Source organism: Streptomyces sp. TSRI0107, assembly GCF_001905845.1.
Classification (GTDB): domain Bacteria; phylum Actinomycetota; class Actinomycetes; order Streptomycetales; family Streptomycetaceae; genus Streptomyces.
This window is the reverse complement of the sequence record NZ_LIVZ01000018.1, coordinates 56,989-114,659: the sequence shown is the minus strand read 5'-3', so window position 1 is coordinate 114,659 and position 57,671 is coordinate 56,989. Positions and strand designations below refer to the sequence as shown.

Here is a 57,671-nt window from a genome sequence, read left to right as displayed (position 1 = left end):
CGCTCACACGAGCGCTCGGAAGAGACCCGTGAACAGCAGCCTGGGCCGGTTGGCGCGGGAGCTGGTGTTCGCGGTGGCGCAAACCGTGTGGCCCGGTGGTGGGGCAGGTCCTGCACGGCGGAGAACGAGAAGATGTGACCGTACTGCCTGCACCTGCCTGCACCTGCCTGCACCTGCCGACAGAGGCCAGCGTGTCACGCGCCGTCGGCGTTGCCTCGGGGGCATTCTGTGGGCACTCGCGATCGCGGGGGCAGCCGACGAGAGGGAGTCATGCGGGTGTCGCCTCTGGGCGTTACGGTGGTTGCTCTTCTGGCGGATCCGGATGCACCGACGGAGATCGCGCGGCGCATGGCCCGGATGCTTCCTGATCGGCTCGCCGACAGGTCAGGCCGGGGACGACGGTTCGACGTCGAAGTGATCAGTGAGCCCTTCACCGCAGAGGTCGAGGACCCGCCCACCTTGATGCAGCGGATCATGGACCGCGCAAGTGAGGGGAACTGGGACATCGTCGTGGCCCTCACCGACCTTCCGCTGCACTCACACGGGCGCAAACTCGTGGTGGATCTGAATCACGAACACGGCTTGGCGCTGCTGTCCCTTCCGTCGTTGGGGGGCTTCCGGCTGCAGACCAGGGCCCGGCAGGCCGTTGAAGAAGCCGTGCTCAGCTTGGCGGGCCCGCAGGCCACCGGACCTGAGGGGCCTCCGGGAAGCCAGCCGCTGCGGGGGCCCTTCATCGGTCGTCTCGCGCCCATCCATCCGGGCCAGGTCGGTGAGGAGGAGATCGCCGATCTGCGGTACGTCGTCAGTGGGCCGCGCGGTTACCTGCGGGTGCTCCTCGGTATGGTCCGAGCCAACCGGCCGTGGCGGTTGGTGCCGGGCTTGTCGAAAGCCCTGGCGGCCGCACTCGCCACTGGAGCGGTAGCCACCGTGAACTCCACTGTCTGGAGCTTGGCCACCTCCCTGAGCACGCCGCGCCTGGTGATCGCCACAGTCGGGTCTGTCGCGCTCATGATCGGCTGGCTGATCGTGGACGCGAACCTGTGGCATCGAACGGATGAGATTTCGCCGGAGGCGAGGAAGCGGGCGGCTCTCTACAACGCCTCGACGGTCGTGACCGTCGGTATCGGGGTGCTCGTCTGCTACGCGGGTTTGGTGGTCATCAACCTGGTGTGGGCGCTGTTCATCCTCAACGACCAGGTGTTCGCTTCCACGACACGAACCCCGTTGCACGCCGCGGAGTACTGGACGCTGGCCTGGTTCGTCGCTTCGGTCGCCACGGTGGGCGGTGCGCTGGGATCTGGCTTGGAGAGCGACGAGGCGATCCGGGCAGCCGCCTATTCCATGCGCGAACAGGAACGCCGCCGCATGCTGGAGGACGACCACGGTGCGTAGCTGGTGACCTCAGTCGGAGATGTGCCATCGGTTGGTGGTCCTCCGGATCCGAGATGCCGCTGATCGGTCGGTGCGTGGTTGTTTCGCCTGGGGGGCCGACGGGGACCCGGACGCAACGCCGCCGGAGCGCGGAAGCTCCGCCTGGCGGGCCGGTGGCAAAACGACCGTTCCACCTGATCCGGGTGAACGGCCCGTAGAGGCGCGCCGGAGACACGGACCCCGTCGTAGCAATTTCCGAGAGTCAGGCTTTTGCGCCCTCTCCATCACCGCCACGCCGCGACATCAAGGGAAGTCATCATGAAGGCAGCGGTATATGAAGGACCGCGGACGGTCACGGTGAAGGACGTGCCGGACGCGAAGATCGAGCACCCCTGCGACATCATCGTCAAGATCACCACCACCAACATCTGCGGTTCGGACCTGCACATGTACGAGGGCCGCACCTCGTTCGAGTCCGGCCGCACGCTGGGACACGAGAACATGGGCCAGGTCGTGGAGGTCGGCTCGGCCGTCCGCAAGGTCCAGGTCGGCGAGTACGTGGTCCTGCCCTTCAACATCGCCTGCGGCTTCTGCAAGCAGTGCGAGCGGGGTCTGACCAACTACTGCCTGACCATGCAGCCGGAACCGGCCCTCGCGGGAGCCGCCTACGGGTTCGCCGACATGGGCCCCTACCAGGGTGGCCAGGCGGAGCTGCTGCGTGTGCCCTACGGCGACTTCAACGCGCTGCGTCTGGGTGAGGACGCCGCCGAGCGGCAGACCGACTACGTGATGCTCGCCGACATCTTCCCCACCGGTTATCACGCCACCGAGATGGCCCACGTCAAGCCGGGTGACCAGACGATCGTCTTCGGGGCCGGTCCCGTCGGGCTGATGGCGACCTACTCCGCTCTGCTCAAGGGTGCCGGCCGCGTCTGGACGGCCGACCATCAGCCGGACCGGCTGCGCAAGGCGGAGGAGATCGGGGCGATCCCGATCAACACCGCCGAGCAGAATCCGGCGGAGGTCGTCAAGGAGGCCACCCTCGGTCTGGGTGCCGACAACGGCTGCGAGTGCGTCGGTTACCAGGCGCACGATCCGGAGGGGCACGAGGACGCCAGCCTGACGCTCAACGGCCTGATCGACTCGGTGAGGTTCACGGGCGACATCGGTGTGGTGGGGGTGTTCCTGCCCCAGGATCCCGGCGGCGCGGAGGCCCAGGGGGAGCTGGAAGCTCAGGGCAAGGTTCCGATCGACTTCGGCATGATGTGGTTCAAGGGCCAGCACATGGGGACCGGGCAGGCGCCGGTGAAGAAGTACAACCGGGCGCTGCGGGATCTGATCGCCGGCGGGAAGGCGAAGCCGGGCTTCGTCGTCTCCCACGAGCTCAGCCTGGACGAGGCTCCCACCGCCTACGAGCACTTCGACGCCCGTGACGAGGGCTGGACCAAGGTCGTCCTGCATCCCAACGGCCACAGCAACGGCCACAAGCGATAAGGAACCCGGGGACGCTGTCCCTCTCCGCCCGGACGGGTCCGGGTGACGAGTGGCAGTCACCCTGGTTCCGGCTGGCCGGGGCCGAACCAGCGGAGTCCTAGCCACGGATCTACTGGTGACACCACCCGTCAGACCCCTGTTCGCCAAACTGGCGGCAAGGACCCCGCCGGACATGCGGTGCGAGGCGGACCCCCGGGACTGGTGAGGCCGGATGTCGATGTGTCGCGTATTCACCGACGCTGAGTTTCTCGGCCGTGCGGGCGGCTTCCCTGCCCGGCGGCCCCGCCTCGGCCAGCCCGACGCGACCCGGCAGGGCGTTCCGACCGGGCTCACACCATGACGTGGCTGCGGACCTTCGGCGAGGTCGTGCGATCCGGACTCACGATCGAGGAGACGCGGCTGGAGCCCCTGCTCGCGCTGCGCACGGCGGCTGGGCTGGCGATCGTCATCGGGCCGGCGCTGTGGCTGGTCTCCCCTGCGTACGCCGCGTCCGCCGCCCTCGGTGCCTACTCCGCGGGTGCTGCCACGTTCCAGCGCACCTGGCGTCCACGTAAGGTGATCGCGCTCGGCGCGGGCGCGGGTTTGGCGTTCAGCACCTTCGTGGGCTACCTGGCGGCGGGGCGACTCGTGACGTTCCTCCCACTGCTGGCCGTATGGGCCTTTGCCGCGGGGATGGCGTGGGCCCTCGGATCGACCGCCGGGATCGTCGCGGCGACGACGGTCGGCAGCATGCTGGTGACCATCACCCTGCCCACGAGCGTCGGGCGAGCCATGGAGCACGCCGGGGTCATCGCGCTCGGAGGCGTGGCGCAGGCCGTGCTGATCTTGCTGTTTCCGATCCGCCGTTGGGGGGCGCATCGTGACGCGCTGGCCGACGCCCTGGCCGCCGTGGCCGACTACGCCCGCCGGCTGCGGCACGACCCGACCGCCCCGTTCGACCCGGAGCCGTTGATGACGGCCCGGGACGCGGCCGCGGTGACGCCATCACAGGCCCGCACTCGTCCCCCCGTTCTCCACGGCCCCCGGGGCCTCGCCGAGCGCATTCTGCCGGTCGTCGCCGCGCTCGCCGACCCGGACGTCGGCGCCCCGGCGGAGGGACCTGGGCGGGACCGAGCACGGGAGTTGCTCAACGCGGCCGCCGACGTCCTGGACGCGGCCGCCCGTTCGATCCGCCGCGGCACTCCCGCCGAGGTGCCGCCCCGGAGCGTGGAAGTCCTGCGCGTCGACGAGGAACACGAGGTGCTGGAGGGGCCCGCCCGGCAGGCCGCCGAACGGCTCGTGGAACTGCTCGCCGAGGCCTTGGAGATCGCCGGGAGCGGCGGCGCGCGCGACAAGGCGCCTACGCCCACCGGCCCCGCCGGCGCCCAGTTCCTGGTGCGCCCGACAATGTTCCGGCTGCTCCCGGTCGTCGTCCGGGCAGTCCGCCGTGAGCTCCGCCGGGACTCGCCCGTGTTCCGGCACGCCGTCCGCCTGGCGGCGGTGGCCACGCTCGGCTATCTGATCGCTTCCCGGCTACCCCTGGACCACGGCTACTGGGCGCCCATCGCCTCGGTGATGGTGATGCGGCCGGACTTCCACCGGACGTACTCGCGCGCGGTGGCCCGTCTCGCCGGGACCCTGGCGGGGGTCGCGCTCGCCACGGGCATGGTGCGGGCCCTGGGTCCGGACGCCTATGTGTTCGGCGCGCTGGCGGTAATCTCGGCGGGCCTGTCGTACACGCTGAACCGTACCGGCTACGCCTACTCCCAGTGTTTCACTGCCGCGTACGTCGTCTTCCTGCTCGGCATGGGCGGCCAGGCATGGGAGCAGACGGTCCCGGAGCGGGTGGTGCTCACCCTGCTCGGCGGGGCCCTGGCCATGCTGGCGTACGTGGTGTTCCCCGCATGGGAGACACCCCGGCTGCCGGGCCGGCTTGCGGACTGGCTCGCCGCCGACGGCCGCTACGCGGCCGCAGTGCTCCGCAGCTATGCCGAACCGACCCGGCAACATCGCGCCGACATGCGCAGGGCGCTGCTGGCGAGCAGGGAGGCACGTGCCGCCTGGCAGGAGGCCCACGACCAGGCAAGGCAGGAACCGGTCCGCCCCAGGGGGCTGACGTCGCGCGAGGCGGACGAGGCGGAGGAGGCGCTCAAGGGGTTCGAGAGGGCGGCGATGCTCATGGAGAGCCACGTCCCGCGGGCCGACAGCCGTTTCGTCCCCCAGGCGGCGCGGCTCGCCGAGGCCCTGGAGGCGGACACCGCACAGGCCGCAGTCGACGTACGCGAACACAGGAATCCGGACTGGGGGCGCGTGGAGCAGGCGCTCCACACGTGGGAGGGCGCCGCCGGGGACCGGAGCCCGGTGCTACGGCGCGGGGCGGAACTGCAGAAGCGGGCCCTGGAGGACCTCGCGACAGCAGTAAGCCGCACCCCCCTGGAACGGGACGTCGGCTCCGCTCGCGAGCAGCAGCGGGTGCGGGCCGCCGTGGCTGCGGAAGGTGACGGATCAGGACCCGCGCACCGAGGTGGGTGACGGCTCCGGCGACGGGGAGCGCCGCGCCTCCTGGAGCGGGAAGTATTCTCCCGGCCGCGTGGAGCGCCGCCACACGTACACCGTTGTCGCCATCACGAGGATCAGCCCCGCCAGGACCAGCAGTTCGATCCCCTCGACGTTCCACCGGAGGGATTTCTCCGCCTCGGCCGTCACGATGAGCACCTTGCGGACGCCGGCAATCAGGCCGACGACGAGGAAAGGCTCCGCGTGGAGGGTCCCGGTTCCTGATGGTGAGGTGGACGGTGTGAAGCAGCTCGGCCACGATGAACAGCACCAGGCTGTTGTCCAGGGCGGAGAGAACGACCGTCTCCTCGCGGTACGGCCCCTGGATCGACCTGATGACGTCCTGGACGAACAACCAGCAACGCCACAAGTTGAGCCACGGCCGCAACGGCGGCAGACCACCAGCATTCGACCGGGAGACCTTCCGCCGACGCAACGTGATCGAACGCTGCTTCAACCGCCTCAAGAGCTTCCGAGGCATCGCCACCCGGTACGAAAAGACCGCCGCCTCATACGAAGCGGCGGTCACACTCGCGTCATTCCTGCTCTGGGCAAGATCGCTTGAAGGCGGACCCTAGGGGGTGTCTCGCCGATCATGCCGGGCTCGCGGCGCCTGGCACCGCGCCTCGCCGCGTTGTCGTCGGTCCCCGATGCGCCGCATCGGCTCCCTCCTCCGCCTTGCGATGCACGGCACCAGACGCCGCTCCCTGATCCGGCCTGATCGACGAGACACCGAGCTGGGCAGCACAGGCGTCCGCTACTCGAGTCCTTCGAGACGGCGGGCATCTTTGACCTCGCTGATCCTGGCAGCCGTCATCGGGGTCCACTCCCTCCTCTCTCCAGCGGCACGGAGGGCTTCTTCGACCTCGCTGAGCTTCACGGAGGACAACACGCCCGCCCGCTCGATCAGGTCGTCCCGGGCCATGGCGGTCAGCCATGTGCAGGGAGTAAAGCCTGGACGCGGGAACGCGAACCGCAGCACGCCTTCGAAGGGCAGCCCTTCCGGGGCTCCTACGGCCACTTCAACGGCCAGGCCGCTGATGTCGACGCCCGCCGGCGCAACGACCTGCATCGCCTGAAACCCGGATGACTCCTCGTCCGAGAGCAGCACGACCGGGCGTCGCTCGTCGAAGTCGACCCACCAGACTTCACCGCGTTGCATGTGTCCTCCTGGCACGAGACGGCGGGCGAACGCTGCGTGCCCCGTGCGGGACACGGAAGGGATGCGGCCCCGTCTTCGCACGTCGTGACCGAGGGGCGGTGAGGACGGGTGCGGCCACCGTTGATCATCGGTGTACGAAGACTGAAGATCATGCGGTGGTCGCGAGTCACAGCGTAGACCCTGCCCGCTGGCAGGAGGCGTTCGAGGTCCTGATGTCCCGGATAGCGGGCCGGTTCGCAAGTGGGCCGGATAGGCCAGTCCGCGTGGACTGCAGCACCTGCTCGGCCGGGCTAAGTGGGATGCCGACACCGTGCGCGATGACGTGCGCGAGTACATGCTGGAACATGTGTACGACGGCGATGCGGTGCTGGTCGTCGATGAGACGGGGGCGTGAAGAAGGGCACGCACACCGTGGGTGTCCAGCGCCAGTTCACCGGCACGGCCGGGAGGATCGAAAACGCTCAGGTCGCTGTCTACCTCGTCTTTGCAGGCCGCCGCGGACACGCGGCGATCGACCGCGACTTGTACGTCCCGCGCTCGTGGACGTGCGACCCGGACCGCTGCCGGGCGGCGGGACTGGGCGGGGACACCGTCTTCGCGACCAAGCCGGAGCTGGCCGCCCGCATGATCGGCCGATTCCTTGACGCCGGGCACCGTGTGGGCTGGGTTGCGGGCGATGAGGTCTACGGCGGCAACCCCCAAGCTGCGCGCCGCGCTGGAAGAGCGCCAGGTCGGCTACGTGCTCGGCGTTGCTTGCTCGGCCGAAGTCACCACGGGCGCCGGGAAGTTCCGCGCGGATGCCCTGGCCGTGAAGGTGCCGAAGTGGGCCTGGCTGAAGCTGTCGGCAGCGGCCGGCGGCAAGGGGCACCGCTTCTACGACTGGGCCGTCATCGACCTGGCCGAACCGCGCCTCGGCAGCCACCAACTGCTGATCCGCCGCGACCGCACCACCGGTGAACTGGCTTACTGCCATTGCTGGGTCGCCGGCTGCGGTGCCTTTGGCCACGCTGACGCTCGCCATTCCGCCCCGGACGGGCTGATCCCGCTCACCTGCAACGAAATCCAGCGACTATTCACCACGCTCGTCGTTCGGCCCGTGCACGGTGCAGCCCACCGGCTCGGCTGGTCCGACTGGCGACGCCGCCATCAGGCCCGAGCCCAGGCCAGCCACCTGAAGATCACGATCTACGGCTGGAGTACTAGGTCAGGAGGATCTCAACAGTGATCGCCGCTGCCAGCGCAACATAAACGGCGCACGCGGCATAATTCAGCACAGCCGTCGCTTTTGTTGAGCCGGTGAGCCGTGCATGGAAAAATCCCGACAACACTCCAATGCACCCGTAAAGAACTATCTCCATCAGGACGTTGATTGCGCCGAGGACGGCCATCTGCAGTTCGGGATTCTCTGCACTCCCTATGAACTGCGGGAGCACCGCGAGGTAGAAGAGGATTATTTTCGGATTCGTCAGGCTGACTAACACTCCTCGCAGATACCACCCGCCTGTCGCGATATCGCCGTGTCCGTTGATCGCTCGACGCGCACTTCGCATTGTCACGTACGCCAACCACAGCAGATACGCTGCACCCAGTATTCGTACCGCATCAAGCACCGATGGGTGCGATCGGGCGATCTCCCCCATCCCGGCGACGACGGCGGCGGCATAGGCACTCATACCTGTTCCTATGCCGAGGATGGCTTTCAGCGCGGACAGGCGCCCACCTTCAAGGCCCACTGCGAGCATGTAGGTCATATCAGGCCCGGGCGGAGCGAGAAAGAGCAGGATCACCGCAATGTAGCTCGGCAGTACCGCTAAATCCACCATCGTCAACTACCTCCGGCTTTGGTGTGGCGTGCCAGGTGCCCCCTCGACGCCGACATAATCGATCCGCGCCGAGTCGCCCCAGTCGGTGGCCGGACACCTGCTGCTGACCTTGGAGGACTCCATGAGGTCCCCTGAGCCGACGCAGAACCGCCTATTGGCGTGCCCTATTGATGTGCAGCTGGACGTCGGGCTGGCAGTGGCTGCACGCGCGTATGCCGCTGCTCAGCAGCTGGCGGGCTTCGTCCCGGTCCATGGCACGCCAGCGGTCTCCGGTCACGTGGCAGCCGCCGGCGTGGACCTCTGCGGGCTCCCGGCCGGCTCCGACACCGAAGGCGGCGACCCACTCGGGCGGTGCGGGCCGCCGCAGATGGCTCCGTTTCTTCTCGGCCCGCCGCTGTCGGACTGCGGCGATCTTGTAGTCGATGCGCTTCAACCACATCGCGTGCCACACCCGTAGTGTCAGCTCGAGCCAGGCCGCGGGGATCTCCTGGGGGATGTTCTCGGCCCGGTAGTCCCGCCGACTGAGGGGCAGCCGCGACCTGCTGTTCAACAGGTCGGGCCAGGACGTTTACGGAAGGCGCCGGTTGAGAGCGCGCGTGGCCTCGGTCCTGACATCATCGAGCAGGTCGTCAGCTGGTTCCTCCAGGTCTCGCCCCAGCGCAGGTGTCTGCGGTCCGGGACGTGCGCCGGCAAGTCGGCCGGGCGGGCCGGAAGGCGTTGGGCTCCAGTTGGAGGGCAGTGGTCGGCGAGGTGGAGGAGGGCTGCGGTGGCCGACGGCGGGGTGGCGCGGCGCAGAAGGAGAAGGCCGCCCGGTTGCTATAGCCTCCGGCCCGCTTCTCGGGGGCATGACCAGTTGCTCCGACGCCGTCGCGTCAGCAGCGGTGACCACCGAGAGGGAGAAGCACAGTGACCCTGCCCCGCCAGCGAGGTTTGGCCGAGTAGGCCGCCACCACGGCCATCGACACTGCCTGCCGCCTGCTGCGAGTGCCGTCGATCCGCAACGAGTTCGCCGAGATCGCCGACCGGGCGGCCAAGGATCAGATGACTTACCGCGGCTTCCTCGCCGAACTGCTGATGGCCGAGTGCGACGACCGAGCCAGACACCGCTCGGAAAGGCGGATCAAGGCAGCCGGATTCCCGCGGGAGAAGTCGTTGCGGCCCTTCGGCTTCGACGCCGACCCCAACATCGACCCGGCCACCGTGAACACGCTGGCCAGCTGCGAGTGGATCAAGAAGGGACAGCCGCTCTGCCTGATCGGCGACTCCCGAACTGGTAAGTCGCACATGCTCATCGCGCTGGGCACTGGTCGAAGCCGCCGACGAGAAGCAGCTGAACAAGACCATCGCCCGCTACCGCCGCGTCGACCTTCTCTGCGTCGACGAACTGGGATACATGGAACTGGACCGGCACGGCGCCGAGCTCCTCTTCCAGGTCTTGACCGAGCGCGAGGAGAAGAACAGCGTCGCCATCGCCTCCAACGAGTCCTTCGGCGGCTGGACGAAGACCTTCACCGATCCCCGTCTGTGCGCTGCCATCGTCGACCGGCTCACCTTCAACGGCACCATCATCGAGACCGGCACCGACTCCGACCGTCTGGCTGGCACCCGAGCCCGAGCCGAACACGCAGAAGCGGGCTGACCACCGCTTCACCGCTTGGCCGGCAACCGCTGAAGGCCGGCCAGGCCGACGTCATCCGAGCGGGACACGCCCTGCAACCCGGGGACCAGAGTCCAGATGAGCTGCGATCCGCGTGATCGTCCTGGCGTTGTCCTCGAACAGATGCGCCTGCATGCCGGCCACCTGAGCCGCCTCAACATTTACGGCGAGATCGTCGATGAAGAGGCAATTCTCCGGCCGCACCTCCAGGCTGGCACATGCGGACTCGAAGGCACGTGGGTCCGGCTTCTCGATGCCGATCTCGTGCGAGTACACGATCTCTTCGACCAGTTCGTCGAAGTGGTACAGCGCCGTCTCCCGCTCCCGGGCACCGACGAAGCTGTTGCTCAGGATGCCCAGCCTGCAGCTTCCCCGCAGCCCTCGCACATAAGTGATGAGTTCCTCGTTAGGCGTCCCCAGGTATTCCGCCCAAAGATCCGCCATGAACGCTTCCACCTGGGACGCGTCGAGCCCCAGGCGTGCTGCCACCTGCTCGCGAACTTCTCGTTCGCTGATGCTCCCGATGCTCCCGGCCTGCCACACGTCGCGCATCCGCTCGTGCACAGTGCCCGGCGGCAGCACCAACCGCTCTTCCCACCGCTGCACCCACCCCGTTTCCGGCGTGATCTCCAGCACGCCACCGATATCAAGAATGACGCAGGTCACCGTCACTCGAACTCCCCCTCTTCGTCTGGCCGACTGGCGAGCGCAAACCGCCCGCTCATGTGATCTACGGAGACACTGTTGTCCTTCCTGCTGGGGCAAGGTCAAGCGATCTTGGAACCCTGTGGCAGCCCTGTTGCAAGCCGCGACACGACTCGCCTGCATCAGCAGGTGCCTTCGAAACTCATGACGATCCGCTGAGTCCTCGGCGCTGACTGGTCTTGATCAGTCGGTGCTTCCAATGCCGGGAAACCTGCTGCCGTAAGCGGACACCGTTTTCAACCACCAGCAGTTTTCGACCTTTTGGAGGAGGTACCGCGGCTGCCTGCAGGCGCGCTGACTGATGAGTTCGCGCGCGAGTTGGTCGAGCTGGGTCAGGTAGTTCGTGACGGACAGGGCCTGTACCTGTGGTTCCTCGGAGACTGAGGCTGCAGGCCGGCTCAGCCCTGGAGCCATGACCGGACAGCCGCAGTGGTGACGGTGCCGTGGATGACGTAGTCCCTCTTGTCGTAGCGGGTGGCGACGGCCCGAGAGTTCTTGAGCCGGTTGATCGTCCGCTCGACTTCGTTGCGGCGTTTGCAGATCTCGCTGTCGAAGCCGGTGGGCCGGCCGCCTCCACTCCCTCGGCGTTTGCGGTTGGCCCGTTGGTCCCTCGGCTCGGGGATGGTGTGCTTGATCTGGCGTCTTCGCAGACAGCGCCGGTTCCGACGTGAGCCATATGCCTTGTCGCCGCCCAAGTGGTCCGGCCGGGTGCGGGGGCGACCGCCCTGGGGCGGGGGACACGGATCCGTTCGAGGACCTCGACCATCTGCGGCGCGTCGCCCCACTGGCCGGGCGCGACCAGGAAGGCCATCGGCCGGCAGCCACCTTCACCCGCGAGGTGAGTCTTGCGGGTCAGGCCGCCCCGAGACCGACCGTCCGAGTCCTTCGTCGGGGCGGTGGTGCCGAGACGTCGTCCTTCTTTCGGCACACGTGGCTTCTTCTTACGAGCGCCGGCCGCGTGCTGATGGGCACGGCAGGACGTCGAGTCGACGCTGACCATGCTCCAGTCGATCCGGCCCGCGAGGTCGGCGTCGGCCTGGACGGCACACAGGATCCGGTCCCACGTGCCGTCCGCCGACCAACGCCGGTGCCGTCCATAAACGGTCTTCCAAACGAGTCGACAACGACAATCCGACAGTCACAAGGTCCGCCGGACAGTACCTAGGAGAGTGGATCAGTTGTTGTCGCCGTGTCGGTCCAGGCGATCTCGAAGTACCTGACGCGTTCGTCTTGTCCGGCTGGCCGCATGCCGGCTGCCAGCATGACGTACTGGGACGCGATGTTGTCGTGGTCGGCGTCGCCCTTCACGCAGGTTGCGCCGCGTGACCGCGCGAACAACAGCAGTTCGCGGAGGGCTTCGGCGGCGTACCCCTTGCCTCGCGCTGACGGGATGAGGCCGTAGCCGATCGTGACGCTGCCGTTCTCGTCCGCAGGTCCGTGGAAGCCCAGGCCGCCGATCGCCAGGCCGTCCTCGCGGCGACGGATCTCATAGGTGCCGAACGGTTGGGGGTCACCGGTGTCCGCGCAGGTGCCCAGGAAGCGCTTGGCGGCGGACACATCCCCGTCGGTGGGGTATCCCGGCGCCCATCGGTCGCCGCTACCCGGCTCGCCCGCCACCACATGCTCAGCCTCGCTGATGGTCATCGGATGAAGTACGAGCCGCGCTGTCACAAGATCGCCCATGGCAGGGAGGAGTATCACGCGGGGCGGCAGACCGCACGCGGATTATGCGACCGGCCGCGCCCCGCCTCCGGTTGATGACCGAATGTACGGAAGGGTCGCGGAATACCACGCGGTGCCGCTTGGAGCTCGCGGCGGCGTCGACGCGGCTGGCGTAGAGCTCAGCCAGGATCCCCTGCCTGGCCGGCCGCGACCAGCTTTCGGTTTCCGGCCGGTTGTTCGTGGGCGTCGTGCGAAGCGGTACACCGCGTAGGTGACGCCGAGAATCGACCGCTGTGCTGAAGCGCTCGACGAGCAGGTCGGCGGCGGGGGCGGTGCACATGCCGGGCAGCGTTCCGGTGGCCACGCGGATGCCTCCGGCGCGGGCCGTCGACTGCTGGAACTCCCGGTGACCGTGAGGGGATGGTCGAGGAGGTGGACGAGTGGGGCCGGGAAGTCGGAGCAGTCGCGCCGGCTGAAGCCGATCGCGGCCACGGTGGTCGCGTCGTCCAGCCGGGCATCGCGCAGCCAGGCTGAGGAGAGCCAGGCTCGGCTAGCGCCCCAGTCGCCCGCGGCGATGGCCTCAGGCACGCCGTTTCGCTTCCGCGGCCGGGCCGTGGTCTCGCAGGGCGCCGGCGCCACGGCATGATCATCCCACCGTGGTTGGTCCCTCCAGCCGGTGAGGGCGGGATCCGGACGCGAAGGTGAGAATGTCAGGTACTGCTTCACGCGGGCCCGTGAAGTGACGATGCACGCCATCGACCGCCGTGGGGGTGTTGGCGTTGACGGCCGGGGCGGGGAGCGGCGAAGTGCGCCGGAAGCCGGAAGGCCGGTCTCGGCGGTGAGCGCGCACCCGCTGCACGCGGCGAGCGCTGCGATCAGACTGTGTCCTCCCTCTTGGCACTGTGGACGCTCGGACATCTTTCCAAGACTCGAGGATATTCAGCGGCTCGTTCGATCTTCCTAACGTGGAGGCAGACGAGGGGCGCTCGCCCCGATTCCACCACTGCAAAAGGGAGTTCAGCATGCGTGCTGTCATCCAGAAGTCCTTCGGCGGCCCCGAGGTCCTGGAGCTCGCCGAGAGGGACAAGCCGGCCCCGCTCGGCGGCGAGGTCCTGGTCCGCGTTCACGCGAGCGGCGTCAACCCGGTTGATGTGGCCGTGCGCTCCGGTGACTACCGGCTGCTCGGCGAGCCTCCGTTCGGTGTGGGCTGGGACATCTCCGGTGTCGTCGAGGAAGCCGGACCCGGTGCTCGCTTCAAGGTCGGCGACGAGGTCTTCGGCATGCCGTTCTTCCCGCGAGCCGCCACCGGCTACGCCGACTACGTGGCCGTGCCCTCGCGCCAGGTGGCCCGCAAGCCCGCGACGCTCGACCACGTGCAGGCCGCCGCCGTGCCGCTCGCCGCCCTCACCGCCTGGCAGGGCCTTGTCGACGCAGCCCGGGTCGCCGAAGGGCAGCGGGTGTTGATCCACCGAGCGGCCGGTGGCGTCGGCCACTTCGCGGTGCAGATCGCCAAGGCGCGCGGCGCCCACGTCACAGCGCTGGCGAGCGCCGCCAACCATGAGTTTGTCCGCGAACTCGGGGCGGACGAGATCATCGACTACCGCACCACCGACTACACCGAAGCGGCCAAGGACCTCGACGTCGTCTTCGACTCCAATTCCGAGGGCGAGCGTGCGCTGAGCGTCCTGAAGCCCGGCGGCACCCTGGTCAGCATCATGGAGCACTGGAACAGCGAGCTCGCCGCCCGCGTCGAGGACGAGGGCCGCCACTTCGCCGGGATCTCGGTCGAACCGGACTACGCCTCCCTGGAGGCGATCGCGGCCCTGATCGACGCAGGCCGCATCCGCCCGCACGTCTCCGCGTCCCTCCCGCTCGAGCAGGCAGCGAAGGCCCATGAACTGGTCGGTTCGGGCCGCACCTGCGGCAAGGTCGTTCTGACAGTGGCCTGAGAAGGGCGGGTTAGAGTGCGGAGGAAGACCGGAGAGACGACGGAGAGGGGCGGGAGTTGGACATCCTCACCGAGGTGCTGGCCTCGATGCGTACCGGCCGACCGGTCTCCGTCCGGACCACCGGACGTGCGCCCTTCGGACTGAGGCTGCCCCCCGTGGCCGGGGCGGGATTTCACGTGGTGCTGTCGGGTACGTGCTGGCTCGTTCCGCTGGAGGACGCGGCGCCGCAGCCGCCCTTCCCGCTGGGACCGGGCGACGTGGTCTTCCTGCGGGACGGGCGCGGTCACATCCTGGCCGACCCCCCCGACACCCCGGCCGAAATCGAGCGGGAGTCCCAGTTCAGTCCGGGCTCCCCGCTCGGCACGGTCACCATCGGCGGCGACGGCGCCCGTACCAACCTGCTGTGCGGGAACTACCACCTCGACCAGGCCCGTCCGCACCCCCTCGTACGGCAGCTACCGGAGATCATCCATCTGCCCGCGAACCCTGTCCGGCATCCCGAACTCGCCTCCGCAATCCAGCTGTTGCGCGCGGAGCTGGAGCAGCCGCGGCCGGGCTCAGCCGGCATCGTGCCCGCGCTGATCGACTCGCTGCTCCTGTACATCCTGCGCGCCTGGCTGGAGCAGGGTCCGGCCGCGCAGGCCAAGGGCTGGGCGGCCGCGCTCGGTGACACGGCGGTCGCGCCGGCCCTGGCGGCGATCCACGCGAAGCCGGGCGCCCAGTGGACCGTGGAGTCGCTGGCCGCCCGCGCGGGCCTCTCCCGTGCGGCTTTCGCCCGCCGGTTCAACGACCTGGTCGGCGAGCCGCCCATGGCGTATCTGACCCGCTGGCGCATGACGACCGCCGCACGGCTCCTACGAGAGTCCGATGACCCGCTGTCCGCGGTCGCCGCGCGCACCGGTTACGGCTCCGAGTACGCCTTCGCCAAGGCCTTCAAACGCGAGTACGGGCAGGCCCCAGGCGGTTACCGGCGCGAGGCGCGAGCGGCCTGACCTGCGGTCACGGGCAGCGACGCCGGGACGAACGGGTGACGGCCGGAGCAGCGCATGCCCTCGACCCCACCCACATGCGGCCCGCCGGCATCGAAACCCGGGCCGGGCCGCACCGGCTCCTGACCCGTCGCCTCGACCGACCGCTGCGGCATCGCCCTTCAGCGAAAGCGGCCAAGAGCTCAGCCATGCCCAGGGGGATCAGGCCCCGGAGGAGCAGCCGTACAACCTACGCGACTGTGTAGTTCACTCCCATCCATCATCCGGACCCACCATGACGCTGCCGGGATGCACCTTGACTCCTCATCGTCGCGCCCGCCGCCGTCTGGATGACGATCGCCGGCACCCGCCCCGTCAGCCTCACCTCAGCCGTGGGGCCGACGGAGCGGGTGTCAGCCTTCCGGGTGCCCGTCGTAGACGCGGATCTTGTACTCGGTGATTTCCAGCGCCAGGCCGAACTCACGGATCTGCCGCGTGATCGGTCCTGCTGGTCGAGCATGATGCGGCGGCGTTCCGGAATGGTGCTCGGGCCCTGCTCGATGAGCAGGATGTAGCGCTTGAGGTCGCTCATGGTCATGCCGGACAGGCGCTCCCGGGTGAGGAAGAGGAGGCGGCGCAGGTCGAGTTGGGAGTACTCGCGGTAGCCGGAGGCGTTGCAAGCGGGCCGTACGAGGTCCTCCTGCTCGTAGTACCGCAGGGTGCGTCGACAGGCTGACGAGCCGGGCGGCCTCGGCGACACTCCTGGGCGTCGCCGAGGTTTCGATCGTGGCGTCGTCGAGCAGCTCGTGCAGCGCGTCGATCGCCGACGAGGACGGCCCGTCACCGGCGGCGAGGATGCGTTCGACCAACGCTTGTGGCCATGGGAATCAGCGTACGGCGCTCAGAACGCGCGCACCGCGGGTGGCATGCCCGGGAAGTCTGCGGACTCGCTCACCGAGGAGCCGCTCTAGGCCTGTCTCTTTGGTCGGCGCGGAGTCTCCGCACGAGCACGATGCGGCTGGGCTTGTGGGCGGCGGTGTCCGTACACAAGCCATTCCCTGCTGGGCAGGGGGCGGTCCGCGCCCACTGCACGTCAGTCGACGACACACCCGGACCAACGACCAACTACTGTTCTGGAACGAAACCGTCTGACCCATCGCTGTTGGACAGTTGGGCTACTCTCCTTCCTCGTGGACCAGTTGACCGCCGAAGACCCGCCTCACATAGGCCCTTACAGTCTCATCGCCCGCTTAGGCGCCGGCGGCATGGGCCGGGTCTATCTCGCCCGCTCCGAAGGCGGGCGCACTGTCGCGGTCAAGGTCGTGCAGACCGAGTTCGCCCAACACGCCGAATTCCGCGCGCGGTTCGCACGCGAGGTTGTCGCGGCGAAGCGGGTCGGTGGGGCCTGGACCGCGGCAGTCCTCGACGCGGACACGGAGGCGGAGACGCCCTGGGTCGCGACGCAGTACATTCCCGGGCCTGATCTGCACGCCGTCGTGGCCGAGCAGCACGGGCCGTTGCCCGAGCAGTCGGTGCGGGTCCTGGCCAACCGGCTCGCGCTCGCCCTGCAGGCCATCCATGAGGCGGGTCTCGTCCACCGCGACCTCAAGCCGTCCAATGTCCTGGTTACCGTGGACGGGCCCCGGGTCATCGACTTCGGCATCGCCCGGGCGCTGGACAGCATCAGCGGGGACAGCCTGCAGACCCGTACGGGCATGGTGATCGGCTCGCCCGGCTTCATGTCCCCGGAGCAGGTGCGAGGGCTCCACGTCACCGCCGCCTCCGATGTGTTCTGCCTGGGGTCGGTCCTCGCCTACGCCGCCACGGGGCGCCAGCCCTTCGGGGCAACCGGCAACGGGCTGCACGCCCAGTTGTTCCGGGTCGCCGAGGAAGAGCCGGACCTGGATGGGCTGCCGGAGGCGCTCCTCGGACTCGTACGCGAGTGCCTTCAGAAGGACCCCGCACAACGTCCCACGCCGGAGCACGTCGCCGCCCGCACCGCCACAGAAGGCGCCGACGAATGGCTGCCAGGCGCGCTGCTCGGTCGACTGGGGCGACACGCGGCACAGCTGCTGGACTTCGACCCGCTGCGCCCGCACACGGTCCTCGTGCCGGGCCAAGGTCCCATTCCGCCGGTGCCTGCCCGGACCGCGCCCACGCCCCGGCCCGTGCAAGCGCCCGTCGCGCCTCAGCCCGTGCAAGCACCTACCGCATCCCCACCGGACGCGCTCGCGTACGCGCCCACGGCGGGGCCGGGATACGACGAAACGGCAGGCTCGCACGGTCCGACGCAGACCCCGGACCGGCGGCGTCGCCCAGTCGTCGTGGCGGGGGTGGCAGCCGTCGTGGTGCTCGTCACCATCGGCGGGCTGCTCGCGCTCCGCCCGTGGCAAGGCGGCAAGCACGGGACGGGGGAATCACCGTCGCTGAGTGCTCCGAAAGCGTTGCAGGGGAGCTGGGAGGCGGCTCTCGACCTGAGGGACAGCGACGGCCTCCGCATAGAGGGGGTGACCGCACGCCTGCTTATCGACGCGAAGGGCACCGCCGAGTACTCCCTGCTGAACGAGGACCGGCTGTGTGTCTGGGACAGCACCATCACCGACTCCAAAAGCGACTCGATCAAGCTCGGCACGAGTCGACTGAAGAGCGCAAGCCCCAAGTCCGAGGCGGATCGTTGCGAGGACAACACCGAGGACTACGGCTCGGCCGCCCCGGACGGTACGGGGGCGTTCGTAGCCGCATGGGACGGGACGTACGAGTGGGAGGACGACCCGGGCTACTACGACCACCGCGACGACGGGCACACCCTCTACGAACCTGACACGTTCGTGAAGGCGTCGTCCGCCGAGGGCGCGCTGCCAGAGAAGTTTCGGGGCCTGTGGGGCGGCCGGGGACAGGACGGCACCTACCGCTTCGAAGTCACGATGGGTCAGGGGGCGACGAAACGCGACATCCGTCTGGTGTCGACCAGCGTGACAGGGAAGAGGTGCGTGTACAAGGCGCAGGTGTTCTCCCGGGAGCCGTCCCTGCTCCGCACCGCGCCCGCGGAGCTCGCCGACAGCAAGCAGCCAACGGGCTGCGCCAAGAGCGCCCCCTCGTTGTCCTTCTGGGAGCGCGAGGAGAAGGGAAAACGGAAGCTGTCGTACGAGCCCATCGGCGGCGCGGCCACGCCCCTCTTCGAATCCCGGCACTGGATAGGACAGCTGACCGCCCTGAGCACCTAGAGATGTCTCGCAGACGGATTGCAACGCAAGCCTGAGAAACTTGGTCGCGCGGGGCAGGCAGGAAGGCGATCGAGCCAAGGCACTATGCAGGTGGCTGATCGAATCGGCTTGGCTATATCGACGGTGGGCGTTTCGGTTTCCCTCATGCTCGTCACCGGCGCGGTGCAGGCATATATGAACGGAGACGATTCAGGATGCTTCATCGCTTGGGCACGTGGGATTCGCGGTGCGCCCAGCTGCCGAGGCGGGCGGCGGACCGCCGGCGCCACTGCCGTGCGGCGGCTGGTGCAAGCCGGCCGGGCCTCGGACTGCGTCAAGGAGGACTTGGCGGCGGCGGTGCACGAATTGGGTAAAGGTCTGCTGGGACCGGCGCGGCGGCCGAGAAATTCTCGCAAGTCTTCCAGCGATGGATGGGCAATGTCGTCGGCGGCGCGCCGGACGTGGTGTACCTCGCCGGGCACCAGAGCGGGCAGCGTATGTGGTGGCAGGACGTGGACCAAACTGGGTGACCGACTTCACGGACCTCGCTCACGTCAGCTTCCAGCGACACAACCACGCGACCCATGCACCCTCTGAGCAGGTGAGTTGTGACTCGTCGCCCGTCAGTGACCGGGGTGATCAAAGAAGGCGTCTCCATTGTCGGTGTATCGAAATCAGTTGCACTCGGCCGCCCTGAGAGGAAGATCCTGCCACGCGTAGCAGCAATGGACGACAACCTTGTTGCGGCCGCTGACAGGATCCGCCGACGGGTAGCCCGTGGTGGCTACAGAACCTGAGAGGCCGGTTTGTAACTTAATGTTCGGTTCATCGCTGGGCTCGGATGGGAGGTGCTGTCCGGTCCTCCGTGCCGGAGAAGAGCGCGAGGCGGCCCGTCAGGGCTTCATCAGCAGTCTCAGTGTCGTCGCCGGTTCCCCGGCTGGGCTGCACCCTTGACCTCAACCTTGGTTGAGGCGCAACACTCGGCGCATGGAGATCACAAAGAGCAACACCATTCTCTTCCGCAATACCATGCGCATCACGGACGGTCACCTCGACGGTTTCCGGCGCGCCATCGCGCAGGCGGTGACATTCGCTCAAGAGCACGGCCCGCAGCTCATGGTCGAGGTCTTCATCGACGAGGAGCGGATGCTGGCGCACAGCTTCCAGCTCTACCGCGACTCCGATGCCATCCGCGCTCACTGGCGGCTCTCGGATCCGTACATCCGCGAGGTAATGGAGCACTGCACCGTGCAGCACTTCGAGGTATTCGGTGCACCGGACCATGACATCGTGGCGGCTCTCAAGACCCCAGATGGCGGATCCTTCCCCTTCGTCGTCTCGCCGCGCCTCGCCGGCTTCAACCGTCTTGAGGCGCCCGGCTTGGACGAATCACACTCTTAGCAGGGTTCATGACTCTTTGAGTGGATCTGCTGTCGCCTGATGGTGTGGCTGCGGGGCAGAATCTGCCGGTCCGCGCTTGTTGATCTGGTGCTGTGACCGTGTGAGTGAACGCAAGCCGCACCCGAGCGACTTATCGGCCGATCAGTGGTCGTTGATCGAGCCGGTGATCACCGCGTGGAAGGACCGGCACCGCTCGGTCAGCGGCCACCAGCCACGAACTCCTGCGCTGCCAGGTACGGCAGCGGGCCCGCCGATTGCAGGACCCGACTCTGGGTGTCCTGGACACCCAGAGTGTCCACGTGGCCGCCGGGGTCCCCGCCTCCACGAGTGGCCACGATCCGGCCAAGCGGGTGCCCAGCCGCAAGCGCGGACTGGCCGTGGACGTGCTCGGCCTGGTCATCACGGTCGTCGCTCGTCGAGATCGTCCAACGCAACCGCAGGACAAGGGGTTCGTACCGCAGCCGAAGCGGTGGAGGGCCGAGCAGACCTACGGGATCCTGATACTGCACCGGCGCCTGGTACGCGACTACGGACACCGGCCCTCCTCCTCCGCCTCCCGCGTCCACTGGGCGATGACGCACGTCATGACCCGCCGCCTCACCGGCGCGAACACTCCCACCTGGCGCGACACGCAGGCGGTGACAGCCTGAACATCCAGCCCCTGATCGACGCCCTGAACCTCCAGAAAGACGCCGCCCGGGCCCTGGCCTACGACCTCCGCGCACACATCGACGACCTGCAGACCCGGCTGCAGGAGGCCGAGACGCACCTGGAGCACCTCGCGATCACCCGCAAGACCGTCACCGGCCTCACCGACCGGCTCCCACTCGGCCCGTCGGCGGCCCTGCCAAGACACCCTGACTTCCCCCGCATCCTCGACGCCTTCAACCACGCGACCGGGCCGCTACGGGCCAAGGACGTCTGCGAAGCCCTCGGCCACGAACTGCTGCCGAAGAACGTCGGAGGCACCCGCGCCAAGCTGAAACGCCTGGTCAAACTCGGGATCCTCACCGAGACCGACACCGGCAACTTCGCCCGGAAGCAATAGTCACCGCCACGACCAGCACCCCTGACACAACCCTCAACCGGAAACGGACATCACCTCACGAACCGTCCTCTGAGAACTCCTATCGCGATGAGCTGGACTGGTCGCGGGCAGTGATCGACTCCTCCCATGTCTGAGCCGCACGGCGAGGCCCAAAAGCAGGCCCAGTCCGGTGGACTGTGCACGCCCGGGCAGCAAGCGCCACGTCATCACCGACGGCCAGGGCGTCCCGCTCGCGGTGTCACTGACCGGCGGCAACCGCAACGACGTCACCCAACTCTGCCGCTGCCGGACAAGATGCCGGCTGTGGCCGGAGCTGTCTGCCGGCCGCGCAGGCGGCGCGACGTGCTCTTCGCCGACCGCGGCTACGACCACGACAAGTAACGTCGGCTTCTGCGGCAGCGCGGCATCCGGCCTGCGATCGCGGAGCGGGGAAGTCACACGGCACCGGCCTGGGCACGTTCCGCTGGGTAGTGGAACGGACCATCTCCTGGCTGTACGGCTCTCGTCGCCTGCGCATCCGGTGGGAGAGATGCAACGACATCCACGAAGCCTTCCTCGGCCTCGCCGTCTGCCTAATCACCCACCGCCACGTCCAGAGGCCTTGTCAGGACCTCTTAGAGCCTCACGCCTGCACTCGAAGACTGGCTCAGAACAGGGTGTCGGTGTCCTCGCTCAGGGCCGGGGCCGGGGCCGGTGTGCGGGTGCGGCGGGGACGCGCGGGCTCCGGATCTTTTCCGAACAGCGCCTGTGTCCCGCACTCGTCGGGCACGGCGGGTACGGGCCGGCACACGGCCGCGTCGACCAGGTCGAGCGGGGCGGAGTCGTCGAAGTCGGCGCGCCTCATACGGGTCCAGTCGCGGCCCTGAGGTATGGCGGTCACTGGCGGTCTCCTGTCTGCTGATGCTGCCCGCAGCGGCAGGGTGACGGGACTACTGACCCGGTGCTCTGCCCGGCCGGTGCTCCGCCGACACCTGCTCATGCTGCTCAGACGCGGCGGGCCGGGACGGGCGCTGCGGGCGGATCCGCGAAGTGCCCCGTCGTGCGCGGAGCCGCGTGCCGCAGCCGCCGAGAGTTGTTGAACGACGGCGCGGCTGTTTTCGGACTCCCTTGCGGAACGGTGTGCTCCTGCCGTGCTCCGGGAACACCATGGTTCCAGAGTGGACGCGTGATACGGGGGGCGTCGTGGAAGACCTGGCAGCTGTAGCGATCGGGGTTCTGGCCGCGACCGTGACGGGTACGGCCACGCACTTTGGACAGGAGGGTGCTTCCGCGGTCGTGCAGGTGGTCCGCGAGCGGCTGGGCAGTACGAGACGTGGGCAGACCGCGCTCGCGGAACTGGAGGCGGCACCGGACGATCAGCGGGCCCGGGGCGAGGCCGTGACGGTACTTCGCAGAGAGGTCCGGGAGGACCCAGATCTCCAGCGCACCTTGGCGATGCATCTGGACACTGCGATGTCGCAGACGACGGGCAGCGTGACCTTCCACGGGAGCAGGGTTCGAGGCAGCCAGATCGCGCTCGGGTCGATCACCATCAACAAGCCCGCTTCGACTGGCGCCGCGGTGGTGCTCGTCGCCGTGGTTCTGGTTCTGGTCGCGTTGATCATTTACGGTGCTGTCAATCTTGTCCCAGACGCCTCGGCGGACAGCGGGGACGAGAAGAAGGCCAACCCCGACACCACCGTACGGGCGTTGAGCGCGGCCGAGACCGAGCGGATGCTTCCCGGGCTGTCGGACCTGCCGGGAAAGTGGACCGTTGACAGGCCGCCTTTCGTCGAGGGCAGCAGCAAGTGTCACGCGGGTCACGTGGACTACCGGGGCGCTGACGGGAACGGCAGGAGTGACGTCAAGCTTCGCTTCGAAGTGTTTGCCTGTCCGAACGCGCAGACGGCGGGGGAGGGGTTCGCCGCCCTGGTGAAGGAGCAGCAGAACCCGGCCGGCTACCGCGAGTCGCCCTACCCCGCCAAGAAGTGGGGCGACCAAAGCGCGATGGCCTCCTACACGTACGAGGATTCGGAGCTCGCGGACCCCAGCCAGGTCGGGCAGCATCTGATGGCGCGAGCGCGAGCGGGTACCGTCGTGTTTCAGATGCACTACGGGCCTAACCGTGACCTGCCCGACTTTGAGCAGCGGGCCGAGGAACTCGTCCGCATGATGTGTGAGCGAGCCCGCGCAGCTCAGGCAAGTTCCTGACGGTCCGCGTCCGCACGGCCACTCGGGGGGATCGGCTTGCGCGACACTTCGGCGCAGAGACGTCGCAGCGTGGCGAACCCTTACGGATAAGCCAACAGAGTCGTTGACGGCGACGGCGGTACACGGGATCGGGTCGCCGACGCCCGCCGACACCCGTGGGGCCGTCCGAGGGCATGGCCGTCCGGCTCACCGGTCCTGCCCCCCTTTGGCGGGCCAGGGCGGCGTGCCAGGGCTCGTCCAGCGGATCATGGGCCGAGCCAGGCCGGACCGGGCAAGGGCGGGCCAGTGCCCTAATCGTGTTGACCGCCCCCGGCAGGCAGTGCTGGAGTCGGCACGTGGACAGCATCCCCGCCAACCGGCGGTTCTGGAACCAGATCAGCAGCACCTACCAGCACAAGCACGACCCGCAATTCGGCGCCGCACCCCGGCTGTGGGGCATGTACTCCATCCCCGACGCGCACCTGCACGCTCTGGGCGACGTCACCGGCAAGCGCGTCCTCGAACTCGGCTGCGGCGCCGGACAGTGGTCCAGGGCGCTCGCCGCCGAGGGCGCCACCGTGGTCGGGCTCGACCTGTCCGAAGCCCAACTCGCCGCAGCCTCCCGCGCGATGGGAGCAGTCCGCTACCCGCTGGTGCAAGGCGCCGCCGAACAACTGCCCTTCGCCGCCGGCAGCTTCGACCTGGTGTTCTGCGACTTCGGTGGGCTCAGCTGGGCGCCCCCGCACCTGGCCGTCCCGCAGGCCGCTCGCGTCTTGGGCCGAGGCGGGCGCCTGGTGTTCAACGTCGCCAGCCCATGGTTCGAAACTTGCTACGACGAAGCCGCCGGCCGCGTGACCACGACGCTGCAGAAGGACTACTTCGGGCTGAACACCATCACCGAAGACGACGGCGCGACCAGCTATCAGCTCACCTACGGCGACTGGGTCAAGGTCCTGCGCGGCGCGGGTCTCATCATCGACGACCTCATCGAGCCGCGGCCCGAACCCGGAACACTTAACGGCTACAACGAAACCGACCCACCCGACTGGGCACACCGCTGGCCGGCGGAACTGCTCTGGGTAACCCACAAACCGTAAGTTCCGCCGCGCCGGGACTTCAAGGTATCCCCGCCGGGCAGGCTTTAGGCCTGTCCGGCTGATCATGGGGAGCCAGAGCCAGAGCCAGAGCCAGAGCCAGAGTCAGCGCCGGATCGAGGCGAGGGTGACGGTCCCGTGGCAGACGTAGGCTCGTTTGACGAAGCGTGTGGCCACGGCCCAGAAGTTCATCAACGCGTTTATGGTCCACTCCACTTCGTTCCTGCGTTTGCAGATCGTCTTGTCGAAGCCGACGGGCCGTCCGCCCCTGCTGCCGCGTCTTTTACGGTGGGTCCGCTGATCTCGCGGCTCGGGAATGGTGTGCTTGATCTGGTGACGTAGCAGGCAGCAGCGGCGGTTGCACCGGCAGGAAATACGCCTTATCGCCGCCCAGGTGGTCGGGCCGGGTACGCGGAGGCTTGCCACCTGGGCGATGGACACGGATGCGTTCCATGACTGGGATGAGCTGCGGGGCGTCGCCCCACTGGCCTGGAGTGATCAGCAGCGCCAGCGGGCGGCGTCCGCCTTCACCGGCCAGGTGGATCTTGCAGGTCAGGTGGCCCCGGAAGCGCCCGAGTCCCTCGTCTGGGCGGTGGTGCCGGGGCGTGCTTCCCGCCACCCGCGGAGGTCTCCTGCGCGCTTGCCGCCGCATGCTGATGACTCTGGCAGGACGTGGAGTCCGCGCTCACCATCGGCCAGTCGATACGGCCCTCGGAATCAGCGTCGGTCAGCACGGCCGCGAAGATCTTGTCCCACGTGCCGTCCGCCGGCTACTGCTGGTGCCGCTCGTAGACGGTCTTCCACGGGCTGAAACGCACAGGCACTGCAGGGCGTGGAAGATGTCAGGCGCCAAGGATGCCGTCCACGCTCGGCATCGCTCGCCTGCACAACCTCGCACTGGCCGCATGAGAGGCAACGATGCTGGTCAACCGGCACGTCGTAAATCATTTGCGGGACAACGCTTAGCAGTATCTTACGGATCACCACACAAGCTCCGGGCTGTCGGTGGTGAGATGGCTTCATGCGACCTGAGCACTGCGTGACCAGGAACCACATCGAGGTATGGCACGGACGTGTGCTGCCGTCGGGGCCAGAACGGATTGGGTTCTGGACGGTGCTGCGCGGCTCGCTCCTGCCGATTCTCGTCTGGACTGGCGTCGCGTGCTTCGCGTACTTCGTCTACAACCCGCTCGCCGCGATGGCCCTTGGTGGGCTCTTCGCGTTGTCGTGCATCGTGGGGTTCGGGCTCCGACGCAAGGCAGGGCACTCGGTTCGCTGCAGCGTCTACGGTGCACTGGGCGGAGTGCTGGACAAATCCATGGCCGGGTTCTGAGGCGTTGCGGCAAAAGCGGCTCGTCGTTGTCTTGAGCGTGTTGACCGATGCCCAGTGGGCCGGGATCGAGCCCTTGTTGCCTGGCCGGACACCTCGCAGAGGCGGGAGATGGCGTGATCACCGGCAGGTGATCGACACGATCGCTTGGAAGTACCCGACGGGAGCTCCGTGGATGGATCTGCCCGTGGAGTTCGGCTAGTGGAAAGGTGTTCACAGCCGTCTGCGGAACTGGGCAATCGACGGAACCTGGGAGCGAATGTTCACCGCCCTGTTGGCCCAGGTGGATGCCGACGAGGAGTTGAGTTGGGTGGTGTCCGTCGACTCCACGGTCGTTCGAGTGCCTCGCTCCTTCTGCCTGTCCGCAGAGCGGGGGAGCGGGGTTGTGTCGCTTACCCCCCCGTCCACGACGGTCAGTGCAGCCGGAGACACTGCGCACGATTCCCCTTTCGTGTGCTGTGAGCGACCGGCCATGCGGGCAGCGCCAGGCGCGGGTTCCCTCACCCGCACCGTGCGGCCTGGCCCATCACACAGGTCAGGCCAGGAGAAACCTCAAGTCCATCGCCCACAGTTACGCCTTCCAGTGGCAGCCTGACGACCTCGCGGCCGCCAGCCGTGTCCTCAGCACCCTCATGGCCGAAGGCATCGACTTCCGGCACCCGTCCGGTATGGGTGGCACCACCACCCTGCTCATCCTCTCCAGCCGGGGCGACCTGCCGGCCGAGCCGGGTGACTGGCTGGTGAGCGCCGAGGGTGGTCAATGGCAGGTGATGACCAGCCCCTCACCACGTCCCTCGTGCCCAGCCTCGACCTGCCCGACTACCTGAACGCCGCCGCCCACCACGGCATCCTCCCTCCAACTGAAGCCGCTCCCCACGAGCCAACGCATTTGTGGCCCGCGCCCTGGCCATCCTCACGGAGAACGGGCAGCCACCGGCCGCCTACACCACCACCGGCCACTGCGTCGCCAAAGGCGTCCACGTCGGCTCCCAGACCCTCAGCGACCACGTGAACGTGGTCCTTGAACTCGAACACGTTCACTTCGACGCCCAGCCCAAGCCACACAATCACCCCGGATGCCCCGCACTGCGCGCTGCCCGCATCACTCAGGCCACACGCTGGGCCGACCTGTTCCACACCCACGGCTGGCAAGTCCAGGCAGCCCACGACACCATCCCGGCCGGCTCGCCTTCATCCTCACCCCTCCCACCACCGACACCGCCGCACCGACGTACCCCACCGCGCCCTGACCCCGGCTTCCGCAATGCGGCATCCACCCTCAGCCCCGGCCGCCCGGTCACCGCCCCCTCGTGCGGGGGCCGGGCCGTGCCGCTGCTCAAGGCCACTTGTGTCGCCGCTCACTGTTCCGCATTTTCACGGTGAGGCCGGCCGGGTAGCGCCCCCCTCCGCGGGCAGCCACCCCCCGGCGGGCTTGTCGTGTGCTGTGTGTATCCGGTGATCAGCCGGGCCGCGTTGTGTCCCACCCGTCCCTCGCACAGCGCGGCCCGCATGCTCGACGCCGTCGATGGGCCCATCACCTGGCGCCGCGGCGACGCCCTGCGCGAGCCCCTCGGGTCGGGTGCGGCTGACTGGTACTTCGCGATCCTCGTCCACTAGCCCGCCCCTGCCGTCCCGGCGTTTAGCGCCTGCCTCGCGAAACGGGCTCTCCGAGGACCGTCTCTTTGACCACGTGTCAGAGCGACCTGCGGGGGACCGGCTTCTGCTCCGGGCGCAGCCTCATCGTCGAATCGCCCGAGGGTGCGGAAGGCGTCCTCGCCTGTGTCTGCGGCGGCCTTTTGAACCCGTGCCGGACACCAAGGCCGCCCGAATGAACCGTTGTCGCCTGCGCCTGCAGGCGGTGCACCGGGAAGCTCTCCTCGCCTGGGGGTCGCCTTGTCATCATGTCGAGCCAGGTGAGGGTGCTGGCGAGGGTGGTGGCGGCGAGGTAGCGGTCGGAACACTGGTCGTGGCGAGTGTCCGACTGGCGAGCTGGTCGGTGCGCTCGGGAATCGTGGGTGTGATCCCGCGCTGGCGGAGGTAGGCCCGGCAGCTGCGGGCGGAGTAGCCCTTGTCCGCGACCCCCCGGTCGGGCCGGTGCAGTCGTTGCGGTTTCCGGCGGTGACCAGCAAGGTCAGCGGTCGGCCCCGGCCGTCGCAGGCGAAGTGGATTGCTGGTCAGGCTGCCGTGGGAGCGCCCGAGTCCTCGTTCTTCGAGCCCTTTTTGGCAGGCGAGTGCTGGCGGTGATCCCGCCACCGGCCACGAGCCCGGCCCGCAGGCAAGACCCCCTGGGCCCATGTCCGTCCGCGTACCCGTACCGGGAACCCTGCGCGAGTTCGCCGACCGTGCGTCGAGCGTCCCCTCGTCATGCCTCCCGTGGCATGACGCCATAGCGATATTCGTCTTGGACGTAGCGATTCCGCCCGCCATAGCGTCGAAGGCGTCGCACAGAGCAGTCAAGTGCGTGTCGTGGCAAGAGAGTTCAATCGCGAGGGGATTTATCATGCCCATGAAGAGGTTCGTCGCCGTCTCCCTGGCCGCCGCCACCCTCGGCGTCCTCGCCGTCGGCAGTGCCGGTGCCGCTGACACGGCGACGGCCCCGAAGAAGCGTGTCGAGGTCCTCGAGCTCAAGGTCGAGAACCTGCAGTACGAGTCGGTCGACCTCGGCGCGGCAGGGCCGAGCCAGGGCGACATGAACGCCTTCTCCGGCACCACGTCGAAGGACGGTCGCATGGTCGGACTCGGGGGCGGTACGTGCGAGGTCGTCCGCATCGAAGGTGACAAGCAGACGTCGCAGTGCGTGATCACGGCCCGGCTCGAGAAGGGCTCCCTGACCATGCAGGCCCTGTGGGAAAGGGGAGCGCCGGAGCTCGAGATGGCCATCACCGGTGGCACCGGCGTCTACATCGGCGCGAGCGGCACCGCCTACTACTGGGACATCGCCACGCCGGACGAGCGCATCCGCGCCGAGATCGTCCACTGACGCACCCCGCCGACGGGGTATGTGGCCATCCGGTCGAGCCCCTTCTCACCTTCCCGGCATGATCGGCGAGACACGCCTAGGTTCTGTCCGTCCGATCTGGAAACCTCAGAGGTGTTGAGGCTGGTCCTGCCGTGACAGCTACCTGATACCACTCGTCCTCCAGGCGAACGAACACACGGTTAGGTGGTCACCTGCTTCCGTGGTGCGGCGCCATCCAGGGGCGGGGCTGGTGCTGTGTGGGTGTGGGTGTGACGGCGGTACTCGTGCGGCTCGGTGCCTGGTCTGCTCGCCGTGGTCGGTGCAACAGTTGTGGTGCCATCGCTGGTTGGGGGTTCCCGGGGCCCCGCCGTCGAAGCCGGCGACTGCGGATGGCGTGGCCGTGTTGAACGGGGCGGCGATCATCACAAGGACAGGGAGGAGTGTCTCCCGCCGGGCTTATCAGGTGGGGCCGGCGGGCCGGCCAGTGAGACGGCGTATGACGGTGAGCCCATCGTCGGTGCCGGGCCAGTGCCGGGCCAGTGCCGGGTTAGGGCTTTGGGCCCGGCGTGGCGGACGGCCGAGCGCAGGACGGCGGCGACCAGATGGCGTCATCCGGGTAACCGAGGACGGGAACTCCTTCGGCGGGGCGCAGCCGGATCCGGCCGCGCCCCGTGCTGCTGTGGCCGGTTTCGGCTGTGAGGGCGGCGGCCTCGAACGCTCTCATAACGGTGCGGGTGCGCTCCGTCTCGGCGCGGACTTCGGCATCGGCCGGTGCCGAGCCCGGGGTGTTCAGGGCGGCACGGTGCGGGCCGTGGCCGCCGGGCAGTTTCCGCAGTACCCACCCGGAGGGCCGACGCGGCCCAAGCAGTTCGCGCGCGGTCGATTCCGGCGGCGCCGTCGGTCGTTCGGTGTCCACCTGGTGCCAGTCGGCACCGGCGACCGGCCGTACCTGCTCGGGGCGCGTACTCCAACCCGGTACTCCGCCGCTCCCATGTTGCCGTCCTCGAAAACGTTGCGATACGACGGCAGCCTCTCGAAGCAGGTTCAGCCTGAGGGCGTTTGCCGCCGTCTCCACAGCCGGGCGAGCACCTGCTGCTGCTCACGCCCCAGGACCGGGTCGGCGGGCAGTACAGCCCGCACCGGCACGGGGCACGTGGTCGGCAGTGTCATCGGAAGGCGGCGTCACGGCTTCACCGTAGGCAGTCAGTTGTGGTCACCCGCACGCCGCTGAGGAGATGAGGGTCAGACGGTCGTCCGATCGATCGGCCGGTCGGCGCTGCGGGAGCGGGTCAGTGCCCGGCGGCCGAGGAGCACGGCGCCCAGTCCCAGCGGGACGGCGACGATGGCGCCGACGAGCCCGTTGCCGGTTCCGGGGCCGCCGCTGGAGGTGGCCAGGTGCAGCACCGCGAGGCCTGTGCCGGCCAGCCCTGCCGCGATGGCCGAGATCCCGCCGGTGCGTGCGTTGCCGATGCTGGTCCGGCCGCCGGCGCGGGCCAGGGCCAGCCAGGCGATAGCCAGGCTGAGCAGCCCTACTCCCAAGGCCAGATTGGCCCCGGTCCGCCCGTCGCCGATGATCCCGCCCTCGGCGGCCACCATCAGCGCTGCTGAAGTGCTCATGCCGCTCTCCTCCTTCTCCGTCGCTGATTGCGAGATTCGATGCGCCTTGAGCATGCGTGCCCGACCCTCTGCCGAACGTCCAGCAGACGCAGGCACTTTTTACTGCCGTATCCGCGGCATCCGGGTACCGCGGATGCGGCAGGCGGCGCGCCGGTACCGCACATGCGGTACCGACTGCTCCTTCATGAGCCGGACTCGCCCAGAACCGCATCCGGCTACGGTGCACTTATGGACGAGGGACGGTTCGCTGCCCCGGCGGCGGTCACCGACTGGGTGATCGCCGTGGGGGTGGCGGCGCTGCTGCTGGGCACCGGGCTGTCCGGGCCACACCCGCCCGGGCTGCGCGAGCTGCTCGGCTCCGCACTGCTGGCGGCCGGCGGGCTGGCGCTGGCCGCCCGCCGCCGGGCGCCGCTCGTGGTCCTGGCTGTCACCGGGCTGTGCGCGGTGGGCTACCTGGGGGCAGGGTTCGAGGTGCTGGCCGTCTCCTACCTGGTCGCGGTCTACGGCGCGGTGCGTTCCGGGCACCGCACTGTCGCGCTGGCTGTCTCCGTGGGCCTGGTGGCCGTGCTCCACTTCACCGCCCTGGTCTCCCACGACGGATCCGCGCGCGAGGTCGTGGCGCAGGCCCGGAACACCCTTGAGCTCGCCTGGCTGATCGCCGCCTTCGCGGCCGGGGAGGCGGTGCGGCAGGCGGAACGGCGGGCGGACGAGGCCGAGCGCACCCGCGAGGAGACCGCCCGGCGCCGGGCCGACCAGGAGCGGCTGCGCATCGCGCGGGAGCTGCACGACTCGCTCACCCACCAGATCTCGGTCATCAAGGTGCAGGCCGAGGTCGCCGTCCACGTGGCCCGGCGGCGGGGCGAGCAGGTGCCAGAGGCCCTGCTGGCGATCCAGGAAGCCGGCCGGGAGGCGAGCCGGGAGCTGCGCGCGACCCTTGAGGCGCTGCGCGACGACGACACCACCCCGCCGCACGGACTCGACCACATCCCCAAGCTGGTGAAAGGGTTCCAAGGGGCCGGCCTGGAGACGACGCTGACGATCGAAGGACATCCGTACGGCGTGCCGGCCGCAGTGGGCCGGACCGCTTACCGGATCGTTCAGGAGTCGCTCACCAACGTCGCCCGGCACGCCGCCGCAACCACTGCCTCAGTGCTCATCGACTACCGGCAGGGCGCCCTCGCCATCCGCGTCGACGACAACGGAAAGGCCACCTCGCACCCCGCGCCGACGCCCGGGCTCGGGCTGCTCGGCATGCGCGAACGCGTCACGGCCCTGGGCGGCCGACTGCGTACCGAGCCGCGCAGCGCGGGCGGCTTCACCGTCCAGGCGGAACTTCCCACGAACGGAGCGTCGTGATCCGGGTCCTGCTGGTCGACGACCAGCCGCTCATCCGCAGCGGCTTTCGCGCGCTGCTCGCCCTCGAAGGCGACATCGAGGTGGTGGCCGAGGCCGCCAACGGCCAAGAGGGCCTGGCGCTCGCCAAGGAGCTACTGCCCGACGTCGCGCTCGTCGACATCCAGATGCCCGTGATGGACGGCATCGAAGCGACCCGGCGCATCGCCGCGGACCCGGCCCTGGCGGGCGTACACGTCGTCATGCTGACCAACTACGGCATGGACGAGTACGTCTTCGACGCGCTGCGCGCCGGCGCCGCCGGCTTCCTCGTCAAGGACGTCGTGCCGGAAGACTTCCTGCACGCCGTACGCGTCGCCGCCCGGGGCGACGCCCTGCTCGCGCCCGCGATCACCCGCAGGCTTATCGACCGGTACGTCACCCAGCCGCCCCTCACCCGCGCCGGCAGCGGGCTGGAGGAGCTGACCAGCCGCGAACGCGAGGCAGTCGCCCTGGCCGCCCAGGGCCTGTCCAACGACGAGATCGCCGACCGCCTGGTCATCAGCCCGTCGACAGCCAAGACCCACATCAACCGGGCCATGGCCAAGCTCCACGCGCGCGACCGCGCCCAGCTCGTCGTCATGGCCTACGAATCCGGCCTGGCAGCCCCGCGCAACTCCTGACCCCGAACCGTTGACTGGCCAGATCGCTGCGGTGCCTCGTCGCCAAGCCTCACGGGCGAGCTCCTTCAGCGCCTTCCAGTCCTCGGCCAGAGCCTTCTTCCCGGCCTCGGTCGCGTGTACATCCGCCGGGTATCCAGCCCTCGACCACCCCGTGCTTCGAAGTGAGCAGTCCGTCGGCCTCCAGCCGGTGCAGCGTCGGACACAGGGTGCCGGGGCTGGTCTGGTAGCCGTAGGCGGCCAGCTCCTCGGTCATCCGCGCGCCGTGGATCTCCTCCTCGGCCGAGTGACGCGGCGACACGTTGCATTCCGCAGCGGGAGACGGCGAAGCCGCCGAGGCCGCACTGAGCCTTGGCGAGGCAGCAGAGGCCATCTCGTGCAGCCGCAAGACGTATCAGGTGGCTTGGTTCACGGGCAGCGGTTCTGGCTCGCTTTCCGTGAACCGGTCACGGTGGGTCATGCGACGTAGCTCAAAGGCTGTGGTTCTGGTGCGCTTCTGTGCCGAGACAGTCTCGCGCCGCTGAGGTGACCCGGTCGCGCATGTGCTCCTGGTCCGGAGGTTGATCGTTCGGCAGATCGAGCCGGACAAGGCCGTATCCCAAGGCTGCCGAGGAACTGCCCCCCCGAAGACCACGCCGGCCCCGCCCGCACGGCACCTCCCAAGGCAGCCTCACGCCGCCTCACGCCCGTGCCCTCCGACGCGGACCCGAAGCGGACAGGGTTGGGCCTGTCGGCACTGATCGAGCAGGAGATGGAGCAACTGTGCCGCCTCTCCCGCCACGACGGCGTCCACACCGCCGCACTGGCCGTCGGGCACCCACCACTCGCGGCTGCTGCGGTTCGGGCTGTGGGCTGACACGTCCGCGCCGGACCAGGTGCCACCGAGCAGTACGACGTGCTGCACCTACCCGCACCCGGCCTGAGCGACCTCCCGGACGGACGGGACCGGCAGCACATCGGCGTCCATGGCGCTGTCGTCCGTCACGTGCCGACGTCCGGCCCGCGTCCGGACACGCCTTTTACCCGGAGCCCGGCACGGACTTCCGGCTCGGACTTCGCCAACAGCACTCACGTACGTGACGGCAGACCACAGGCGCCCAGGCGGATGACGACCTGGTGCTCGCCCTGCGGCCCCCAACGGGCGTCGCATCCGGTCACGGTCCCGGCCCGGAACCATGGATGATGGCTCTGGGCCCCAACCGCTTCGGACAGCACGGGGCAGGGGCCTCATCGCACCGTCGTCCGAGCCGGCACCCGTGGGTTGCGTTCGGTCACATTCCGACTTCAGCGCCCCCCGAACCGGTGAACAAACGATGCCGGTGTGGCCGAGCATGCGTGCCGGGGCACGGCCGACGCCGGTGGTTCGACACCTGTCCATGGACTCGGCCCTGACCTGTACCGCTTCCAACTCCTGCGCGCTCCGGCTGAGTACGCGTACTCAGGTGCCGCCTGCCCAACTCTTCCATGCTGGGGGCGAACACGGGACCGTCTCAGGGGGAACAAAACGCATGGACCACGCCCTGCAGCTGCGCACTGCCACGCCTGGGGATCACGACTGGATCCACGAACTGCGCCACCGCGTGTACGCAAAGGAGCTCGGCCAGCATCCGCTGGATCCGTCGGGAAGGCTGAGTGACGGACTCGACGGCGACAACGTCTATCTCGTGGCCGCGCGCGGCGAGACGCGGATCGGCTTCGTCAGCCTCACCCCACCGTGGGCCGGCCGCTACTCCCTCGACAAGCACCTGACGCGCGAGGACCTGCCGGTCCTGACCGAGGAGGCGCCGTTCGAGATCCGCCTCCTGACCGTCGAGGAGCACTGGCGGTCCACCGCGACGGCGCCACTCCTCATGTACGCGGCGCTGCGCTGGGTCGCGGCGCGGGGCGGCCGCCGGGTGGTGGCGATGGGACGCACGGAGCTGCTCGACATGTACCTCGCCGCCGGGCTGCGGCCGGTGGGACGCACGGTCCGCTCGGGCGCGGTCTCCTTCGAGGTGCTCAGCGGCTTTGTGGCCGAGCTGACGAGGACGGTCGCGGAGCGCCACGGCCGGATCCTGCAGCGGCTGCGGACGGGCCTCGACTGGCGGCTCGACGTGCCCTTCGCGCCGCGTGCGGACGGCTGTGAGCACGGCGGGGCGTTCTTCCGTGCGATCGGCACCGACTTCCGCACCCTGACCCGCCGTCACGAGGTGGTCGCGGCGGATGTGCTGGACGCCTGGTTCCCACCGTCCCCAGGGGTCCGCGCGGTCCTCTCGGAGGATCCGGGGTGGGCGGCCCGGACCTCGCCGCCGACGGGCGCGGAGGGACTGCTCGCGGAGATCGCCGGGGTCCGCGGGCTGCCGGTGGAGTCGCTGGTCGTCGGGGCGGGCTCGTCGGATCTGATCTTCCGCGCGTTCGGCCGGTGGCTCACGCCGGGCAGCCGGGTGCTCCTGCTCGATCCGGGCTATGGGGAGTACGCCCATGTCACCGAGCGGGTGATCGGCTGCCGGGTCGACCGGCTCCAGCTGCGCCGGGAGGACGGCTGGCTGCTCGACCCGGCCCGGCTCGCCACCGTGACCGGCGACGGACGGTACGACCTCGTCGTGGTGGTCAACCCGAACAACCCGACCGGCCGCCACGCCCCGGCCGACGCGCTGCGCGCGGTGATCGAGGCCTCGCCCGCGCGGACCCGGTGGTGGATCGACGAGGCGTACCTGGGGTATGCCGATCCGGCGGACTCGCTTGCCGGATTCGCCGCGGTCGACGCCCGGGTCGTGGTCTGCACCTCGTTGTCGAAGATGTACGCGCTGTCGGGGATGCGGGCCGCGTACCTGGTGGCCGATCCGCAGACGGCCGGGGAGCTGCGGCGCTGGACGCCGCCGTGGCCCGTGAGCCTGCCGGCCCAGCTGGCCGCCGTGACGGCGCTGCGCGACCCCGCGTACTACGCGCAGCGCTGGGCCCGCACCCATGTACTGCGCCGGGGACTGGCGGACGACCTCGAAGAGTTGGACGGATTCTCCTCGGTCGACGAGGGGGTGGCGAACTTCCTCACGGTGACCCTGCCGCCGGCCGGTCCGAGCGCGGCGCAGCTGGTGCGCGAGTGCCGGCGGCACGGCGTGTTCCTGCGTGACCTGTCGCCGATGTCCCCGGCGTACGAGGGGCGGACCGTCCGGATCGCCGTCCGCGACACGGCGGAGAACGCGCGGATCGTGGCCGCGTGCCGGAGCGCCCTGGATGCACTGCGCGCGCCGGCCGCAGTGGTGCCGGGCGCGCCGGTCCGGGCCTCGCGATGACGACGGTCGCCCATCTCGTGCCGTATCTCGGCGGGGCACTGGCGGTCGGGGGCGTCGCGGTGGCGGCGACCCGGCGCCGGGAACTGATGGTCCGCTGGTGCGTGTGGGCGTTGGCAGTGCCGCTGGTGACCGCCGCGTACTGGCTCGGTCCACCGGGGATCGCGGTGCTCGCGGCCGTGGTCGGTGTGGTCGCGGTGGCGGAGTTCGGCGGGCTGCTCCTCCTGGGGCGGGTGGACCGGACGGTGCTGGGCGCGGCGATCGTCGGACTCGTCCTGACCGCCTGGCTGGCCCCCGCGGAGGTGCTTCGGACGGCGGCGGCCGGGGCGCTTGCGATCGCCGGGGTGCCGTTGCTCTCAGGCGACGCGGAGCACGGACTTTGCCGCATGGGGGCGGGCCTGCTGGGGCTCGTGTGGCTGGGCACCCTGGCCGGCCTCGTATCGTCCGGCGCCCTCGGCCTCGTTCTGTTCGTGGCCGTGTCGATCGCCGACATCGTCGCGTACGCGGCGGGCCGCCGGATCGGCGGCCCCCGGCTCTCCCCGCTGTCGCCCGCCAAGCGGTGGAGCGGCACGCTGGCCGGCGCCGCGGGCGGTCTCCTCACGCTGGCCGTGCTGTCCTCCCTGACGTGGCAGACGGCGGTGGCCGTGGCGGTCGGCGGCCCGCTCGGGGACCTGCTGGAGTCGATGGTCAAGCGAGGCGCCCGCGCCAAGGACGCCGGCCGGTGGCTGCCCGGCTCCGGCGGCATCCTCGACCGGATCGACTCCCTCCTCGTCGCTCTGGCGGTGCTCTTGGTACTGGAGTGAGCCACGGGACGGTGGCTTCGTACGCGGCAATGGGCTTCGGCTCAGCTTCTGTGACGCGGCCACTCTGCCTCGGCACCGCCTACAGCGACCACGCCCTGGTCGTGTTCCTCGAGGGCGCCGGCGCCGCCGAGCCGGAGGCCACCCTGGACGACCCGCGGTGGGTGGAGCGGCGCGGTGGCCCTGCCCACGAGTCCAGCGCCGCCTGACGACAGGAGCGGCGGTGCCGGGCAGGGCAGCCGTGCCCGGCCGCGGTGACTACTCCCAGGGCTGGGGCAGCGCGTGCCACAGGGCTCTGAGCCAGTCCGGCGGGTTGGCGAGGAACTTGTCGACCAGCCGAGCCGTGATGGGCCGGTCGGCACCCTGGGCGCCGCCACGGGCTGTCGCAGCGGTCAGGCCGGCACCGACAACGGGCTGCTGAGGGGCGGGAGCGGGGCTGAGCGGCTGGACGGGCGCGGGAACGTTGTCCCGGGCCATGATGCTGCTCCCCTGAGCAGAGAGGTCAAGGACAGCGGACACCTGTGGTGGTGTCGTCCGCGTGGGCGGTGGTGCGCGCCGCGCGGACGGCGGTCCTGCGGCGACTCTCTGCCTGAGAGCGTCCCTGCGGGGCGCGGCCCCGCCCAGGGCGGGCGTGTTCAGCGTAGCGGCGACTGGCGCGTGTGTTGCGGGGTGTCTGGCGGGTGGTCATTTGTACCGCTTCCGGGGCGAGTTCGAATGGCCTGGCTTTCTCAGGCATGGCCGGATGCGTTCGACATGTTTCCCGCACAGCATGATGTCGAGGCATCCGCCGCGTCCGCCCGGACTCGCCGACCCCGGACAACGACCTGTTCTGGGCCCTGTGCGGAGGCGGCGGAGGCAACTTCGGCGCCGTCACCACCCTGGAATTCGCCACCGAAGACATCCGCGACCTGACGGCCCGTCCGCACCGTTCATGACGGCCGTCACCGCCCAGGCGGCGGCGCTGTCGCCAGACATGCTCCCGGTCACGCCAGGCTCATGCCCGACACGCTCCCGGTCACGCCAGGCTCATGCCCGACCGGGCCGCGGACTGCCGCGGCCCGGGGGCCGTCACTGCTGTGCTTCTGCCACCGCCCGCCACACCTCGGCGGTGAGGTCGAGCATGCCGCGGGATTGGGCCTCGCCGGCCAGGGCGCACAGGCGTGCGCGGGCCGTGGGGTCGGACTGCTTCACAAGGATCTGCTCCCTGAGCATCTCCATGCGGATCCGGTCCCGGAAGTTCAGCTGGACCTTCTCGGCGGCGGCCTGCTCGCAGAGGCGTGCCGCCTCCTCGTACTCGCCGCGCACGTAGGCGAGTTGGGCCAGCAAAAAGGCGTACTCCTGCTGGTGCTGCGCCGTGCCGACGAGCTCCAGGGCGGGGCGGGCCTCGTCCAGGTACCGCTGCGCCTTGTCGGGGGCGGGCGGCAGCGCCTGCAGGGCGAGCGCCGCGGCGGCGTGGCGCAGGCGCATCCACAGCAGCAGGTCCTCGCGGCTGGACAGGGCGGCCATCGCCCGCTCCAGGAAGGAGGCGGACAGCTCGTGGTTGCCCTGGCGGGTCGAGACCGTCGCGGCGGTCCACAGAGCCTGCGCCGCCAGCACGCCGGTCTGCGTCCCCAGCCGGGCGCAGGCCTCCTCGCTGAGCCGGAATGCCTCGGCGAGGTCGCCGAGTTCGGCCGTGACGGAGGCGAGCAACAGCCGACATCGCAGCATGTCGTGGTTGTCGAGGGAGTCCTCACGGCCGATCCGGAGCGCTTCGAGTGCCGTGGTCCGGGCCGGGTCGGCCTCGCCCAGGTCCCGCTGGACGCGGGCGAGATGCAGGCGCGAGTAGACGCGCAGTACGGCGTGGCCGAGCTCGTCCGAGAGCGCCACCAGCGTGGTCAGCGTGGCGCGCGCCTCGGACCGCTCGCCGTCGGCCGTGAGGAGTCGGGCCAGGTGGGCGTGGGCCTGCCATTGCAGGCCCACGTCCACGTGCTCCGCGCGGGAGAGCGCCGACTCCAGCATCCGCCGGGCGTGGCCGGACTCGTCGCCCGCCACGAGGACCGCGGCGAGGACGTCCACCAGGTCCGACGGGTCCGTCGCCTCGAAGGCGCCGGTCGGGACGCCGAGGCGTTCCGCGAGGATGGCGACGGCGCGCTCCGTGGGCGGTCGGGCGCCCGATTCGAGGCGCGACAGGTAGGCGGAGGACATACCGGGGCCGGTGAGGTCCGACTGGGTCTTTCCGCGCTGCTGCCGAAGTTGCTTCAGTCGGCGGCCGAATGAGGGCTGCGTCAGCATGTTTCGTCCCGGGCTCGTGTCCGTGTTCCCCCTCCCTGACCGCGATTTTGTCAATCAGGTACTTGACGAGTCAAACAGTGACTGAATCGGCGGTGGGCGAGTGCTCTCACGGCCATTCGATGGATGCCTGCTGCGCTGCGTTCCGGGTGGGTTCCCCGCCCTGTGCGGCGACGGTCGCGCAGGTGCCCAGGGCGACCGCGGCGAGGGCGGTCAGGAGTATGCGGCTGATGCGTTTCATGAGGGCTTCTCTTTCTCTTCGCCACCTCGGGCCGGGGTGGGGCCCGGCGGTGGCAACGATGGGCCGGGCCGTGTCCCGAAGTGCCTGACCAGGGATTACAGCCTGAAGGTAGTCAGTTGCCTGGAGTTAGGCAATAGATTGACAAGGACTGGCAAGTGATCTTACGTTCTCGCCATCAGTACGGTTCCGCCGATCACTTTCCGGTCGAGTGCGGACGTACGTCGCACCCTTCTCGGAAGCGGGGGATCCGGGCATGCCGAACAGCGCTGCCAACCATTCGACCGAAGCGACTCTGGTGAGTGCCTTCATGGCCACCGTCGAGCGCCATCCGGAACGCGTCGCCGTCAAGTGCGGGCCGGACACGCTCAGTTACGCGCAGCTCGATGCCGCGTCGACCGCGCTGGCGGCGCGGATCCAGGCGCGGACCGACGAGCCCGCCCGTCCGCTCGCCATCCTTCTGGAGCGCTCCTGCGACATGGTGGTGGCCGCCCTCGCGGTTCTGAAGACCGGCGCGTCCTACGTGCCGCTCGACCCGGGAGCCCCGGCGGCCCGCCTCGCCACGATCCTGGAGGACGCGGCGCCCGCGCTCGTGCTCACCACCGCCCGGCTGGCACCCGCACTCCCCGCCGGCCAGGACGTCCTCGTCCTCGACGGCCCCGCGCAGGACACAGCGGCCGCGCTCCTGCGGCCCGTGCCGATCGCCCCGGGAACCCGGGCGTACATCATCTTCACCTCGGGAACCACCGGCCGCCCCAAGGGCGTCGAGGTCACCCACGGCAACGTCGTACGCCTCTTCACCGAGACCGAGCCGCTCTTCGGCTTCGGACCCGACGACGTGTGGTCGATGTTCCACTCCTTCGCCTTCGACTTCTCCGTCTGGGAGATCTGGGGCGCGATCCTGTACGGCGGCAGCGTCGTGATCGTCCCCGGCGACATCGCCAAGGACCCGGCGCGCTTCCGCGCCCTGCTGCGGGACGAGCGGGTCACCATGCTCAGCCAGACCCCCACCGCCTTCGGCCAGCTGATCGCCGAGGAGCGCGACCACGAGGACCGGCTGTCCGTCCGTTCCGTGGTCTTCGGCGGCGAGGCCCTGAGGTTCTCCGACCTCGCGCCCTGGATCGACAAGTACGGCGACGCCACTCCCGAGCTCGTCAACATGTACGGCATCACCGAGATCACCGTGCACGCCACCCACCGTCGCGTGACGGCCGCGGACCTGGAGCAGGACCGCAGCCTCATCGGCCGCCCCCTGCCGGACCTCGGCATCGAGCTCCTCGACGAGGACCTCACCCCCGTGGCCGACGGCGAGACCGGCGAGATCGTCGTCACCGGTCCCGGTGTCGCCCTCGGCTACCTCGGCCGGCCCGACCTGACCGCCGACCGGTTCGTCACCCTTGCCGGTGCCGACGGCTCGCCGCTGCGCGGCTACCGTTCCGGCGACCTCGCCCGCCGACTGCCCGACGGCGACCTCGAGTACCGCGGCCGCCGAGACGCCCAGGTCAAGATCCGGGGCTTCCGCATCGAGCTCGGCGACATCGAGACCGCGATGGCCGCCCACCCGGACGTGCGCCAGGCGGCCGTGGCCGTCAAGGAGTTCGACGGGGAGCGCGAGCTCGCCGGATACGTCGTGCCCGCCGAGGGCGCCGCCCTGGACGTGGCGCGGCTGCGCGACCACCTGCTCGCGCTGCTGCCCTCGTACATGGTGCCCGTCGCCTTCCAGGCGCTGAACGACTTCCCGATGACGGTCAACGGCAAGCTGGACCGTGACAGGCTGCCCACCCCGGCCGCGACGGCCGCCGACACCGCCGCGGGCGCCGGGGCGGTGTCCGCCCGCTCGCTGCGTGAGGAACTGCTGTGCGAGCTGTTCGCGCAGGTACTCGGGCGCACCTCGGTCACCCCGGACGACGACTTCTTCACCCTCGGCGGCCACTCCCTCATGGCGATCCGCCTCGTCAACCGCATCCGCGCCGTCCTGGGCCTCGAGGTCGCGGTCAAGGACCTCTTCGACGCCCGCACCCCGGGCGCGCTCGCCGCACGGACCCACGTCGGACGCACCCGCCCGGCCGTGCGGGCCCGCACCCGCGAGGGCGACGCCCCGCTCTCGTACGCCCAGCAGCGGCTCTGGTTCCTCCAGCAGGTCCACGAAGGCACGGCGGCCTACCATATCCCGCACGCCCTGCACCTCACGGGCACCATCGACGTCGCCGCGCTCGAGGCCGCCGTACATGACGTGGTCGCCCGCCACGAGGTGCTGCGCACCGTCTATCCGCAGCGCGACGGCGTCGCCCATCAGAGCGTCCTCGCCGCCGCCGACGCCCGGCCGGAGCTCGAGGTCGTCCAGAGCGCGCCCGAGCTGGTCGACGACCAGGTGACGGCCGCCGCTCGCGCCCCCTTCGACCTGACGCGCGACCTGCCGCTGCGCGCCCGGCTGCTGCGCACCGGTGACGACCAGTGGGTCCTGCTCCTCGTCCTGCACCACATCGCGGGCGACGGCTGGTCGCTCGAACCCCTCATCCGCGACCTGGCTCAGGCCTACACGGCACGCCTGGACGGCGCGGCACCCGACTGGGAGCCGCTGCCGGTCCAGTACGCCGACTACGCCGCCTGGCAGCACGACCTGCTCGCGGACGAGGACGACCCGGACAGCCTCGTCTCACGCCAGCTGAAGTTCTGGACGGAGACGCTCGCGGACCTGCCGGACGAGCTCGAACTTCCCACCGACCGGCCCCGCCCCACCGGCGGCGACTTCGCCGGCGACATGGTCGTGGGCGACCTCGACCAGGAGCTGCACACGGCGGTCGCGGCCCTGGCCCGGACCACCGGCACCACCGTCAACATGGTGCTCCAGGCCGCCGTAGCCGCCCTGCTCACCCGGCTCGGCGCGGGCACCGACATCCCGCTCGGCAACGCCGTGGCCGGCCGAACCGATGACGCGCTGACCCCGCTCGTGGGCTTCTTCGTCAACAGTCTGGTCCTGCGCGCCGACACCTCCGGCGACCCCAGCTTCGTCGAACTCCTCGGCCGCCTGCGCGCCGTGAACCTCTCCGCCTTCGACCACGAGGACCTGCCGTTCGAGCGGCTCGTGGAGGCGCTCAATCCGGTGCGCTCGGCCGCCCGCCACCCGCTGTTCCAGGTGATGGTCGCCGCCCAGAACAGCATCCCGGACGACTTCGGCCTGCCCGGCGTCACCGGCACCGCCTACCCCGTCCTCAGCGGCACCGCCAAGTTCGACCTGTCCTTCAAGTTCGAGGAGCGGCGCGGCGCCGACGGCGAAGCCCTCGGCATCCGGTCCGCCCTGGAGTACAGCACCGCGCTGTTCGACCGTGACACCGTCGAGTCGATCGCCGGCCGCCTCGCCCGGCTGCTCCGCGCCGTCGCCGCCGCCCCCGCCACCCGGATCAGCCAGGTCGACCTGCTGACCGAAGCGGAGCGGGCGTCGCTGGTGCGCTGGAACGACACCTCGACGCGGCCCGCCACCACCGAACTGACCACCGAACTGATCGAACGCCAGGTCGACGCGACCCCTGACGCCGTCGCCCTCACCCAGGCCGCCACCGCCTGGACCTACCACGCACTCGACGAGCGCGCCAACCAGTACGCCCACCGACTGCGCGCCCTCGGCGTCGGCCCGGACAGCCGCGTCGCGCTGTGCCTGCGGCGCGGCCCGGAAGCCGTCGCGGCGATCCTCGGCGTGTGGAAGGCCGGCGGCGCCTACGTACCGCTGGACGCCGAGCACCCCGCGGAGCGGCGCGAGTTCATGCTCGCCGACTGCGGCGCCACCGTCCTGCTCACCGAGAGCGACCTCGGCGACGACCTCGCCCTGCCCGAGCCGGTACGGCTGCTGCGGGCCGACCGCGACGAGGAACTCGCAGCTGCCCCCGTGCACCGCCCCGCCCCCGTCGCGGGCCCGGGCGACCTGGCGTACATCATCTACACCTCGGGCTCCACCGGCCGCCCCAAGAGCGTCCTGATCGAGCACCGGGGTGTCGCCACCCGCCTCACCGACGTGATCGAGCGCTTCCGTCTCACCCCGGCCGACACCAGCCTGCAGATCACCGCGCTCGGCTTCGACCCGTCGGTACGCGAACTGTTCGCGCCGCTCGCCGTCGGCGCCACGGTGGCGCTGCTCCCCGCCGACGGCGCCCGCGACCCGCGCGTCGTCGTCGACGAACTGCGCGCCGTACGCCCCACGGTGATCCTGTTCATCGTCCCGTCCCTGCTCGAAGCCGTGCTCTCGTACGACATCCAGCCCGCCGACGTCGCCGCGCTGCGCCTGGTCGGCACCGGCGGCGAGGCGCTGCGGGCCCCGGAGGCGGGCACGCTCCTGAACGAGTGGGGCTGCGACGTCGTCAACCAGTACGGGCCCACCGAGAACACGATGATGTCCTGCGTCCACCCGGTCGCCGCGGCGGACCTCGACGGGCGCATCCCGATCGGCGGCCCGCTGTCCCACACCCGCGTCCACGTCCTCGACGCGCACCTGAACCCGGTGCCCGTCGGCGTCGTAGGCGAGGTGTACCTGGCCGGCATCGGTGTCGGCCGCGGCTACCTGGGGCGCCCGGGCCTGACCGCCGGCCGCTTCGTCGCCGACCCCTTCGGCGAGCCGGGCGAGCGCATGTACCGCAGCGGCGACCTCGCCCGGCGGCGCAAGGACGGCACGCTGGACTTCGTCAGCCGTGCCGACGGCCAGGTCAAGCTGCGCGGCTTCCGCATCGAGCCCGGCGAGATCGAGGAGGTACTGGCCGAGCACCCGGCCGTCGCCCGCGCCGCGGTCGTCGTGCGCGAGGACCAGCCGGGCGACCGGCGCCTGGCCGCCTACGTCGTGCTTGTCGAAGGCACCGAGGCGCCGACCCCGGACGAGCTGCGCGGCCAGGTCGCCGCCCGGCTGCCCGACTACATGGTCCCGGCCGCCTACGTCCTGCTCGACGCGCTGCCGCTGCGCGGCAACGGCAAGCTCAACCGCGACCTGCTGCCGCGCCCCGAGGTCGGCGCCACCGCCTCCGGCCGCGCCCCCCGCAGCCCGCGCGAAGAGGTCATGTGCGAGCTGTTCGCCGAGGTCCTCGGCCTCCCGCACGTCAGCATCGACGACGACTTCTTCCAGCTCGGCGGGCACTCGCTGCTGGCCGCCCGGCTCATCGCCCGGGTCCGTACCGCCCTGGGGCTCGAGCTGTCGATGGTCTCCTTCTTCGAGGCGCCCACCGTGGCCGGCCTCGCCGAACGGGCCGGCGTCGACAACGGAGCGGCCGCCCTTGAGACGGTCCTGCCGCTGCGCACCGGCGGCGACCTGAAGCCACTGTTCTGCATCCACCCCGGCGGCGGCCTCGCCTGGAGCTACTCCAGCTTCCTGAAGTACGTACCGGAGAACATGCCCGTCTACGGCATCCAGGCCCGCGGCCTGCTGCACCCCGACGACATGCCCGCGACGGTACGGGAGATGGCGACGGCGTACGTCCAGGAGGTCCGGCGCATCCAGCCCGAGGGGCCCTACCACTTCCTGGGCTGGTCCTTCGGCGGCGTCGTCGCCTTCGAGATGGCCACCCGGCTGCAGGCCGAGGGCGAGGAGACGGCGCTGCTGACCATGCTCGACTGCTACCCGGGCGTGCCCGACCACTACCGTGTCGACGAGCAGAACATGGTCGCCGCCCTCCTCGACCCCGAGCGGCCCGGCGTGGTGCCGCAGGCGGGCTCCAAGGAGATCACCGACGTCCTCGAGGTGCTCAAGCAGGACACCGGCGCGCTGGCGAGCCTCACCGAGGACCAGCTGGTCGCGCTGCTGACGGCGATGTCCCACAACCGCCACATCGTCAAGGACCACGAGCCGGAGAAGTTCCTCGGGGACGTGCTCTTCTTCCTGGCCACCGAGGGCCGCAACGACGGCGCGCCGATGCCTGACGTCTGGGAGCAGTACGTCGCCGGCCGGGTCACCTGGCACTCCGTCAAGACCACCCACACCGCCATGAACCAGCCGGAGTCGCTGGCCCAGATGGGGCCGGTCCTCGCAGAGGCGCTGGCCGAGATCACCGCTGCCCAGCGCAGCCCGAAGCAGGGGAATGACCGATGACCAATCCGTTCGACGACGAGACAGGCCGCTTCCAGGTGATCGTCAACGCCAGGGGACAGCACTCGCTGTGGCCCGGGTTCGCCGACGTGCCGGCCGGCTGGTCGGTCGCTCTGCCGACCGACAGCCGTGCGGCGTGCCTCGCCTACGTGGAGGCGAACTGGACCGACCTGCGGCCCACCCCGGTCGAGGAGGGCGCACAGATATGACCAGCGACTTCGCGGTCCTCAAGGACCGCTCGGTTCTCGCGCTGTTCGCCGCCAGGTCGACCTCCCTGCTCGGCAACGCGATTGCCCCGATCGCCCTCGCGTTCACCGTGCTGCACCTGCCCGGCGGTTCCCCGACGATGCTCGGCGTGGTCCTGGCCGCGCGGCTGCTCAGCCAGGTCACGTTCGTCCTGCTGGGCGGGGCGATCGCCGACCGCCTGCCGAAGCTGCGCGTCATGGTCGGGGCCGACCTGGCGGCCGGCCTCACCCAGGGGCTCGCCGCCGCCCTGGTCATCACCGGGTACGCCACCCCGTGGCTGCTGGCCGGATTCGCGGCCCTGTCCGGAGCAGCCACGGCGCTCTTCGAGCCCGCCTCGCGCTCCGCGATGCCGCTGCTCGTCTCGGGCGACGACCTGCAGTCGGCGAACTCCCTGCTCAAGCTGTCCATGCGGGGCGGCGGCATCCTCGGCGCGGCCCTCGGCGGTGTACTGGTCTCCACCATCGGGGCCGGGAACACCATGGTCGTGCCGGCCGCGACCTTCACGCTCTCCGCGCTGCTGCTGCTCGGCGTCAAGGTCGCCCACCAGCCGCCGCCGTCCGGCGCGCCCACACTGATCCGGCAGATCCGCGAAGGCTGGCAAGAGTTCACGGCCAAGCAGTGGGTCTGGGTCATGGTCTCCCAACTCGCCTACGTCAACGTCCTGCTGGCCGGCAGCTTCTACGTCCTGGGGCCGGTCATGGCCGACCGGTCCCTGGGCGGGGCCGGAGCCTGGAGCGTGGTGCTCATCGCGCAGGCCCTCGGCTTCATCGTGGGCAGCGTCGTGGCCATCAAGTTCCGCCCGCGCCGCCCGGTGCGCGCGGCCGCCCTGCTCACCATGGGCTTCCCGCTGTCGGTGCTGCTCATGGCCGCCGAGGCGCCGCTCGCCGCGATCGCCGTCGCCACCTTCCTGGCCGGCATCGTCATCGACGTCTACGAGGTCCTGCTCGACACGTCGCTGCAGAAGAACGTGCCGCCGCACGCCCTGTCCCGCGTCATGTCCTACGAGTCCCTGGGCTCCTTCGCCCTGGTGCCGCTGGGCATGGCGGGCGCCGGGCCCGTGGCCGACGCCGTGGGCGTGCAGGCCGCGCTGTACGGCGCCGCCGCACTGATCATGCTCGCGGGACCGGCCGTCCTGCTGCTGCGCTCCGTTCACACCGTGACCGACGTACCCGAATCCGAGGCCGCGCACGAGTCCGGGGCCGAGGCCGCAGAGAAGAGCAAGGCATGACCGCATCCGCCCAGGCCGGCACGACCGCACCCGCGAAGTTCCCGCGCTCCCTGCTGCGCAAGCCGTCGGACGACGCGGCCGCCCGCGTCTTCTGCTTCCCCTACTCCGGGGTCGGCGCCTCGATGTTCAACCAGTGGCCGCGGATGATCGGCGACGTCGAGATCTGCCCCGTGCAGCTGCCGGCCCGCGAGAACCGCTTCCGCGAGGCGCACTACGGCACCTACCAGGACCTCGCGAGGAACCTCGCCGACGAGCTGCTGCCCTACCTCGACCGGCCTGCCGTGTTCTTCGGGCACTGTGCGGGCTCGCTGCCCGCCTTCGAGACCGCGCTGCGTCTCGCGGAGCTGGGCGGACCGGTGCCGAGCGAGGTCGTCGTGTCCGCACAGGTCGCCCCGCAGCACTGTCCCAAGGACCGCTTCCTGGACATGACCGACGAGGCGCTCGGCGCCGAGCTGTCGGAACTCGTCGTCGCCCGCGGCGGCGAGGCCCACCCGATGCTGATCGAACTGACCCTGCACGTGCTGCACCAGGACCTCGACGCCAACCGGGTCTACCACCGGCCCGAGCCGGTCCGGCTGCCCTCCGCCGTCACCGCCCTCACCTGGAGAGAGGACCCGGAGATCGAGGCCTCCGAGCTGACCGGCTGGCAGGACTGGTCCGAGCAGGTCACCTTCACCGAGCTGCCCGGCGCCCACTACGCGTTCCTGAACGCCCCGGCCGAACTGATGCGGCTGCTGCACTCGCTGGCCCTGCCCGGTGCCCCGCTGCCCGCCGCGGCCGTCTCCTCGCCCGCCGAAGGACACCACTGATGACCGACACCATCGACTCCCTGTTCGCGCGCCTCGCGGCCGGGCACCCGCACCGCACCGCGGTCACCGACGAAGGCACGACGCTGACGTACGCCGAACTCGACGCACGCGCGAACCGGCTGGCCCACCGCCTGCGCGCCGAGGGCGTACGCCCCGGCGACATCGTCGCCCTGGCCGCCGGCCGCGACGCGGCGACCGCCGTCCACCTGCTCGCCGTCCTCAAGGCCGGCGCGGCCTACCTCGGCCTCGACCGGCGCCAGCCGGCCGCGCGCCGCGACCTGATCCTGCGCGACGCCGCGGTCCGCGTGGTCCTCGCCGACAAGGCCTCCGCCGACGACCTCGGGGACGCCCTCACCGTGATCGTCCCGAGTGACGAGCCGTCGGACGACACCGAGATCGCCCCGCTCCCGCCGGTCGCCGACGGTGACCGCGTCGCCTACGTCGCCTACACCTCCGGCTCCACCGGCACCCCCAAGGGCGTGTGCGTCCCGCACCGTGCCGTACTGCGCCTGGTGCGCGACGCGGACTTCCTGACAGCCACGGCCGACGACGTGTTCCTGCACTTCGCGCCGCTCGCCTTCGACGCCTCGACGCTGGAGATCTGGGGCGCCCTGCTGAACGGCGCCCGCCTCGCCGTGGCGCCAGACGGCGACCTCTCCCTGGAGGGACTGCTCTCCTTCGTGAGGGAGGAGCGGGTCAGCGTCATGTGGCTGACCGCGGGACTCTTCCACCAGGCCGTGGACCTCGGGCTGCGTGACCTGCCCGCATTGCGCCATCTGCTGGCCGGCGGCGACACCCTCTCGGCCGCGCATGTCGACCGGGCGCTCGCCGCGCTCCCGCACACCGTCGTCGCCAACGGCTACGGGCCCACCGAGAACGCCACGTTCACCACCGTGCACACCATGACCGAACCGACCGGGGCGACGGCCGTCCCCGTCGGCCGGCCCGTCTCCGGCACCGGGGTCCTGCTCCTCGACGAGCGGCTGCGCCCCGTCGCGGACGGCGAGACCGGCGAGATCTACGCGACCGGCACCGGCCTGGCCCACGGCTACCTCGGCAACCCGGGCCTGACCGCCGCCCGCTTCGTCGCCGCCCCGGCCGGCGTCCCGGGCGAGCGCATGTACCGCACGGGAGACCTGGCGCGCCGCGCCGCCGACGGCACCCTGGAGTTCCTCGGCCGCGCCGACGGCCAGGTCAAGGTGCGCGGCTTCCGCATCGAGACCGGCGAGGTCGTGGCCGCGCTCACCGCTCTGCCCACCGTCGCCCGCGCCGAGGTCGTCGCCCCGCGCGACAGCTCCGGCACCCCCCGGCTGATCGCCTACGTCGTCCCCGCCGACGCCGCCGCCCGGCCCTCCGCGCTCGAGATGCGCACCCGGCTCGCCGAGACGCTGCCCGCGTACGCCGTCCCCTCCCTGGTGCGGATCGTCGACGAGCTCCCGCTCACCCCGAACGGCAAGGTCGACCGCACCGCGCTGGAGCAGCGCGCCGTCCAGGAGCGCCCCGAGGTCAACGCCCCCCACCGCGCTCCCGAGAGCGGCCTGGAGCAGGCCGTCACCGGCATGTGGTGCGACCACCTGGGCCTGCAGGGCATCGGCGCCGACGACGACTTCTTCGAGCTCGGCGGGCACTCGCTGCTCGCGGTGGCGCTCATCGCCGAGCTGCACCGCGAGTTCGGCGTGGAGATCTCCCCGATCTCCTTCTACCTCGACCCGACCCCGGCCGGCCTGGCCCGGTCCCTGACGCAGGCGGGAGTGACCCGGTGAAGCTGACCGACGTCACCGCCGCCGACACGGCCGCGATCGACCTGTCCCGCGTCGACCTGTTCGACGCCGCCTACCACGCCGTGGGCGACCCGCACGCCGCCTGGGCCGTCATGCGCGAGCAGGCCCCGCTGCACCGCAGCGAACTGCCCGACGGACGCGCCTTCTTCAACGTCACCCGCTATCACGACGCCTGCCGGGTGCTGGGCAACCACCGCGAGTTCACCTCCGAGCGCGGCAGCCTGCTCAGCCAGCTCGGACACGACGACGCCGCCTCCGGCCGGATGCTCGTCGCCACCGACCCGCCCCGCCACAGCGAACTGCGCCGGCCCCTGAACAAGATGTTCACCGGCCGCGGCCTGGCCCGCAGCGAGGACCGGATCCGCGCTGCCGTGCGCCACCTGGTCGCCGGTGCCCTCGACGGGCCCGTCTGGGACCTGGCCCAGCAGGCCACCATGCTGCCGATGGCCGTCGCCGGGGCCCTGATGGACCTGCCCGAGCCGGACTGGAAGGACCTGGTCCAGTGGACGGGCATGGCCGCCGCCCCGCAGGACCCGGTGTTCACCATCCGCAACCCGCACGCCACCCTCGCCATCGCCCACCACCAGCTCTTCGAGTACTTCGCCACCCAGTACGAGGCCCGCAGGGGCACCGACGGCGACGACGCGTTCCGGCTGCTGATGACCATGCGGGACGGCGAACTGACCCGCGAGGAGGTGGTCGTCAACTGCTACAGCCTCCTCCTGGGCGCCAACGCGACCACCCCGCACACCGTGGCCGGCACCGTCCTCGCGCTGATGGAGCGCCCCGACCAGCTCCGCGCCGTGCGCGAGAACCCAGAGCTGATCCCCTCCCTCGTCGAGGAAGGGCTCCGCTGGACCTCCCCGGCCAGCAGCTTCCTGCGCTACGCCGTGGACGACGTGGAGATCGCCGGGGGAGTGGTGCCCCAGGGCGAGGCCGTCGCCGTGTGGGTCGGCTCCGCCAACCGCGACGCCGGCATCTTCCCGGAGCCGTACCGCTTCGACGTCCGCCGCTCCGACAACCGTCACATCGCCTTCGGCTACGGCGCCCACTACTGCCTCGGGGCGACCGTGGCCCGCCTGACCCTGCGCCTGTTCTTCGAGGAAGCCCTCGAACGGTTCGAGGAGTTCGTTCCGGCCGGCGAACCGCAGCACCTTGTGTCCAACTTCGTCGCGGGCTTCACCAGCCTTCCGGTCCGCGCCGTACCGCGCCGCGTCAAGGCGGTGGCGGGCCGATGAACGAAAGGAACCCCCACACCATGGAGCAGTCCGCCGCGACGGACCTGACGGCCGTGCTCACCGGCATCGTCAGCGAGCAGCTCGGTGGCCACGAGGTCGGCCCCGACGACGACTTCTACGCCCTGGGCGGTGACTCGCTGATCGCGCTGCGCGTCGTGTCGGCGGTGCAGGAGCGCGGCATCGCGATGACCCTCAAGGACCTTCTCTTCCACCCGACCGTCCGCGAGCTGGCCGGCCACCTGGCGACGCAGGTCCCCGCCGCCCCCGCCCCGGAACCGGCCGCGGAGCGGGACGCGCTCATCGACCCCGGCGACCGCGTCCTCGTCCCGAACGGTGTCGCGGCGGCCCTGCCCGCGTCCGCGCTCCAGGTCGGCATCATCTACCTCTGCGAGACCAGCGGTGACCCGGAGCTCTACCACTCCATCATCGGCTGGGAGACCGTCGCCGCCTTCGACGAGCAGCTGTTCCGCGAGGCCCTGGCCGAACTGTGCGACCGCCACACCGCGCTGCGCACCTCCTTCGACCTCGGCACGTACTCGGAGTCGGTCCAGCTGCAGTGGGAGCGCGTCGAGCCCCCGCTGACCGTCGAGCGGATCGGCGACGACAACCCCGCCAAGGGGCACGACAGCATCCGGAACTGGAGCCGCGAGGGCCTCGCCCTGCCCATCGACTGGAGCCGGGCGCCGCTGTTCCGCTGCCACGTCGTGGCCCAGCCCGACTCCTTCCACGTCGCGATCGCCAGCCACCACGCGATCGTCGACGGCTGGAGCTACGGCCGGCTCATCGTGGACCTGCTGGAGCTGTACGCCGCCAAGCTGCGCGGCGAGAGCGCCGAGCTGCCGGAGCCGCCGGCCACCGGCGAGCACGACTTCATCGTCGCCGAGCGCCGGCTGCTCGCCTCCGGCGAGGCCGCCGACTTCTGGCACCGGCAGGCCGACAGCGAGCCGCTGCTGTTCTCGCGCGGACAGTTCCACGGCGCGGCCAACGCGGTCGCCGACGTCGAGTTCACCGTGCCCGGCGCGGTACTCGACGGCATGCGCTCCGCCGCCCGCGACGCCGGTGTCTCGCTGAAGTCGCTGGCGCTCGCCGCCCACGCGCGTGCCCTGTCCGCCTGGACGGGCCGCGACGACGTGGTGACCGGTGTCGTCGTCAACACCCGCCCGGAGCGGCCGGGCGCCGACCTGATGGTCGGCCTCTACCTCAACACGGTGCCGCTGCGGCTGACCGATCTCGGCGCCCCCCTGCCCGAGCTCGCCCGCAGGGCACAGGCGTCGGAGCGCGACGCAGCGCCCTACCGCGCCTTCCCGCTCGCGCAGATCGAGAGCCGGCTGGGCCGCCCGCCGTTCGACGTGACGTTCAATTTCATGAACTTCCACGTATACGAGGACCTGGACGGCACCCGGGGCCTGCGGACCCGCGACTGGTGGGTGAAGGGCAAGCCGAGCTTCCCCTTCCGCGTCGACTTCGAGGTGGACGGCGCCGAGGCCGGCAGCCGCGTTTCCGTCGCCTACGACCCCGCGCTGCTCGACGAGGCGCGCGTACACGAGTACGCCCGTCACTTCGAGGCCGCCCTCACGACGGCCGCCGGAGGCACCGCATGAGCGAGTGGCGCCGCAGCCTGGCGGTGCTCTACGACGACGGCGCGGCCTCCGCGGGGGAGATCGGGGTCGGCCTGGCCGATCTCGGGGACATCGTGTTCCTGCTCCCGCCCACCCGCCATGCAGAACGGCTGCGACCGGTCCTGGAGAACTTCGGCACGGTCGTACCGCTCACGGGCACCAGCGAGGGCGACATCGCCCTGGCCCGGGACCTGGCCCCGGACGCGGTGGTGACCTACAGCGAGCGCATGGTCCGCAAGACCGCGGAGCTCGCCGAGGCGCTGGGTCTGCCGTCCCACACCCCGGAGGTGGCCGCGACGGTCACCGACAAGATCCGCCAGCGCCAGGTGATGCGCGACGCCGGCGTCGACAAGGTCCGCTCCCACCCGCTGGGTTCACCCGACGAGTGGCCGAAGGTGTACGACGCCGTGGGCCTGCCCGCGATCGTCAAGCCGGTGCGCGGCGGAGGCAGCCGCGACACCTACGCCGTCACGACCGCCGCCGAGGCGGCCGAGCTGCTGCCGCGGCTGTTCCCGGAGGGCGCGGACGCCGTGTACACGGTCGAGGAGCTCCTGGAGGGCGTGCCGAGCGCGCCGTACGGCGACTACGTGTCCGTCGAGAGCGTCTGTACCCCGCAAGGCGTACGGCACCTCGCCGTCACCGGCAAGTTCCCGCTGCTCAAACCGTTCCGGGAGCTGGGCAGCTTCTGGCCGTCGCACCTGCCGGCCGACGTGCTGGAGGAGGTCACCGACCTCACCACCCGTGCCCTGGACGCCCTGGGAGTGCGCTACGGCATCACCCACACCGAGCTGAAGCTCACGGCCGACGGCCCCCGCGTCATCGAGGTCAACGGCCGGCTCTCGGGCCATCTGAACCTGATGAGCCGCCGGGTCTGCGGCGTCGACATGGTGCGCCTCGGCGGCCTCCTCGCACTCGGGGACACCTCGCGGATCCCCGAGTTCGACTACGGCGGCCGCGTCCACTTCCTGTTCAACACCATGGCCCCGGTGGAACCGTGCCGGCTCGAGGCGATCCACGGAGCCATGGACGTGCGCCAGGTCGACGGCATCGAGGGCATCCGCCCGTACGTCCGCCCGGGCACCGAGCTGGCGGGCGGCGTGATGACCACGCCGCTGGACGTCATCTGGGGTTCCGGCGCCGACCACGCGGCGATGCTCGCCGTCCTGGACGAGGCGCTGCCGAAGCTGACGTACGTCTTCGCCCTCCCTGACGGCACCGTGCGCGAGGCGACCGCCGCGGCGCTCACCGACGTGAGCGAGGCCGGCGCATGACGGCGGCGGTGGGACCCCGGACCTGGCTGCGCAGGTTCCACACCAGGCCCGACCCGGCGACCCGCCCGGTCCAGCTGGTGTGCCTGCCGCACGCGGGCGGCGCCGCGGGCTGGTTCGTCCCCTTCTCCGCCGAACTGTGCGGGGTGGCAGACGTGCTGGCCGTCCAGTACCCCGGCCGCCAGGACCGCTGGCACGAACCAGCCGTCGACGACCTCCACGAGCTGGCCCGGCAGGTCGTCGCCGCGCTCGAACCGGCCCTGGACGACCGCCCGCTGGTGCTGTTCGGGCACAGCATGGGTGCCCTGGTGGCGTATGAGGCGGCCCGCCTCCTGAACCCGGCCCGGCTGTACGTCTCCGGATGCCCCGCACCCTCGCGTGGCGTGGAGAGCGAACAGGAGATCACCGACGACGAGGGCATCCTCGACGACCTGCGCGCGCTCGACGGCACGGACACCGCACTGCTCTCCGACCCGGGGCTCCTGGAGCTGATCCTGCCCGCGCTGCGGGCCGACTACCGGGCCGTGCGCACCTACCGCCGGCGGCCGGGCCCCGAACCGTCCTGCCCGCTGACGGTACTCACCGGCGACCGCGACCCCCGCACCCCGGCGGACGCGGTCCTGGAGTGGAAGCGGCACGGGACGGAGGACGTCCGCTTCAGGGCGTACGAGGGCGGCCACTTCTACCTCACCGAGCACATCCGGCAGGTGGCGGAGCTGATCACCGCCGACCTTGCCGGCCTCCCTTAGGATGAGTGTGCTGGCCAGGGTGATGGTGGCGAGGTAGCGGCCAGACCGTGTGTTGCTCCGTACGCCAACGCGGACACCGCTCCAGCCAGAAAGTCACTGCGCAACGGCCCCCGCCGGGTCAGGCCACAGCGGTCTGCTTGGCCGGGGCGGCGAGTGGGGAGCGTGGGCCCCTGTCCACCGCGTGCAGTTGTTCTCAGATCCGCCGGTGACCGGGGTCGCCGGCTGCCGGGCCGCCCTCCAGTACCGGGCGGCGGCGCAGTGTTACGGCGTTCAGTATGTGCTCACCCAGGGGGTCGGATTCCAGGCTGGGGTGGGCGTCGATCCGCAGGCGGTGCCCGTCGCGGGTGATCACGTGGTAGGCGACCACCTTGCCGCCGAAGAGACTGGCTCCGTGGGCCTGTCGTGAGAGCACTAGGCGGTCGACATCGTCCCAGGTCACGGCGCGGGGGCGGCCGTAGGAGGTGTACACGAGCCCGCCCGCGTACAGATGCGTGCGAACGAATCCCTTGGGCATTCTCCACAACAGGACCGGAAGCGCGATGATCACCAGGACGAGCGCCGCGAGCAGAAAGAGCACCACCGTGGTCACCAGCTTCTGGAGGCCGGGGATGTCGGTCCCGGTCTTGCCGAGGACCCAGTTCACGCCCCACAGGGCTCCCACGATCACAGCGCCGGTGGTCACCGTGCCGGCCACGATGTCCAGCGGGCTGCTGTTCTTGCGGGTGAAGACGTGCTCGCCCAGCGAACGCTCGGCCGCCAGGCGGGTGACGCGTGCCGACGGGGCGTATCCCTTCATCTGCACGGCATTGGGGCACCGCTTGATGACGGCGACACCCAGGGCCGAGGCGGCCAGGCCCGCGAGGAGGACGGTGACGGCGGACGGGGCCGGGGTGTCGCCGAAGATCAGCACTCCCAGGCCGTACAGCATCGTCGCCAGGCCGCCGAAGACCACCAGCAACATCAGGCAGCCCAAGTTCAACAGGGGCCCGGGCTCGGAGTGTGGCTGCGGTTCATCTGTCATGGCGTCCCCCAGGAACTCGTGGTTGGCGTGCCGAATCTAGCTGGCTTTGTCGGTGAGTTACGAGCGCGCCTGTAGCTCAGCGTGGAGAGCGTCATTGTCCACGGGAGAGTGATGTCGCTGAGTTGTGAGAGCGCAGGGTGCTTGCTTCGCGACCATGGTTGTGCTCTGCACGACGAGGGGTGCCGAAGCCCAGGGTCGATCTGTACGCGGCGATCCGTCGTGATGCGAAGGCTGGTCTGTCGAGCCGTGCTCTTCAGCGGAAGTACGGCGTCGGATTCCTGACCGCGCAAAAGGCGTTGACGTCGGCCTGGCCGGAGCACCGGAAGAAGCTTCCTCCCGGCCGACCCGGCTGGATCCGTACCAAGCCACCGCTTCGACGAAGGGCGACCCCCTTGACGCGGCACGCGCCGTCTTCCACGCAGAGGGTACGCCGCCGCACATCTACCTGCTCGTCGTACGACGCGAGGCCGAGGTCTTCCGGCAATGGGTCGCCAATGCCTACGAGCGAGGCAGCCATCTGCCCCTCGCGGAGCTGTCCCAGGCCGGCATGGAGCCACTCCTCCGCTTCGCGGCCGAGCGCGCGGAAGGCTTCAACCTGCTCTTCCGGGGCGAAAGGACCGGCGACCGTCCGGCGACGCCGAGACGCGAAGTCGTCACCGGCGTGACCGAGCAGCTCACCAGCCTCATCAAGCGCCGTGAAGAGGTGTTCGCAACCCGACGTCGGTTCCAACGCCGATGCCCTCGCCGCCGCCTGCGTCGGCGTGGCCCTCCAGGTCTGTGTGAGCACATCATCGATCGCGGTGGCGACCTGAATGCCGCACGACACCTCGCGGCCCGGTTTGTCGAGAACGCCTTCCGCAACCTGGATTTCGACCCCTGGCCCCGAACCTGGTCACGGGGCCTCGAAATGGGTCACGGCTAGCGCCTTGTCCACCCGAGCGGCGGCCAAGTCGTCGTGGCGGATCACGAAACTCGTGTAGTACTCCTCGTAGACCCGGGCTTCACGGGCGAGCGATATCCATTCGCTCGTCAGCCGGTGCTTTTCCTTCTCCAGGTGGGAATACCATTGCGCGATCGGGACGGCTGGGATCTTGCCTGCCTTCTCGCGTCCCGCGAGGGTCTGCTCCGCAACGCTGTTGATCACCTCGTCATCGGCATACCCTCCGATGACAAGGCCGGCGCCAGACGGCCAGAGGTCGTGGGCCAGAGCCCGAAGTTCGTCCAGGTGCGGCAGGTCACGCTCCATGTACCGGGCCAACTGCTGCTGGAAGGGCGACATGTCCTCCCAATCGAGATCCTCCCAGAATTCATGCCAGTCCTCGTCGCCCTCCTGGAGCCAAAGGGGCAGTTCGGCTCTGAGCTTGGCGCTGACGTCGAGCTGCTCGCGGACGCACTTGGAACTGGGGGCTTCCGCGACCGCGGTTTCGGTGCCGTCCGGTACATACACGACTCGCGCGTACCTCCCGGAACCATCTTCATGGTCCATCTCCCGGTTCACGAAGAACAGCAGCGTCCCGTCCACCGGCAGATCGAAGCCGTCGACTCTCGGCAGCGCCCCACAGTCGACGGAAAGGAGCAACGGCAACGAAATGTCCCCGGCGGACGGCCACTTCATGCCCACCGGCAGCCGAGGCAACCCACCGAACTGCCCGACCGGAGAACCACCGCCCACGGACAATCCGATCGACAATCGAAGGTGCTGGCTAAATCTGCTGATCTCGTCGCCCGGGATGCCCAACTCAAGCGCTGCCCGACGAAACTCTCCCTGATGATCCATGCCCGAGAAGATAAGCCCTTTCCAATCCGGCCGTATTACCGGGGTGTTGGTGGGCATGGGCTGTACGTGGTGGAGCGAGCGGTCGGTCGTAGGTCCACTTGGCCGCAGACGGCCGCGCACGGCCCCTCGCCTTCCCCGTCACCGCAGGCCAAGCAGGTGATGCACCCGCCTTCGAGACGGTGATGTCCCGCATCCGCGTGCCTCGAAGCGGGCGACTTCGAGAGTGCGCTGCGTCCCCCCAGCATGTTCAGCGGGTTGAGCCGAGCGCGCTCAGGGGCACCGCCATAGCTGGTGCGCATCTCGGCCAAGCGCTGCCATCGCTGCGGATTCAATGACCGCCCGCGCCTCCCTTGCATGTTCTATGCCATAGCCCATAAGTTACCGGCAGGTAGCCCGTCCGTTTGCGGAGGGCCACGTCGTCAGGAGGTGCTAGGCAGGTGAGTCCGCGCAGGAGTGACAGCCGTGACCGGATGATCCTCAGTGCTGCCGCTCTGCTGCGTGAGTACGGCGCGAGCGCGACCAGTATCGATCGGGTGCTCGCCCACAGCGGAGCTCCTCGGGGCTCGGTGTATCACCATTTCCCCGGCGGGCGGACGCAGCTCATCGACGAATCGGTGGCACTGGCGGGGGACTTCATCGCAGGGCTGATCGACGCTGCCATGCAGGCGGATGATCCGGTGGCGGCGGTCGACGCGTTACTCCTGCTGTGGCGTGACCGGCTCGTGGAGAGCGGCTTCAGGGCCGGCTGCCCGATCGTGGCGGTGGCCGTGGAGACCAATGACGATGCGCCCCAGCTTGCCCGTTCCGCCGCCGCCGTCTTCACCCGCTGGCAGGAGGCCCTCGCGGCCCTCCTCCTGCGGCACGGCCTGAGCGAGGAACGCAGCCGTCGGCTCGGTGCCTTCATCATCGCCGCGGTCGAAGGTGCGGTGATCATGTGCCGGGCCGAGCAGAGCACCGCCCCGATCGAGGCCGCCGCAGCCGAGATCCACGACCTGCTCCTCTACGCCCTGCGTGACCGCCCTGGCGCCGAATCCGGTACTCGGCCGTAGCTCGCGCCGCCCAGCCGCTTCATCTACGTAGCTCGAAGGAGTCGCCATGCCCTCGCTCGACCGTCAGGACAACGTCTTCGTCCTGGACCTT

At 70.1% G+C, this 57,671-nt stretch carries 44 protein-coding genes and 8 pseudogenes (1 of these 52 running past the window's edge); 34 read left to right on the top strand and 18 right to left on the bottom strand.

Annotation, left to right across the window (positions count from 1 at the left end; all coding sequences use genetic code 11):
* Positions 1–270: 270 nt before the first annotated feature.
* The 3 genes from AMK31_RS36375 to AMK31_RS36365 all read left to right on the top strand — a co-directional run bounded on the left by AMK31_RS36375 (position 271) and on the right by AMK31_RS36365 (position 5,376).
* Positions 271–1,392, top strand: coding sequence for a hypothetical protein (locus tag AMK31_RS36375; protein WP_073945025.1), 1,122 nt, complete (start codon positions 271–273; stop codon positions 1,390–1,392).
* Positions 1,393–1,689: 297 nt separating this feature from the next.
* Positions 1,690–2,865, top strand: a complete 1,176-nt coding sequence (locus tag AMK31_RS36370) for a glutathione-independent formaldehyde dehydrogenase (protein ID WP_073945024.1) — start codon at positions 1,690–1,692, stop codon at positions 2,863–2,865.
* Positions 2,866–3,201: 336 nt separating this feature from the next.
* The gene (locus AMK31_RS36365; RefSeq protein WP_073945023.1) at positions 3,202–5,376 is read left to right on the top strand and encodes an FUSC family protein; all 2,175 of its coding nucleotides are present in this window, start codon (positions 3,202–3,204) and stop codon (positions 5,374–5,376) included.
* Here the strand turns inward: AMK31_RS36365 and AMK31_RS41895 are convergent.
* Positions 5,350–5,808, bottom strand: coding sequence for a phosphate-starvation-inducible PsiE family protein (locus AMK31_RS41895; protein WP_241842844.1), 459 nt, complete (start codon positions 5,806–5,808; stop codon positions 5,350–5,352). The genes AMK31_RS36365 and AMK31_RS41895 overlap by 27 nt on opposite strands.
* Between AMK31_RS41895 and AMK31_RS36355 the strand changes: the two are divergent.
* Positions 5,781–5,978 (top strand): annotated as a pseudogene (locus tag AMK31_RS36355) (transposase); the annotation flags it as partial. The gene AMK31_RS41895 and the pseudogene AMK31_RS36355 overlap by 28 nt on opposite strands.
* A 179-nt stretch (positions 5,979–6,157) precedes the next feature.
* Here the strand turns inward: AMK31_RS36355 and AMK31_RS36350 are convergent.
* Entirely contained in the window at positions 6,158–6,562 is a 405-nt protein-coding gene (locus AMK31_RS36350; protein ID WP_073945021.1) for a type II toxin-antitoxin system PemK/MazF family toxin, read from the bottom strand.
* Positions 6,563–6,717: 155 nt separating this feature from the next.
* On the opposite strand from AMK31_RS36350, the pseudogene AMK31_RS36345 reads away from it, so the two are divergent.
* A pseudogene (locus tag AMK31_RS36345) lies at positions 6,718–7,787 on the top strand (IS701 family transposase).
* Here AMK31_RS36345 and AMK31_RS36340 read toward each other — a convergent pair.
* Together AMK31_RS36340 and AMK31_RS36335 are read right to left on the bottom strand one after the other, a co-directional pair.
* The gene (locus tag AMK31_RS36340; protein WP_073945020.1) at positions 7,762–8,385 is read right to left on the bottom strand and encodes a LysE family translocator; all 624 of its coding nucleotides are present in this window, start codon (positions 8,383–8,385) and stop codon (positions 7,762–7,764) included. The pseudogene AMK31_RS36345 and the gene AMK31_RS36340 overlap by 26 nt on opposite strands.
* Positions 8,386–8,536: 151 nt before the next feature.
* Entirely contained in the window at positions 8,537–8,935 is a 399-nt protein-coding gene (locus AMK31_RS36335; RefSeq protein ID WP_198948650.1) for a DUF6233 domain-containing protein, read from the bottom strand.
* 407 nt (positions 8,936–9,342) lie between these two features.
* On the opposite strand from AMK31_RS36335, the pseudogene AMK31_RS36330 reads away from it, so the two are divergent.
* Positions 9,343–10,024, top strand: a pseudogene (locus tag AMK31_RS36330) (ATP-binding protein).
* A 51-nt stretch (positions 10,025–10,075) separates the two neighbouring features.
* Here the strand turns inward: AMK31_RS36330 and AMK31_RS36325 are convergent.
* From AMK31_RS36325 to AMK31_RS36310, 3 genes and pseudogenes are all read right to left on the bottom strand, one after another.
* Complete coding sequence (locus tag AMK31_RS36325; RefSeq protein WP_073945019.1) at positions 10,076–10,714, bottom strand: HAD family hydrolase; 639 nt, start codon at positions 10,712–10,714, stop codon at positions 10,076–10,078.
* A 431-nt stretch (positions 10,715–11,145) separates the two neighbouring features.
* A pseudogene (locus tag AMK31_RS39400) lies at positions 11,146–11,858 on the bottom strand (IS5 family transposase); the annotation flags it as partial.
* Positions 11,859–11,908: 50 nt separating this feature from the next.
* On the bottom strand, positions 11,909–12,430 hold the full coding sequence (locus AMK31_RS36310; protein WP_073945018.1) for a GNAT family N-acetyltransferase: 522 nt from the start codon (positions 12,428–12,430) through the stop codon (positions 11,909–11,911).
* A 1,001-nt stretch (positions 12,431–13,431) separates the two neighbouring features.
* Here AMK31_RS36310 and AMK31_RS36295 point away from each other — a divergent pair.
* Positions 13,432–14,358, top strand: a complete 927-nt coding sequence (locus AMK31_RS36295; protein WP_073945015.1) for an NADP-dependent oxidoreductase — start codon at positions 13,432–13,434, stop codon at positions 14,356–14,358.
* A gap of 56 nt (positions 14,359–14,414) precedes the next feature.
* Complete coding sequence (locus AMK31_RS36290) at positions 14,415–15,350, top strand: AraC family transcriptional regulator (protein WP_073945014.1); 936 nt, start codon at positions 14,415–14,417, stop codon at positions 15,348–15,350.
* A gap of 256 nt (positions 15,351–15,606) precedes the next feature.
* Here AMK31_RS36290 and AMK31_RS36285 read toward each other — a convergent pair whose 3' ends face one another.
* Complete coding sequence (locus AMK31_RS36285) at positions 15,607–16,086, bottom strand: MerR family transcriptional regulator (protein ID WP_073945013.1); 480 nt, start codon at positions 16,084–16,086, stop codon at positions 15,607–15,609.
* Between the two features lie 430 nt (positions 16,087–16,516).
* Here AMK31_RS36285 and AMK31_RS40235 point away from each other — a divergent pair, with 430 nt between their 5' ends.
* The 4 genes and pseudogenes from AMK31_RS40235 to AMK31_RS41885 form a co-directional block, all read left to right on the top strand.
* On the top strand, positions 16,517–18,550 hold the full coding sequence (locus tag AMK31_RS40235) for a serine/threonine-protein kinase (RefSeq protein WP_073945012.1): 2,034 nt from the start codon (positions 16,517–16,519) through the stop codon (positions 18,548–18,550).
* A gap of 966 nt (positions 18,551–19,516) precedes the next feature.
* Positions 19,517–19,930, top strand: coding sequence for a hypothetical protein (locus AMK31_RS36275; protein WP_073945011.1), 414 nt, complete (start codon positions 19,517–19,519; stop codon positions 19,928–19,930).
* A gap of 100 nt (positions 19,931–20,030) precedes the next feature.
* Positions 20,031–20,580, top strand: a pseudogene (locus tag AMK31_RS42345) (hypothetical protein).
* Positions 20,581–21,064: 484 nt separating this feature from the next.
* A pseudogene (locus tag AMK31_RS41885) lies at positions 21,065–21,565 on the top strand (IS5 family transposase); the annotation flags it as partial.
* Positions 21,566–21,624: 59 nt separating this feature from the next.
* On the opposite strand, the gene AMK31_RS36250 reads toward AMK31_RS41885, so the two are convergent.
* Positions 21,625–21,858, bottom strand: a complete 234-nt coding sequence (locus AMK31_RS36250) for a hypothetical protein (protein WP_107468826.1) — start codon at positions 21,856–21,858, stop codon at positions 21,625–21,627.
* Positions 21,859–22,160: 302 nt separating this feature from the next.
* Here AMK31_RS36250 and AMK31_RS36245 point away from each other — a divergent pair, with 302 nt between their 5' ends.
* Positions 22,161–23,168 (top strand): hypothetical protein, encoded by a 1,008-nt coding sequence (locus AMK31_RS36245; RefSeq protein ID WP_143204298.1) that lies wholly within the window; start codon positions 22,161–22,163, stop codon positions 23,166–23,168.
* Positions 23,169–23,503: 335 nt separating this feature from the next.
* Positions 23,504–24,244 carry a class I SAM-dependent methyltransferase gene (locus tag AMK31_RS36240; protein WP_073945009.1) on the top strand — a complete coding sequence of 247 codons (741 nt, stop codon included), beginning with the start codon at positions 23,504–23,506 and terminating at the stop codon, positions 24,242–24,244.
* A 102-nt stretch (positions 24,245–24,346) separates the two neighbouring features.
* Here AMK31_RS36240 and AMK31_RS36235 read toward each other — a convergent pair.
* Positions 24,347–25,080, bottom strand: a pseudogene (locus tag AMK31_RS36235) (IS5 family transposase); the annotation flags it as partial.
* A gap of 200 nt (positions 25,081–25,280) precedes the next feature.
* Between AMK31_RS36235 and AMK31_RS36225 the strand changes: the two are divergent.
* From AMK31_RS36225 to AMK31_RS36215, 3 genes are all read left to right on the top strand, one after another.
* A complete protein-coding gene (locus AMK31_RS36225) occupies positions 25,281–25,574 on the top strand; it encodes a hypothetical protein (RefSeq protein ID WP_241842841.1) in 294 nt (97 codons plus the stop codon).
* Positions 25,531–25,773, top strand: coding sequence for a transposase (locus AMK31_RS42500; protein WP_079187081.1), 243 nt, complete (start codon positions 25,531–25,533; stop codon positions 25,771–25,773). The genes AMK31_RS36225 and AMK31_RS42500 overlap by 44 nt, the downstream gene beginning before the upstream one ends.
* A gap of 2,298 nt (positions 25,774–28,071) precedes the next feature.
* Complete coding sequence (locus AMK31_RS36215; RefSeq protein WP_073945006.1) at positions 28,072–28,551, top strand: allene oxide cyclase barrel-like domain-containing protein; 480 nt, start codon at positions 28,072–28,074, stop codon at positions 28,549–28,551.
* A gap of 1,221 nt (positions 28,552–29,772) precedes the next feature.
* On the opposite strand, the gene AMK31_RS36210 is transcribed toward AMK31_RS36215, so the two are convergent.
* Positions 29,773–30,147, bottom strand: a complete 375-nt coding sequence (locus AMK31_RS36210) for a DUF6223 family protein (RefSeq protein ID WP_073945005.1) — start codon at positions 30,145–30,147, stop codon at positions 29,773–29,775.
* Between the two features lie 228 nt (positions 30,148–30,375).
* Here AMK31_RS36210 and AMK31_RS36205 point away from each other — a divergent pair, with 228 nt between their 5' ends.
* Both AMK31_RS36205 and AMK31_RS36200 read left to right on the top strand, forming a co-directional pair.
* Positions 30,376–31,503 (top strand): sensor histidine kinase, encoded by a 1,128-nt coding sequence (locus AMK31_RS36205; RefSeq protein WP_073945004.1) that lies wholly within the window; start codon positions 30,376–30,378, stop codon positions 31,501–31,503.
* Positions 31,500–32,162, top strand: coding sequence for a response regulator (locus AMK31_RS36200; RefSeq protein WP_073945003.1), 663 nt, complete (start codon positions 31,500–31,502; stop codon positions 32,160–32,162). The genes AMK31_RS36205 and AMK31_RS36200 overlap by 4 nt, the downstream gene beginning before the upstream one ends.
* Positions 32,163–32,211: 49 nt before the next feature.
* Here the strand turns inward: AMK31_RS36200 and AMK31_RS41880 are convergent, their stop codons facing one another.
* Positions 32,212–32,415 carry a helix-turn-helix transcriptional regulator gene (locus AMK31_RS41880; RefSeq protein ID WP_241842840.1) on the bottom strand — a complete coding sequence of 68 codons (204 nt, stop codon included), beginning with the start codon at positions 32,413–32,415 and terminating at the stop codon, positions 32,212–32,214.
* A 1,252-nt stretch (positions 32,416–33,667) separates the two neighbouring features.
* Here AMK31_RS41880 and AMK31_RS36185 point away from each other — a divergent pair.
* Genes AMK31_RS36185 through AMK31_RS40810 form a run of 3 tightly spaced genes read left to right on the top strand, consistent with a single transcriptional unit; the run spans position 33,668 to position 36,437 of the window.
* Complete coding sequence (locus AMK31_RS36185) at positions 33,668–35,431, top strand: pyridoxal phosphate-dependent aminotransferase (protein WP_073945000.1); 1,764 nt, start codon at positions 33,668–33,670, stop codon at positions 35,429–35,431.
* Entirely contained in the window at positions 35,428–36,231 is an 804-nt protein-coding gene (locus AMK31_RS36180) for a phosphatidate cytidylyltransferase (protein WP_198948649.1), read from the top strand. The genes AMK31_RS36185 and AMK31_RS36180 overlap by 4 nt, the downstream gene beginning before the upstream one ends.
* Before the next feature lie 50 nt (positions 36,232–36,281).
* Positions 36,282–36,437, top strand: coding sequence for a hypothetical protein (locus AMK31_RS40810; protein WP_158074572.1), 156 nt, complete (start codon positions 36,282–36,284; stop codon positions 36,435–36,437).
* 49 nt (positions 36,438–36,486) lie between these two features.
* Here the strand turns inward: AMK31_RS40810 and AMK31_RS36175 are convergent, their stop codons facing one another.
* The 3 genes from AMK31_RS36175 to AMK31_RS42220 all read right to left on the bottom strand — a co-directional run bounded on the left by AMK31_RS36175 (position 36,487) and on the right by AMK31_RS42220 (position 38,737).
* Positions 36,487–36,705 carry a hypothetical protein gene (locus AMK31_RS36175; RefSeq protein WP_143204297.1) on the bottom strand — a complete coding sequence of 73 codons (219 nt, stop codon included), beginning with the start codon at positions 36,703–36,705 and terminating at the stop codon, positions 36,487–36,489.
* A 591-nt stretch (positions 36,706–37,296) separates the two neighbouring features.
* A complete protein-coding gene (locus AMK31_RS36170) occupies positions 37,297–38,499 on the bottom strand; it encodes a helix-turn-helix domain-containing protein (RefSeq protein WP_073944998.1) in 1,203 nt (400 codons plus the stop codon).
* Between the two features lie 106 nt (positions 38,500–38,605).
* Positions 38,606–38,737, bottom strand: coding sequence for a hypothetical protein (locus AMK31_RS42220; protein ID WP_274535992.1), 132 nt, complete (start codon positions 38,735–38,737; stop codon positions 38,606–38,608).
* 253 nt (positions 38,738–38,990) lie between these two features.
* Between AMK31_RS42220 and AMK31_RS36165 the strand changes: the two genes are divergently transcribed.
* From AMK31_RS36165 to AMK31_RS36125, 9 genes are read left to right on the top strand one after another with little or no spacing between them, the layout of a single operon-like run.
* Complete coding sequence (locus AMK31_RS36165; RefSeq protein ID WP_073944997.1) at positions 38,991–44,798, top strand: amino acid adenylation domain-containing protein; 5,808 nt, start codon at positions 38,991–38,993, stop codon at positions 44,796–44,798.
* Positions 44,795–45,004 carry an MbtH family protein gene (locus AMK31_RS36160; RefSeq protein ID WP_073944996.1) on the top strand — a complete coding sequence of 70 codons (210 nt, stop codon included), beginning with the start codon at positions 44,795–44,797 and terminating at the stop codon, positions 45,002–45,004. Before AMK31_RS36165 ends, AMK31_RS36160 begins: the two co-directional genes overlap by 4 nt.
* Positions 45,001–46,269, top strand: coding sequence for an MFS transporter (locus AMK31_RS36155; protein ID WP_073944995.1), 1,269 nt, complete (start codon positions 45,001–45,003; stop codon positions 46,267–46,269). Before AMK31_RS36160 ends, AMK31_RS36155 begins: the two co-directional genes overlap by 4 nt.
* Positions 46,266–47,078, top strand: a complete 813-nt coding sequence (locus tag AMK31_RS36150) for a thioesterase II family protein (protein WP_073944994.1) — start codon at positions 46,266–46,268, stop codon at positions 47,076–47,078. The genes AMK31_RS36155 and AMK31_RS36150 overlap by 4 nt, the downstream gene beginning before the upstream one ends.
* The gene (locus AMK31_RS36145; RefSeq protein WP_073944993.1) at positions 47,078–48,841 is read left to right on the top strand and encodes a non-ribosomal peptide synthetase; all 1,764 of its coding nucleotides are present in this window, start codon (positions 47,078–47,080) and stop codon (positions 48,839–48,841) included. The genes AMK31_RS36150 and AMK31_RS36145 overlap by 1 nt, the downstream gene beginning before the upstream one ends.
* Entirely contained in the window at positions 48,838–50,097 is a 1,260-nt protein-coding gene (locus AMK31_RS36140; RefSeq protein WP_073944992.1) for a cytochrome P450, read from the top strand. Before AMK31_RS36145 ends, AMK31_RS36140 begins: the two co-directional genes overlap by 4 nt.
* Before the next feature lie 20 nt (positions 50,098–50,117).
* Positions 50,118–51,698 carry a condensation domain-containing protein gene (locus AMK31_RS36135; protein WP_073944991.1) on the top strand — a complete coding sequence of 527 codons (1,581 nt, stop codon included), beginning with the start codon at positions 50,118–50,120 and terminating at the stop codon, positions 51,696–51,698.
* Positions 51,695–52,987 carry an ATP-grasp domain-containing protein gene (locus AMK31_RS36130; protein WP_073944990.1) on the top strand — a complete coding sequence of 431 codons (1,293 nt, stop codon included), beginning with the start codon at positions 51,695–51,697 and terminating at the stop codon, positions 52,985–52,987. Before AMK31_RS36135 ends, AMK31_RS36130 begins: the two co-directional genes overlap by 4 nt.
* Positions 52,984–53,733 carry a thioesterase II family protein gene (locus AMK31_RS36125; RefSeq protein ID WP_073944989.1) on the top strand — a complete coding sequence of 250 codons (750 nt, stop codon included), beginning with the start codon at positions 52,984–52,986 and terminating at the stop codon, positions 53,731–53,733. The genes AMK31_RS36130 and AMK31_RS36125 overlap by 4 nt, the downstream gene beginning before the upstream one ends.
* A gap of 193 nt (positions 53,734–53,926) precedes the next feature.
* On the opposite strand, the gene AMK31_RS36120 is transcribed toward AMK31_RS36125, so the two are convergent.
* The 3 genes from AMK31_RS36120 to AMK31_RS36110 all read right to left on the bottom strand — a co-directional run bounded on the left by AMK31_RS36120 (position 53,927) and on the right by AMK31_RS36110 (position 56,588).
* Positions 53,927–54,694, bottom strand: a complete 768-nt coding sequence (locus tag AMK31_RS36120) for a DUF6585 family protein (RefSeq protein WP_073944988.1) — start codon at positions 54,692–54,694, stop codon at positions 53,927–53,929.
* Positions 54,695–55,007: 313 nt separating this feature from the next.
* A complete protein-coding gene (locus AMK31_RS40805) occupies positions 55,008–55,541 on the bottom strand; it encodes a hypothetical protein (RefSeq protein WP_158074570.1) in 534 nt (177 codons plus the stop codon).
* Between the two features lie 105 nt (positions 55,542–55,646).
* Complete coding sequence (locus AMK31_RS36110) at positions 55,647–56,588, bottom strand: DUF1963 domain-containing protein (RefSeq protein WP_241842839.1); 942 nt, start codon at positions 56,586–56,588, stop codon at positions 55,647–55,649.
* A 35-nt stretch (positions 56,589–56,623) separates the two neighbouring features.
* Here AMK31_RS36110 and AMK31_RS41180 point away from each other — a divergent pair.
* The 3 genes and pseudogenes from AMK31_RS41180 to AMK31_RS36100 all read left to right on the top strand — a co-directional run.
* Positions 56,624–56,743: pseudogene (locus tag AMK31_RS41180) on the top strand (IS5/IS1182 family transposase); the annotation flags it as partial.
* Between the two features lie 225 nt (positions 56,744–56,968).
* Positions 56,969–57,580, top strand: coding sequence for a TetR/AcrR family transcriptional regulator (locus tag AMK31_RS36105; protein WP_241842838.1), 612 nt, complete (start codon positions 56,969–56,971; stop codon positions 57,578–57,580).
* Positions 57,581–57,626: 46 nt separating this feature from the next.
* Positions 57,627–57,671: the 5' end (the start) of an enoyl-CoA hydratase-related protein gene (locus AMK31_RS36100; protein ID WP_073944984.1), read on the top strand. It continues 627 nt past the right edge of the window; the window shows 45 of its 672 coding nt (coding positions 1–45); the start codon lies at positions 57,627–57,629; its stop codon lies off the right edge, out of view.

Bases quoted from the DNA above. Each gene is read 5' to 3' on its own strand.
- AMK31_RS36170 (WP_073944998.1), bottom strand. From the start codon at position 38,499: ATGCTGACGCAGCCCTCATTCGGCCGCCGACTGAAGCAACTTCGGCAG.
- AMK31_RS36165 (WP_073944997.1), top strand. From the start codon at position 38,991: ATGCCGAACAGCGCTGCCAACCATTCGACCGAAGCGACTCTGGTGAGT.
- AMK31_RS36205 (WP_073945004.1), top strand. From the start codon at position 30,376: ATGGACGAGGGACGGTTCGCTGCCCCGGCGGCGGTCACCGACTGGGTG.
- AMK31_RS36110 (WP_241842839.1), bottom strand. From the start codon at position 56,588: ATGCCCACCAACACCCCGGTAATACGGCCGGATTGGAAAGGGCTTATC.
- AMK31_RS36295 (WP_073945015.1), top strand. From the start codon at position 13,432: ATGCGTGCTGTCATCCAGAAGTCCTTCGGCGGCCCCGAGGTCCTGGAG.
- AMK31_RS36370 (WP_073945024.1), top strand. From the start codon at position 1,690: ATGAAGGCAGCGGTATATGAAGGACCGCGGACGGTCACGGTGAAGGAC.
- AMK31_RS36375 (WP_073945025.1), top strand. From the start codon at position 271: ATGCGGGTGTCGCCTCTGGGCGTTACGGTGGTTGCTCTTCTGGCGGAT.
- AMK31_RS36135 (WP_073944991.1), top strand. From the start codon at position 50,118: ATGGAGCAGTCCGCCGCGACGGACCTGACGGCCGTGCTCACCGGCATC.
- AMK31_RS36145 (WP_073944993.1), top strand. From the start codon at position 47,078: ATGACCGACACCATCGACTCCCTGTTCGCGCGCCTCGCGGCCGGGCAC.
- AMK31_RS36130 (WP_073944990.1), top strand. From the start codon at position 51,695: ATGAGCGAGTGGCGCCGCAGCCTGGCGGTGCTCTACGACGACGGCGCG.
- AMK31_RS36150 (WP_073944994.1), top strand. From the start codon at position 46,266: ATGACCGCATCCGCCCAGGCCGGCACGACCGCACCCGCGAAGTTCCCG.
- AMK31_RS36310 (WP_073945018.1), bottom strand. From the start codon at position 12,430: ATGGGCGATCTTGTGACAGCGCGGCTCGTACTTCATCCGATGACCATC.
- AMK31_RS36155 (WP_073944995.1), top strand. From the start codon at position 45,001: ATGACCAGCGACTTCGCGGTCCTCAAGGACCGCTCGGTTCTCGCGCTG.
- AMK31_RS36275 (WP_073945011.1), top strand. From the start codon at position 19,517: ATGGAGATCACAAAGAGCAACACCATTCTCTTCCGCAATACCATGCGC.
- AMK31_RS36180 (WP_198948649.1), top strand. From the start codon at position 35,428: ATGACGACGGTCGCCCATCTCGTGCCGTATCTCGGCGGGGCACTGGCG.
- AMK31_RS36125 (WP_073944989.1), top strand. From the start codon at position 52,984: ATGACGGCGGCGGTGGGACCCCGGACCTGGCTGCGCAGGTTCCACACC.
- AMK31_RS41895 (WP_241842844.1), bottom strand. From the start codon at position 5,808: ATGCTGGTGGTCTGCCGCCGTTGCGGCCGTGGCTCAACTTGTGGCGTT.
- AMK31_RS41880 (WP_241842840.1), bottom strand. From the start codon at position 32,415: ATGACCGAGGAGCTGGCCGCCTACGGCTACCAGACCAGCCCCGGCACC.
- AMK31_RS36210 (WP_073945005.1), bottom strand. From the start codon at position 30,147: ATGAGCACTTCAGCAGCGCTGATGGTGGCCGCCGAGGGCGGGATCATC.
- AMK31_RS36185 (WP_073945000.1), top strand. From the start codon at position 33,668: ATGGACCACGCCCTGCAGCTGCGCACTGCCACGCCTGGGGATCACGAC.
- AMK31_RS36365 (WP_073945023.1), top strand. From the start codon at position 3,202: ATGACGTGGCTGCGGACCTTCGGCGAGGTCGTGCGATCCGGACTCACG.
- AMK31_RS36120 (WP_073944988.1), bottom strand. From the start codon at position 54,694: ATGTTGCTGGTGGTCTTCGGCGGCCTGGCGACGATGCTGTACGGCCTG.
- AMK31_RS36350 (WP_073945021.1), bottom strand. From the start codon at position 6,562: ATGCAACGCGGTGAAGTCTGGTGGGTCGACTTCGACGAGCGACGCCCG.
- AMK31_RS36215 (WP_073945006.1), top strand. From the start codon at position 28,072: ATGCCCATGAAGAGGTTCGTCGCCGTCTCCCTGGCCGCCGCCACCCTC.
- AMK31_RS42220 (WP_274535992.1), bottom strand. From the start codon at position 38,737: ATGAAACGCATCAGCCGCATACTCCTGACCGCCCTCGCCGCGGTCGCC.
- AMK31_RS36160 (WP_073944996.1), top strand. From the start codon at position 44,795: ATGACCAATCCGTTCGACGACGAGACAGGCCGCTTCCAGGTGATCGTC.
- AMK31_RS36340 (WP_073945020.1), bottom strand. From the start codon at position 8,385: ATGGTGGATTTAGCGGTACTGCCGAGCTACATTGCGGTGATCCTGCTC.
- AMK31_RS36175 (WP_143204297.1), bottom strand. From the start codon at position 36,705: ATGGCCCGGGACAACGTTCCCGCGCCCGTCCAGCCGCTCAGCCCCGCT.